The following is a 56,659-nucleotide window of genomic DNA, read 5'->3' on the forward strand; positions in this document are numbered from 1 at the left end:
TCAGGGTTACGATGGAGCGCTACAAGGGTATTGCCGATCAGGCCTGCGGTGGCTTCGCAGGTCTGTGACAACAGGCCGATCAGGTTAGCGATCAATGCATCATGATCTCTCCAGGCGGTGGCTTCGCATCCGCTCCAGATATGGCTCAAGAAGCGGCTACTTTCATCGTCGTTACTCAGCAGCGCGCTGAATAATTGACTAAGTCGAGTGGCCCCGGAATTAGCTTCACCGAGTTGAATTTCGTCGCTTAACGGCGACAGGCAGGCGACAAAATCCCGTGTCAGCCTCGCTACTTCCTGTAGCCGGCTGGATGGAAGGCCTATCAAGGCGGCAATAACGGAAACCGGTAACGTGAACATCAACTCATCTAGGTTTTCGACCGGGTTATCGAGGGTCTCGACCACACGTGACACGATGTCTGCGATGCTATCTGTCTCGACAGAGGCCAAGGCAGGTTCGATAGCCATCCTGGGGCACAGGTGCTGCGGGCCCTCGTTCATGCGCATCAAACGACCGAAAATCATTCCTGCCACGCCTTGCGCAATCGCGGGAGGAATCGGCTCGTTTAGCGGACGCACCCGACAGTCGGGATGCCCCAGAATGGCTTCGACAACTTTGGCACTACTTGCAATCCATAAACGAAGGTCTGCATCGAATAGCAGGCCGTTTTGTCGCCTGAGACCTGAGTAATAAACGTAGGGATCAGTATGGGTAGCTGCTTCAAAAGGCGTCATTCCGGAAGTCCTGTTCACAAAGAACGGCTACTATCGAACATCCTCCATGGTGACGATTCGCTCAGGAACGAAATATGGATGCTCGAAGCAATGACACCGCGATTTCTCGGGTAGCCGGCGCTATTGCCGAACCAGCGAGGACGAAAATGCTTTGTTCGCTGATGGACGGCCACGCCCGTACCAGTACCGAAATGGCCGTCATCGCCGACGTGAGTGCATCCACGGCGAGCGCGCATTTGACAAGACTAAAAGAGGACGGATTGGTAAGGTTGCACACGCAGGGCAGGCATCGCTACTACAGTCTGGCTGACGCGCAAGTGGCCCAGGCTATTGAGGCCCTCATGGTGATCAGCCAAAACGCAGATACACGATATGTGTCCACGACCCCAACCCGATTGCAGTTCGCGCGTACCTGTTATGACCACATGGCAGGAACACTGGCTGTACAACTGCATGACCATTTCATGGAGTCAGGCTGGTTAACCGTGCCGGTTTCTGGGGAGCGTATGTATCAGCTCACGATGAGCGGCGAAAAAGCCATGACCGATCTCGGTATCGAGATAGAAAAAGTAAGGGCACAACGGCGTCGTTTCGCGTGCTCCTGCCTGGACTGGAGCATGCGGCGCCCTCATCTTGCCGGAGCACTCGGAGCGGCTTTTCTACAGACGGTCATAAGCCGCAAGTGGGTTATCCAAGACCTTGATAGTCGGGCACTCGCATTGACATCCAAGGGACGAAAGGAGCTGTCTGGCCGATTCGGGATCATGCTGGAAAACAAAGAGATGGAGAGATCAGTAGTGCGGAATGCGACACGTCCCGCCGAGCCGGCTTTGCCGGCACGATAATTACTAATCCCTTCAGCTAAGCATCTATCAAGAAGCGGGCATTGCTTCGCGTGCCATATCTAAAATCAACGTGTATTAGCGGGACGCTTACCCTCAACAAGCGCCCTGACCTGACCCACATCGTGATCGAGGAAGTCGACACCGATAACTGGGGCTACGCCGGGATCACCACCACTCAGTACCGCAAGCAACTGGCGGACGAGGGGCAGTCATGACGGCATCGGTAACCATCGATTTCGTCTCCGATGTGGTGTGCCCATGGTGCGCACTGGGAGCGACGGCGCTGGAGCAGGCGATCGAGAACGTGGCGGGTGAGGTTGCGGTCGAGCTGACCTACAAGCCTTTCGAGCTGAACCCGAACATGCCGGCCGAAGGCGAGAAAGCCGTCGAGCACTTGATGCGCAAATACGGGCGCACGGCCGAGGACGTCGCCTCTGGCAAAGCGATGCAGATCGCTCGTGGTGTGGCCATCGGCTTCAAGTTCGATCTGGAAAAGCGCACGCACTTCTATAACACCTTCGACGCTCACCGACTGTTGCTCTGGGCGCTGGAAGAAGGACGCCAGGTGGCGCTGAAGAAGATTCTGCTGCGGGCTTACTTCAGCGAAGGCCAGAACCCGAGCGATCCGCAGACGCTGGTGCGGCTGGCGGGTAAAGCCGGATTGGACGAGGCCCGTGCAAGCCAAGTGTTGGCGTCGGGCGCCTTTGCCGACGAGGTGCGTGAGCTTGAAGAGTTTTATCGGCAGCACGGCATCAATTCGGTCCCGGCCCTGGTGCTCAACGGTCGTCACCTGGTGTCCGGTTCGCAGTCGGTCGAGTACTACGAACAGATGTTGAGACAAATGGCACAAGCCTGATTACAGCTTTTTCAAACCATCATTTATCAGTAGAGGTTCATCATGAGCAATTCGAAAAAAGTCGTTGTTATCACTGGCGCATCCCAAGGTCTCGGCGACGGCATGGTCAAGGCCTTCCGCGAGCTCGGTTACCAGATCGTCGCTACCTCGCGCTCGATCAAGCCATCCACCGATCCGGACATCCTCACCGTGGCCGGCGATATCGGCGAACCAGAGACTGCACAGCGCGTGATCCGAGAAGCGATCGCACGTTTCGGCCGTGTCGACACCCTGGTCAACAACGCCGGGATCTTCATCGCAAAACCGTTCACTGCGTACACCGCTGAAGACTACGCCAATGTGTTGTCGGTGAACGTCAACGGCTTCTTCTATATCACCCAGCTGGCCATCGCCGAGATGGAAAAACAAGGCAGCGGGCACATCGTCAACATCACCACCAGCCTGGTGGACCACGCGATCGACGGCGTGCCTTCAGTACTGGCCTCGCTCACCAAAGGTGGCCTGAACGCGGCAACCCGTTCCCTGGCCATCGAATACGCCAAGCGCGGCATCCGGGTAAACGCTGTCAGCCCTGGCATCATCAAGACCCCGATGCACGGCGAAGAAACCCACGCCGCACTGGGCGCTCTGCACCCGGTCGGGCACATGGGCGAGATCGATGACATTTCTCAGGCAGTGGTGTACCTGGACAGCGCCAAGTTCGTCACTGGCGAGATTCTCCACGTTGATGGCGGGCAGAGCGCGGGTCACTAAGATCTGGCTTTTCCAGACGGCAGAAACAACAAAGCCCTCGTATTGCTACGAGGGCTTTGTTTTGTATGGTGCCGGCACCAGGAATCGAACCCGGGACCTACTGATTACAAGTCAGTTGCTCTACCATCTGAGCTATACCGGCATGTCAGGGCGACGATTATAGCGATTGGGAAGGTTCTGTAAACCCCTGAATTCAGACTATTTTTGCGCGGGCCTCTGTTGAGGTCTTCCGGCGCACGTTGGTCGTCATCGCGCGGTGCAAAACGGGGTCTCGAAGCTGCTTCTTCTTGCGGTGCCGATCCACATTCGTCGTTAGTTATGTCTTTTGATCGAATGCTTATGCACAACGCGAATTGCGCTTCACCCGGTTAACACTGTTTTTGTGGATCCGTTCTCATTAGCTCGCAAATGCCTGTTTTTCTGGTTTTTTATTCAGTGAATGAAATCTTTGCAGTGCCGTATCAGGGCTGAAACAGCTGTAAAGATTGGATCCATGAATATTTCATCAACAGAGTTATCCACAGGCTGTGAGGCGTTAAGGACGCTCTGCCAGCAGAAGGATGTTACGCGGTGTGAGCGAGGTTTCGCAGAATGTACCGAGGCGAACGGCGTAACCCTGTTCTTGTAGGAACAGTGCCCGATCGAGCGCCAGCCAAAGCTCCAGTGGGCGTCGGAAAAGTCCGCGCAGCAGCTCTAGATTGCGTACTTGGGCAAGGCGCTGCCAACCGGCTGCTTCGACTGCGGGCCAGTTCTGGGCGCCGATTGTGGATAACTCTTTGAGATCGGCCAGGTGTTGGCAATATTCGGCAAAGGGTTTTTCCAGCCAGGTGCTGGGCAGGGATGGGGTCGGCAGGTACTCGTCAACGCCGCGCAGTTGCCTTTGCAACAAGTCGAAGCCCAGGCGTCGGGCCATCGATGTGTCGCGTTGGCGTCGCACGCGAGCGCCGGCGGTGACGGTTTCACTCATCGGCAGCCCCAGATCGTCGAGGGACAGCTGTAGGTCAGAGCGTTGTGCAGCCGAGGACATCGGCGAATAGCTGGTCAGGTTGGTCCGGTTGTAGCAACAAGGGGCGATGGCCAGTTGCTTGCAGCCGGCTGTGCTGGCGAGCCGGATCAGTCGCACATGCAAATCGCCGCAGGCATGCAGTGCGACGGGTGTGTGTCGCGCTTTCAATAGCGCAGCCGCATCGGCCGCCAGTACGTCCTGTTCGACATGCAGCGCGTGCAGTCGATGCCGCTGGCTGAGTGCCTGGCCGCTGGCAACCAGCGCTGGATCGTATTCCAGGCAGGTCAGTTGCTGGCCGGTTTGTAGCAGGCGTCGGCCCAGGTGTCCCTTGCCCGAGCACCAGTCCAGCCAATGCCTGGCGCTATCAGCAAACTGCAGACGGCTGGCAAAGGCTTCAATTTGCTGCCACTTGCGCCCTGGCACATCCACATTCAATCGATAAGCCGGCGCTTCGAGCGCATGAGCAGGCAATTCATCCAGCGCACTCAGCGCCAGGGACATGGCCGCCAACGAAGCAAAAGGCTGCGGCGCATCCACAAGGGCAGGGTGGTTGTGAGCGCTTTCCGCCTCTTCCAGCGACCGCCCGCGTAGCCAGGCGGCCAGTTCCGGGTAGGTGGTTTCCCAGGGCAGCTGCAGATGAGTGAACGGCCGTGGTTTCCACAGCGCCTGATGCGCTGTCAGAAAAGTATCCAGCGCGGTGAAGCGGGCGAGCAGTTCCTCGCCCGTCAGCACCCGGGGATCAACGCCCTTGGCAGGCATCAACGCGCAACCAGCGCTCCAGCAGCTTGAAGCCGCGTACCAGCACATAGGCCATCAACAGATAGAACATGCCGGCGGCGAAGAAGATTTCCACCGGCAGGTAGGTCCGGGCGATGATGGTGCGGGCCATGCCGGTCAGTTCCAGCAGGGTCACGGTACTGGCCAGGGCGCTGGCCTTGAGCATCAGGATCACTTCGTTGCTGTAGGCCGGCAGGCCGATGCGCGCCGCGCGGGGCAGGATGATGTAGATCAGCGCCTTGGCTTTCGACATGCCCAGCGCCCGTGCCGCTTCGATCTCACCCGGTGGAATCGCCTGGATCGCGCCGCGCAGGATTTCAGCGATGTAGGCGGCAGTGTGCAGGGTCATGGTCGCCGTGGCGCACCAGAACGGATCGCGCAGGTAGGGCCACATCGAGCTGTTACGGATCGCGTCGAACTGCGCCAGCCCGTAATAGACCAGGAACAGTTGAACCAGCAACGGTGTACCGCGGAAAAAGAAGATGTAGCCGTAGGGAAACGCGCGCACCCACCACAGGCGCGACGAGCGCGCGATACCCAGCGGAATCGCCAGCAGCAGGCCGGCGATCACGGCGATGGCGACCAGTTCCAGGGTCAGGGTTGCGCCCTGGGCCAGTTTCGGCAGCCACTTGATGATGACTTCCCAGTTCATTGGGTGCTCCTCGCGAAGCCGCGAGCGGCGCGTTTTTCCAGGAAGTGCATGCCGGTCATAGCCAGAATCGTCAGACTCAAATACATGAACGCAGCGACCATATAGAAGGTGAACGGTTGCTTGGACACGGTCACGCCGATTTGCGCGTGACGCATGATTTCTTCCAGGCCGATCACCGACACCAGCGCGGTGTCTTTCATCAGGATCATGAACAGGTTGCCCAGGCCCGGCAGGGCGATGCGCCACATCTGCGGCATGATCAAGCGGGTGAAGATGCGCCATTTCGAGAGGCCCAGGGCCACGCCGGCCTCACGATGGCCTTTGGGTATGGCGAGGATCGCGCCGCGAAACACTTCCGTGGCGTAGGCGCCAAAGCACAGGCCCAGGGCAATCACGCCCGCAGCGAAGGCATTGAGCTCAAGGTCAGGGTTACCGAAAAACTCGCCCAGGGCGCGCATCAGGTTAACCGTGCCGAAGTAGATCAACAGCACCCAGAGCAGTTCCGGGATGCCGCGAACCAGTGTCGAATATGTGCCGCCAAGCCATTGCAACGGCTTGTACGGGGAAGTCTTGGCCAAGGCGCCGAGCAGACCGAGCACCAGCCCCAGGCACAGGGCCGAGAGTGCCAGTTTGACAGTCATGAGCGCGCCAGCGGCGAGCGCCGGGCCGAATCCGTAGAGGTCGATAATCATGGATTTCTTTTCAAATCGCGGCAGGCAATACCGTGAACCGGCGCCATCAGGCGCCGGTCAGGCAGGTCAGGATCAATAGATGCTGAACGGGAAGTACTTGTCGTTGATCTTCTTGTAGGTGCCGTCGGCAACGATTTCTTTGAGCGCGACGTTCAGCTTCTCGCGGATCGGGTCGTTTTTACGCACAGCAATACCGATCTTGTCGCTTTCTTCCACCGGGTCGCCTTTGAACTCGTAGGATTTGCCTGCGTCGCTCTTGAGCCACTCGTAGTTGACATACTTGTCGGCCAGGATGCCGTCCAGGCGACCGGAAGTCAGGTCGAGGTAAGCGTTTTCCTGGGTGTCGTAGAGTTTGATTTCAACGCCTTCCATGTTGTCTTCCAGCCAGGTACCCGCCAGCGTCGCGCGTTGTGCGCCGATCACTTTGCCCTGCAGGGAAGCCTTGTCGGTTTTGAAGTCGACGTCTTTCTTGGCGATGAATTGCAGCTTGTTGGAGTAATACGGGTCGGTGAAGTCCACCGCTTGCTTGCGCTCGTCGGTGATCGACATCGAGGAGATCAGGAAGTCGAACTTCTTGGCGTTCAGGGCCGGGATGATGCCATCCCAGTCGGAGGTCACGACTTTGCACTCGACTTTCATCTTGGCGCACAGGGCGTCGCCGATTTCCTTGTCGAAGCCGACGACATTGCCACTGGCATCTTTATTGTTGAACGGCGGGTAGGCCGCTTCGATGCCCATCTTCAGGGTTTCGGCCATGGCGCCGGCGCTGAACGCCAGGGTAACGGCGGCGGCCAGGAAGACCTTTTTGTAATTCTGCATGTGGTTAGCTCCGTTAGCGGTTGCTGGACATGAATTGTTTGCAGCGCGCCGAAAGCGGGTTTTCAAATACCTGCTGTGGCGATCCTTGCTCTTCTACCAGGCCCTGGTGGAGGAACACCACTTCGCTGGAGACCTGACGGGCAAAACCCATCTCATGGGTGACCAGCAGCATGGTACGGCCTTCTTCGGCCAGTGCGCGGATGACATTAAGTACTTCCTGGACCATTTCCGGGTCAAGCGCGGAGGTGGGCTCGTCGAACAGGATGACCTTGGGCTGCATGGCCAGGGTGCGGGCGATGGCCGCGCGTTGTTGCTGGCCGCCGGACAATTGCGCCGGGTAGGCGTGGCGCTTGTCGGCGATGCCGACCTTGGCCAGCAGGGCTTCGGCGACTTCGATGGCTTCGGCCTTGCTCTGGCCGAGCACGCGGCGCGGGGCCTCGATGATGTTGTCGAGCACGCTCATGTGCGGCCACAGGTTAAAGTTTTGAAACACAAAACCAATTTCGCTGCGCAGGCGGTTGATCTGCTTGCCGTCGGCAGCGACCAGCTCGCCGTTCTTCGCAGCCTTGAGCTTGAGTTCTTCGCCGGCCACCAGGATCTGGCCCTGGTGCGGATTTTCCAGCAAGTTGATGCAACGCAGGAACGTGGACTTGCCGGAACCGGAGGAGCCGAGGATCGAGATCACGTCGCCGTCGCGGGCGGTCAGCGAGATGCCCTTGAGCACCTCCAGCGAGCCGTAGCGTTTGTGCAAGTTGCGGATTTCAAGCGCGGGCGTGGCCTCAGCCATGTGCGTTCCTCATTGTGTATTCGCTCCTGCTGTTGGTGGCCTTCCTGGCGAGGCGGCCAAGCTAGCATAGCGTTTCAAGGGCAGCCAACAGCGCTAAGGGCAGTAAACGGGTGGCATGTGGCAGGTTGTCGCATCGGCGCAGCAGACTGTCGCCCCATCAACAACCGAACAGCCGTTTGAACCCTGCTTTCAGATAAAAGCGCGGTGGCTGTCGCGTAAAAAAGGGCGCGATGTTGCCAGCTTTGGCGGGGGGTTGGAAGCGCTAACGGGCCAAAGGTGGCGGATCTGCCCTTTTATCGTGCGTCGAGGGATTTCTGGGTGTGTTTCCGGTGCGCTGGTTCGTTCATAAAGTGAGTCCCAAGGTAACGTTTTGGCAAAGTGCCATTAATATCAATGGCTTGCGATGACTGTCCGGTCGGGGGAAATTCCCGAGTTAGAGGGTTTTGAAACATTTTGGCGCAAAACTTGCGTGCAGATTCCGGAACGCCCCGTTTGTTTCTTTTTACAAGAAGGAACACAGGCGGGATGCATGCATTCGCTTTTCCTTACAAAGGTAGTTTCAATGAGCAGTATCCAAAGCTCTAACGGCCTCGAACAGGGGCTCAAACCGCGGCATGTCACCATGCTGTCGATCGCCGGGGTTATCGGCGCCGGCCTGTTCGTTGGCTCGGGCCACGCCATCGCTGCAGCAGGCCCGGCCGTGCTCTTGGCTTACGCCGCCGCCGGCATGCTGGTGGTATTGGTGATGCGCATGCTCGGTGAAATGGCTATTGCCTCGCCAGACACTGGCTCCTTCTCGACATACGCCGATCGCGCGATCGGTCACTGGGCCGGCTTCACCATCGGCTGGCTGTACTGGTGGTTCTGGGTGCTCGTCATCCCGCTGGAGGCCAACGCCGCCGCAACCATCCTGCATGCCTGGTTCCCTGGCGTGGACATCTGGGCCTTCGCCCTGGTGATCACGATGCTGCTGACCGTGACCAACCTGTTCAGCGTGAAGAACTACGGTGAGTTCGAGTTCTGGTTTGCCCTGGTCAAAGTGTTGGCCATCATCGGTTTCATTGTTCTGGGCCTCATGGCGATCTTCGGCTTCCTGCCGGGCAGCCAGGTTAGCGGCGTTTCCCATCTGTTCGACACCCAGGGCTTCCTGCCAAACGGCATGGGCGCGGTGTTGGGTGCCATCCTGACCACCATGTTCTCCTTCATGGGTACCGAGATCGTGACCATTGCGGCCGCGGAATCGAAAAACCCTGGCAAGCAAATTTCCAAGGCCACCAATTCGGTGATCTGGCGGATCGGCTTGTTCTACCTCGTATCGATCTTCATCGTTGTGGCCCTGGTGCCATGGAACGACCCGATCCTGGCCAGCGTTGGTTCCTACCAGACTGTTCTTGATCGCATGGGCATCCCGAACGCCAAGATGATCGTCGACATCGTGGTACTGGTAGCTGTGACCAGTTGCCTGAACTCGGCGCTCTACACGTCGTCGCGCATGTTGTTCTCCCTCGGCAAGCGCGGTGATGCGCCAGCCGTTTCCACCCGCACCAACAAAAGTGGCACGCCATACTGGGCGGTGATGCTGTCCACTGGTGCCGCGTTCCTGGCAACTTTCGCCAACTACGTGGCCCCGGCTGCGGTGTTCGAGTTCCTGCTGGCCAGCTCCGGCGCCATTGCGCTGCTGGTGTACCTGGTGATTGCGATCTCGCAACTGCGCATGCGCAAACAGCGTATGGCTCGCGGCGAGAAAATCGTTTTCAGCATGTGGTTGTTCCCGGGCCTGACCTACGCGGTGATCGCGTTCATCGTGGCGGCCCTGACCATCATGCTGTTCCAGGACGCCCACCGCGTGGAAATCCTCGCGACCGGCCTGCTGGCTCTTCTGGTCGTCGCTGCCGGCTTGCTGGTAGCGCGTCGTCGCAAACTGGAGAAGCGTGGCGCGGTAGTGCTGAGCTGACCCATACCTCGTAACGCAAAACGGCCGCTGTCAGTGATGACAAGCGGCCGTTTTTATTTGAGCCGTAATCCTTACTCGGCTTTTTCTTCCGACGCGTCTGGCGACTGGCGGTAGACGTCCAGTGCGTCGCCAAAGTCGGTAATGAACTGTGGCTCGCTCAGCCATTCCTGGGCGGCCTCGCGGTCCATGCCGTCGGCCCACATGCGGTAGTCGATCAGCATGTCGGCGGCCAGGTGGGTGGCGGCCATGCCTTCGTCGTCGGCGTTTTCCATGTCCAGCAGTTCTGGATGGTCGATGATGATAAAGGCGAGACTCGTCAGCAGCACGGAGAGCATTTCGCTGCGGCTGACGGCTTCCGCGTCGCGCATTTTGCTGAACATCGCCAGGGTGTATTCCGGGATCGGCTCGCCGATTTCGCCCAGGTCATCGTCCAGCGCGGCGGGTTTTCTACCGTGGATATTGATTTGCTTGGCTTTGGCTTTTGCACGCTTGGCGCGTTTCTGTTGCTTGTTCAGGGAGGCCATGGGAACTCAGTTCGGTTTCTGTTGGGTTTGTGCCGCGATGGCGTCGGACGCCGCCACGTAGTCAGCCTGGAAGGCCGGGGATTCGATCCATGCCAGGGCGCCGGCTTCATCGGTTTCGGTGGACCATTGGCGATATTCGATCAGTGCAGCGAGGATAAAGTCCATCGCGCCTTCTTCGCCTTCCTGCTCGTACACCAGTTCCAGCAGCGGGTCTTCGAGGAACGCTGTGCACATGGCTTGCTGGCTGAGCTTCTCGGCGTCGATCATTTTCTTGAACAATTCGGTCAGGTCCACTGACTCGAAGTCGATGCGATCGTCGTTCGGGTCCAGCTCCACCGGCGCGGCGGCTCGTTGAGTGCGGTTCTGCTTGGCCTTGGCCTTGGCGCGGGAGGCGCGTTTGTGCTGTTTGTTGGCGGAGGCCATGGGCGTCGTTCCGTAATTCGTTGAAAAGGGCAGGTGGCTTAGCTACGAGGCACTGTCCGCCCGGGTGTGTCGGAGGCCAGCTCGCCGTTTTGTAGCCAGGACAGTGCAATGGGCCATAGTGTGGCTTGGTATGCGCTGCGAAAAAAGGCGAAATGTCCAACTTCTTGTTCACCGATGTCTTCAGGGGTGATGCGCAGGTGGGTGTTTATGCTGCCGGTGAAGTAGCCGAGCAGGCGCTCGATGGCCGGGACGGTGCCGTAGGGATCGTCGCTGATGCTGATCGCCAGGGTTTTCGCGGTGACGGCAGCGAAATTTCTGACATGGCTGTCCTGGCCGCTGGGGCGCTTCTCGTAACGAGCGGTGGGCGTGCTCCAGTCGTGGACTACACCGGCTGGTGTGTCTTCCAGCCAGCCGAGGCGTTTGCCGGGAAAGTATCCGCACAGTATCGTCACCAGCGGCATCACCACATGCCACTTGCCAAACATCCGCCAGCGCTGAGCGGGCTCATAGTCGCGCCAGTAAGCGAATTGCGCGCCGACGGTCACCAAGCGACGGATTAGCTGTCCGGACGCTCCCAGGCCCGCTGCACAGCCTCCAAAGCTGTGACCGACCACATCGATCGGCTGACCGGGAAATTCACGCTGTGCGCGCTTGAGCATCGCCTCGAAGTCCAATGCCCCCCAGTCGGACCATGAAGCCTTCAGTCCTTTGAGCGTTGCCGGGCGCGACTCGCCGATACCGCGATAGTCATAGGTGATTACATCGAAGCCGTTGGCAAACAGGTAATCGGCGAAGCGCGAGTAGTGTCGGCAGCGAACCGATGTGGCGGCATTGATGATGACGACTGCTCGGGAAGTGTCCTGCCCCGCATGCCGCCAGGTGAAGCCGCCGAGGATGAAACCGTCGGCCGCAGGTTGCTTGAACGGTTCGCCCGAAGTGCCAGCCGTCAACGGCAGCTCGATTTGAGTAGCGGCGAGTGATGGCGTGTCCTGCAAATTCATCGGCGTCGGACCTTTGCGGGTAGTTGCCAACAATAGCCCTCATGTCGCGCCTGAACAATCGTGCCGCTTTAGTCAGGAATCTGGTCGAGAAGGCGCTCCTCGAGCAGTGCTCGTTCCCGATCCAGTTCCGCTCGCAGTTCATCCTCGCTCGGTAGTACTAATTTGTATTTGCTGGCGAAGAGTTGTTCATTGCCCTGTAGGACCGAGTAGCGAACGACAGACTCGTTTTTTTGCGCACAGAGAATAATGCCGACAGTGGGCCCGTCTTCCTCGCTGCGTTTGAGGTCGTCGTACATGCGCACATACATGTCCATCTGCCCCACATCCTGATGTGTCAATTCACCGCGCTTGAGATCGAAAATGACAAAACATTTGAGCAGGTAGTTGTAGAACACAAGATCGATGTAGAAGTCTCTGCCGTCGGTACTGATGCGTTGCTGGCGGGCAATGAAAGCAAACCCCTTGCCCAACTCAAGCAGGAAACCCTGGAGTTGCTCGATAAGGGCCTGTTCGAGGCTGGTTTCCAAAACAATTCCGGTATTGGGTAGGCCAAGAAACTCCAGCATCACGGGATCCCGGATGAAATCCCGGGGATCGTTGTTCATTGCGTGAATGTTGGTGGCGGCCTCTGCCAGGACGACAGACTTGTCACGACTCATCAGTAGGCGTTCGTAGTAGAGCGTGTTGATCTGGCGCTCTAGGCTGCGGCTTGACCAGTTTTGGTCAACTGCTTCGTCCATATACCACTTGCGTGCCTTTTCATTGTCCACGCGTAGAAGCCTGCGGTAGTGGGTCCAGCTCAATTCGAGACGCAGTGCGTCTCGAATTGGAAACGCCTGATAGAAAAGTCGCATTTTCCGCAAGTTGGTTTCGTCAAAACCCTTCCCAAACTCCACTGTCAGCACCTTCGCAAGCGTTGCCAGCAACTGCTTGCCGTAAACCGCGCGCCGGGAGCCCTCTTGTTCAAACTCCACTATATGTCGCCCGATTTGCCAGTAGGTTTGTACCTGGGCGGTATCGACTGCTCGCAGCAATTTCTGTCGTGCCTGGCGGATCAATTCACCAAGATTGCCAAGCAGTGAGGTGATTTGTGGGTCTTGTGTGTCATCGGGTACGAGTGAGCTCATAAAGTCTTCCGCGGCAGATTTAACAGGCAGAAGAGGATGGCAAGAGTGGGGTGATAGTGATGCAGGACGCCTCTGATACGCCCGAAGGACCTGCCGGTTTAGTTGGCAGGAGCGAGCTGATAGCAGTGAAAGGCCGCGGAGCGATTCATGTAGTACATTTCGCAGTGGCTCCAAGTACAAATCGTTCTAAAACACGACGACTGCGCCAGAAATCACAATTAGATAACGATGGGTTCCGTAGAGCCCGGGAGTCGTCATCATGAAATGTGTCCAGTCTCTGTTACTGCCCCTTACCGCTGTCGGCGTATTGATGTTTCCGGTCATGCTGCAGGCCGCCAGCCTTGAGCCGATAGACAATTCGGCTGTGCAGATTCAACGGCAGGAACAAAACGGGATTGCCTACCTGTCCGGCGGTATCGGTGAAGATGAGGCGAAGGCAATCCAGCAAGCCACGGGCTACAACCTGCATATGACGTTCTCCGTCGGCGTCGAGAACAAATACGTTCCGGATGTCGATGTGGTCATTCAAAACGCGCAGGAACAAAGCGTATTGACCCTCACTCAGGCGGGTCCGCTGGTTTACGTCCAGCTGCCTCCTGGCAAGTACACGGTCGTTGCAACGCGTGCTGGTGAAGAGCGGCGTGATACCACGGATGTGGGTACTGGTACTGCGCGCAATCTGGTTTTTCACTGGAGCGGTGGTGAATAGCCGTGTAGTAGACGCGAGGCGATTTCGTCAGCTTGCAAATCCGCAAACAGCTTTCGCCGCCGTTTGCGGAACACCACGCGCTAGAGTTTGCGGTTTGCCAAAGCGCGATGGATGGTTTGCTGAACAAACACCTGGGGGGAGGAGTTAGCGGATGCTTCGGATATTGCCTTTGTTGCCTTTTACCGTGACGGAGACTTTCTTGAAGATGAAGTAGTTTTCTTCATGCACTTCATAGCGAGGGGCGACGATCAGGTCCGCACCGGACGATTTAACCGCTTTGTAGGCCGCAGCAGATTTGACCGCACTAACGGGATCCAAGCCAAGTCCGCTCAAGGCGCCACTCTCACCGCCATAGCTGACGCCATCCGCAAACTGGGAATCACCGCCAAATTTGAGGAAGCCGAACAGCACGTTGACCGAAGACTGGCCGGAGATCGCGTCGCCAACAGCGATGTCCGCTTTCAGGTCTGCTTTGACGGTGCTGTCGATAGGCGAGGACGGCTGACTGTTGTTGTAGCTGACACAGCCGCTGGCGGTGGCAATGATTGTCGATAGGGCGAGGAGTTTCAAAAGCGTGTTCAAGAGCTGCTTCCTTACATTGAAACGTGAATGCATGCAGGCAGATTTGCTGCTGCAGTATTTTCGCTGGGTACGCGTATGCCCTCTATGAGAGGGATCCTAAAGCGCTGTATGAAGAGCGGGCACAACTGGAGGGAAGGGGTGCAGGATAGGTGTAGGAATTTTCGGTGGCGGTGGATTTGTTAAATCGCACGCATAAAAAACCCTGAATCTTGCGATTCAGGGTTTCGGTTTCGGTTTCGGTACTCGGATACGACTGTCGATCAGAGCGAGGCAACCAAGCCCGAGAATGCAACACGCAAGGGATTGGTCTCCACGCTCAAAAGCTTGATGGCCAACGCACAACACACCACGATCAACATGGGTTTGATTAGCCGTGGACCGACCCGCACAGCGGCGCGCGCACCCAGTTGCGCGCCGATAAAGGCCGCTAGGGCCATGGCGATTGCGATCGGCCAGATGATCACCCCTTTGGTGATGAACACGGACAGAGAGCCCAAATTGCAGGAGGCATTGGCAAGTTTGGTAAAACTCATGGCCCGCATCATGCCCAAGCCGCAGAGAAGAACGAAGCCGACAATGAAGAAAGAGCCCACACCGGGGCCAAATATGCCGTCGTAAAAGCCCAGGATCGGCGCCACGGTAAACGAGAAAAGCACAATTCCAATTCTCTTACGTCGATCTTCATTAGCCAGCTTTGGAGATAGCGCAAAATAAATGGCCACCAGAATCAGCATGACAGGCACGCAAACTTCCAGATAACGCTTATCAATAGAGCTGACCAGCAAGGCGCCACTGGCACCGCCAATAAATCCGCAGACAACCAGGAAACGGCCTTCGCGCCACTCGATCATTCCTTTGCGAGCAAAGGTTGCAGTTGCCGAAATAGTTGCCGAAGCGGCCTGGAACTTGTTCGTTGCAATTGCACTGATCGGATCTACACCTGCCAGAAACAATGCAGGCAAGGTAATCAAGCCGCCACCACCGGCAATCGCATCAAAAAAGCCGGCGCAAAAAGCGACGAGCGCCAACATGCCAATTACATCCCAAGACATTAAATTCTCTCTTTATAGTTACTCGCCAGTAATCACATGACTGGTCGTTCAACAGCCTTCTCACTTAAAGAATCAGCCCTGCAACACTAACGGATCCTCTGAAATAACGATTGGGGAAGAGAATTTTGAAAGTCCGAAAATGCGAACCAAGACCCGTCTGTTGTCTTTGATGACATCGCGACAGTGCAGAGCCCGGATGTTATTGATGGCCATGGCCGATTCCTGGGTCAGCGCATATTCGGTCGGAGTTGCTTCAGCCACACCTTGGCAAAGGGTGGTGTAAGCCGTTTTCACAAAGGTCGAGGCGTTGTCATTGACCGAAAAACGATACGAGTTAAAGCGGGCTGCGAACCCTACCTTGTCGTTAAACTCCAGAATCGAAACGTTGCGGCCATCTTCCCCTTTGCCACTGACAAAGGAGTCACTACGAGTGAACTGGAAGTTACCCGTTGTCAGTGCGAGGCAGTTGGTGACGCCAATTTTTTCGAGTATGGGAGGTAGTGGGATGATTCGCGTAGGCTCCAGGCTCGGGTTCCACAAGGCGGAAAGTATGAGCGACGATGGAGAGGGAGAGTGACCGTCTTTCGCGTTCACGGCGCACCAGTAAGGCGCCTCTGTATGCGGGCCAAGCGCGAGGCCGGAATGGGAGCTCAGTTCTTTGATCTCCGGCTCGGCATTGATTTTGATGAGTCCGCCACCCTTGAAGTTGGCCACTAATCGAACCAGTCTTCCTTCGTTGTCCATGTCATAGGCAAAGGCACGGTTATCCACCAGTTTCAACAAGATCTGATTGCGAGCGGCCAGACAGAGAACGTCGTAACGATTTTCCAGGGATGCCAGGTCTGGCAATTCATTTGGAGGGCTGACATCGGTGATTTTTTGCAGCCCTTCAAATATCAATACGGAAACAAAGCCATCGGAATAGGCGCCCAGCAGTTCGCATTGGTTTTTCGAAAACGAGAATTTTAATTCGGTGGCTGCCAGAGACGCTTTGGACTTGGCTCCTGGTGCCTGCGGCCCGCCGATGGCGGCCAGTTCTTCGGCGAACTTGTGAAGCAGTGCTGACTGCTGAGGGTCAAAACTGAAGGTTCTGATTTCTTGTTCAGTAACAAGCTTAGCGGTTTCGACATCTGTTTGGATGGCGTGAGTCATTGTCTACATCTCGGTTGAGTATCTGCTCGGGGTTTTGCGGCAGCTACTACTCCGATTCTGCTCAAATCCATGATCAGCGTATGTCATCCATTTCCGTGAAAGCGTACGGAGCGTTCCGACAGACAAGTGAGACTTGTCCAGACCCTCGGCGCTACCTAGTTTTTTCTTGGGGACCGAGCACATTTTTACTATTTTTCCTCGCCGCGAGAGTAGAGCACCATCCTGCGAAACCAATAATAACTGACCGTATCAGCGGTCGGCATGGGAGTAGCGTGTGCTCGATCTCAACTACTGGCAGCAACGGGCTGCCCGCCAAACATTCATTGAAAATGCGTTGATCGGAGGGCAGCAGGTCGCGTGCGCCTCGGGTGCGACTTTCGAAGTGATCAATCCGGCGACCAACCAGCTGCTGGCATGTGTCACCGCATGCGGCGAGGACGAAGTGAACCTCGCAGTACGCTCGGCTCGCCGGGCGTTCGAAGAGGGGCCGTGGGCGCGCATGGCCCCGGTGGAACGCAAGAAGATCCTGATCAGACTCTCCGAACTGCTCCTGGCCAACCGCGAGGAGCTGGCACTGCTCGACTCGCTGAGCATGGGCAAGCCGGTCATGGATGCCTACAACATCGATGTCCCTGGCGCGGCCCATGTGTTCGCCTGGTACGGTGAAGCCCTGGACAAGCTCTACGACCAGGTCGCGCCTACCGCGCGCAATGCCCTCGCCACCATCACTCGCGAGGCCCTGGGGGTGGTTGCCGCCGTGGTGCCATGGAATTTCCCGCTGGACATGGCTGCCTGGAAGCTCGCCCCGGCATTGGCCGCCGGTAATAGCGTGATCCTCAAGCCCGCCGAGCAGTCGCCGTTCTCTGCCTTGCGCCTGGGTCAGTTGGCACTCGAAGCCGGCATTCCGGAAGGGGTATTGAATGTTGTCCCGGGCCTGGGCGAAAGCGCCGGCAAGGCCCTGGGACTGCATCCTGATGTGGATTGCCTGGTGTTCACCGGCTCGACCCAGGTCGGCAAGTACTTCATGCAATACTCGGCGCAGTCCAACCTCAAACAGGTCTGGTTGGAGTGCGGCGGCAAGAGCCCGAACCTAGTCTTCGAAGACTGCCAGGACCTAGATCTGGCTGCGGAAAAAGCCGCGTTCGGCATTTTCTTCAACCAGGGCGAGGTCTGCTCGGCCAACTCCCGGCTCTACGTGCAACGTTCTATCTTTGATGAGTTCGTCGAGCGCCTGATCGCCAAGGCTCGGGTCTGGATGCCCGGTGATCCGCTGGACCCTGAAAGCAGGGCCGGTGCGATCGTGGATAGCGAGCAAGCCACCCGCATCATGAAGGCGATCGAGCAAGCACGTAGTGAAGGCGCGAAACTCCTGGCAGGCGGCGAACGCCTGACGATCAATGGGTCTTCGAACTTCATCCAGCCGACGATTTTCGCTGACGTGGGTAGAAATATGAGCCTGGCGCGTGATGAGGTTTTCGGCCCAGTGTTAGCCATCAGTGCCTTCGACACAGAAGAAGAGGCGCTTGAGTTGGCCAACGACAGCATCTACGGGCTCGCCGCGTCAGTCTGGAGTGATGACCTGAACCGCGCTCATCGTGTGGCCCGGGCATTGAAGGCCGGGACCGTCTCGGTCAACACCATGGATGCACTGGATGTCGCCATTCCTTTCGGTGGCGGCAAGCAGTCCGGCTTCGGGCGCGATCTTTCCCTCCATTCGTTCGACAAGTACACGCAACTTAAAACCACCTGGTTCCAGCTTCGTTAAGGCCGCTTCCCTCAGCCACGTCGCAAGGCGTGGCAGGGAAAACCCATCTGCACGCACTCCCCGGGGTGGCGTGCTTTTGCTGCTTGTGGGGCAGCTGGGGCGGTCATCCGGCGCCCTTTGGTCGACTCACCCTAACGGGTGATATCGGCAGTTTTCCGAGCGTGGGAACATCATTTCAACCCCGGCACCAGTCACCTTGTGTCGCTCCCAACCGTTCTTTCGGCGAGTCTTTGAAGTGGAAAACGATCGGTTTGTTTCTGCGCAATGGTTCGAACAGATGGCCAAGGTGACCGAGAGTATCGGTCAACCGGGATTCACCGCGACGCTGTTCGAAACCCTGGGCTTTATCTGGCCCATTCAGGCGACGACGCTGTACCAGTATCCGCATGGCGGTATGCCCAGCGCGTTGTTCGAACTTGACGGCCCCTGGCTGCCGCAAGGCAATGTGCGCCAGTACCTGTCCGGCTTCTATCTGCTCGACCCGTTCTACGGTGCCTGTGTGGAAGGCGTCAGCTCCGGTTGCTATGACCTTGCTGATGTCGCTCCCGACCATTTCGAACTCAGCGAGTACTACCAGTCGTTCTATCGGCACTCGCACCTGCAGGATGAGTTGAACTACATCCTGCAGTTGTCTCCCGGGCTGAGCCTGGCGGTCTCACTGGCGTTCACGGAAAAACTGGACGCAGCCACGACGCAGCATTTCAAGCGCATGGCCCCCTGGGTCCTGACCTTGCTGGGTAAGCATTTTGTCGGCCTGGACACGCGCGGCGCTCGCTTCGAAAACCAGTTGGAGCAGCGCATCCACTCGGCACTGAATAACTTCGGCTCGTCGATCCTGACCGAGCGCGAATGCCGAATCGCCCAACTGATCCTGCGTGGCCATTCGACCCGCTCCCTGGCCGAGCGCCTCGGGGTATCGGAGGACACCATCAAGTCTCACCGCAAAAACGTCTACTGCAAGCTCGACATCGGCACGCAATCGGAATTGTTTTCACTGTTTATCGATTCGTTGGCCGAAGCCCAGGGCGTGCTCAGCAAAGACCCTCTTGAAAGCTACATGAGCAAGACCCGCTGAGCGGACTTGCTACCCCTCGCGTGACTACCAACAAAAGAGAAAAAAGCCATGAATGCACCCTTCGAACCGAAACGGCAGACTCAGGATTATCAGAAGTCCGATGCGGCCCACCATATCCATGCATTTGTGGATCAAAAGGCGCTCAATGCCGAAGGCCCTCGAGTGATGGTACGCGGCGAGAGACTGTATCTCTGGGACAATGACGACAAGCGTTACCTGGACGGCATGTCTGGCCTGTGGTGCACCCAGCTCGGCTATGGTCGCAAGGACCTGACCGCCGCGGCGGCTGCGCAGATGGACCAGTTGCCGTACTACAACATGTTCTTCCACACCACCCACCCAGCGGTGATCGAGCTGTCCGAGCTGCTGTTCAGTCTCCTGCCGGGCCACTACAGCCACGTCATTTACACAAACTCCGGCTCCGAAGCGAACGAGGTGCTGATCCGTACCGTTCGCCGTTACTGGCAGGTCGTCGGCAAGCCACAGAAAAAGATCATGATCGGCCGCTGGAACGGTTATCACGGCTCGACCCTGGCGGCCACTGCGCTGGGCGGGATGAAGTTCATGCACGAGATGGGCGGCCTCATTCCGGACATCGCGCACATCGATGAACCTTACTGGTACGCCCAGGGCGGTGAGCTGACTCCGGCCGAGTTCGGTCGTCGCTGTGCCTTGCAACTGGAAGAGAAGATTCTTGAGCTGGGCGCCGAAAATGTCGCGGGCTTTATCGCCGAGCCCTTCCAGGGCGCTGGCGGCATGATCTTCCCGCCTGAGAGCTACTGGCCGGAAATCCAGCGCATCTGCCGACAATACGATGTGCTGCTGTGTGCCGATGAAGTGATCGGTGGCTTTGGTCGCACGGGCGAGTGGTTCGCCCACCAGTACTTCGGTTTCGAGCCGGACACCCTGTCGATCGCCAAGGGCCTGACCTCCGGTTACGTGCCGATGGGTGGCCTGGTGCTGGGCAAGCGCATCGCCGATGCGCTTGTGGAGGAGGGCGGCGTCTTCGCCCACGGCCTGACCTATTCCGGACACCCGGTCGCGGCCGCGGTGGCGCTCGCCAACCTCAAGGCACTGCGTGATGAAGGCATCGTGCGCCAGGTGAAGGAGGATACCGGGCCGTACTTGCAGCAGATTCTGCGCGAGGTGTTCGGCAACCATCCGATGATCGGCGAGATCCAGGGCGCGGGCCTCGTCGCGGCCTTGCAGTTCGCCGAGGACAAGGCTACGCGCAAACGCTTCGACAACGAAAACGACCTGACCTGGCAGTGCCGCACCTTTGGTTTTGAAGAGGGCGTGATCATTCGCTCGACCCTGGGCCGCATGATCATGGCGCCGGCACTTGTGGCAACGCGCTTCGAGCTTGACGAGCTGGTTGAAAAGACCCGCATCGCGGTAGACCGCACTGCACGAATCGCTGGAAAGCTCTGAAGTCATCTGCTGAGCCAACCCCATGCCTGGGGTGGTGATCGACAGCGTTACATCGCCCTGCGTGCATATCAATTGAACTAGAGGCTGCCGGACATTGGGCAGCCCACCCTTCAGCAGATCATTCACTAACGGTATCCGTTCTTCGGATACCGCAGCGTCCTGCATTCAAATTTTCAGGAGTCAGCAATGAATACAATAACAAGCGTGGCCGATACTCCTTCCCATCATTCCCCGTCGGAATCGGATTCGCCTGGCAGGTTTCGACAATCCCTAGGGCTTACCGCCCTGGTCCTCTTCGGCCTGGCGTACATGGTGCCGCTGGCGGTGTTCACCACCTATGGCCTGGTGACCCAGATGACCAAGGGCCACCTGCCTACCGCCTACCTGCTGACCCTCGCCGCCATGCTGCTGACCGCCTACAGCTACGGACGCATGGTGCAGGCGCATCCGTATTCGGGATCGGTGTACTCCTATACGCGAAAGGCTTTCGGTAGCTACTTTGGCTTCATGGCCGGCTGGACCTTGTTGCTGGACTATATCTTCCTGCCGCTGCTCAGTTATCTACTGATCGGCATCTACATGTCCGAATACTTCCCCGCGGTTCCCGCTGCGGTGTGGGTGATCGGCTCCATTGCCCTGGTGACCTTCCTCAACCTGATCGGCATCGAATCCATCACCCGGGTCAACTTGTTACTCGTTGTTGTCCAGCTGGTCTTCATCGTCGTGTTCGTTGCGTTGTCGATCCACAACCTGGGGGATCAGTCTGAGCCGGTTTCGCTGCTCGCACCCTTCCACCATGAGGGCTTCAGCGTCCCACTGATCATGACCGGCGCAGCGGTCCTGTGCCTGTCTTTTCTCGGCTTCGACGCCGTGTCGACCATGGCCGAGGAGACACCCAACCCGCGGCGTCTCATCCCCCTCGCTATCATGGTGGTGAGCCTGTGCGGTGGCCTGCTGTTTGTCGGCGTTTCGTATTTCGCCCAAATGGTCTATCCGCAATGGAACACCTTTGCCGACCCGGACTCGGCGTCGCTGGACGTCATGCGCCGTGTGGGTGGTGAACTGCTGGTGACTGCCTTTACCGCCACCTATGTGGCCGGATGTTTTGCCTCGGCGATGGTCTCCCAGGCCAGCGTCTCCCGGGTGCTATTCGCCATGGGCCGGGATGGCGCGCTGCCCCGGGTGTTCGGCAGGCTGGTCTCGAAGAAGCGGGTGCCGGCCACCGCGATCATGCTGGTCAGCCTGTTCTCGCTGATTGCCCTGTTCATCACCCTGGATACCGTTGCCAACATGATCAGCTTCGGCGCGCTCTTCGCGTTCTCGGCGGTGAATCTGGCGGTCATCAAGCATTACCTGGTCGACCAGAAGCTGCGCGGTCTGCGCAATTGCCTGATCTACGGCCTGGTGCCGGCCCTGGGGTTCCTCAGCACCATTTGGCTGTGGACCAGCTTGTCCAGCATGTCGTTCATGATTGGGCTGTGCTGGATGGGGTTAGGGCTCGTTTGTTTGCTGGGTGTTACGCGGGGTTTCCGAGTGAAGCTGCCGGAGTTGCAGATGGCGGAGTGAGCGAACCATAGGAAGTAAAAAAACCGCACCAGGCGTAATGCTGTTCACTTTAGGTTGGGGGGGGCAGGTGGATATTTGGATTGGGTGTATATCCGTTGCTGCGGTAACGGCGACTTATGGTTCCGCTCTTACAGCGGGTCACTTTGAGAAGCGCAAAGTAACCAAACGCTCTTGCCCCTGGCGTTCGGTGCCTCGCTAATGCTCGGCATGCCCTCGCTCCGGTCCTGCTCCGTGGGCCCGCCGCGATGGGCCATCCTTGGCCCAGCGCGGGTAACCCGGCATCCATGCCGGTTTGCCCACTGCGCAGAACCTCCACTCGGCCTCTCGATGTGGCAAGAAAATCAAAAGCCAAAGCAAGGCGAGGCGAGGCGGCCTTAAAGCCGACCTGATTACTGGCTGATCCGCGATCTCTTGTGGGAGCGAGCTTGCTCGCGAAAAACGTCCGGACAACGCGTTCATCCAGACAGGGCGCGTTATCGTTGACGTCCATCGCGAGCAAGCTCGCTCCACAGGGAAACGTGTTCACTTGAAATCAGGTCGGCTATCAGGCCGCCTCGCTTTGGCTTTAGATTTGGGCGCCCCGTTAAACCACGATGGCCCATCGCGGCGACCCACGGAGCAATGCCGGAGTGAGGGCATGCCGAGCCACAGCGAGGCACCGAGTGGTGGGGCAAAGCCTTTTGGTTCCTTTTTGGCGTTTGAAAAAGGGACTCGCCGTAAGGGCGAAACCCTAAGTGGCCGTTACCGCAGCAACGGATATCCCCCCAATCCAGTTCTTACATTTTAACCCCATGCCTAAGTGAACAGCATTGCGCACCAGGCGGGTTTTTTGTGTGCTTTCAGGTGTGCTTGGCATCACCTGAAAACGAAAGGTGGTGCCCAGAGACGGAATCGGACCGCCGACACGGGGATTTTCCACCCTCTATCAGGCAATCAGGTCGACAGTTTGCAAATTGCTCACCCCCAGCAACTGAATTTCGAACTCAGCGACGGTGTCAGCGTCAGTGCTGCCGTAGAGAATGCCACCGGCGAACCGTACCTGCCCTGTGGCATTGCTGCTGAAAGCGCTGGAGCCGATGAAACTGAACGCATCGTTGGCTGCCGTCGCCAGGTTAGCGTCCAGGGTCGACAGGTCGACCTTGTCACCTTCGCTGGCCTTGAAATCGCCGATGACATCGCGCAGGGCGGCACCCAGACCCATTTCATTCAAGGCATTGAAGTCGAATTTGTCGGCCCCGGCGCCACCATAAAGTTTGTCCAGGCCCGTGCCACCGATCAGCAGGTCGTTGCCGGCTCCGGAGGTGAGCATATCGTTGCCGGCACCGCCGCTGAGGGTGTTGGCAAGCGCATTACCAGTCAGCTTGTCGTTGTAATTTCCCCCTTTGAGGTTTTCGAAGTTCAACAGGGTGTCTGAGCCAGAACCACCGGTGGCTTGCGCGGTGGTCAGCCCCAGGTTGGCCGTCACCGCAGCAGTGGCAAAGGCATAGGAGAGGGTATCGATACCGGTACCACCATCGAGGATGTTGTTACCGGCCCCGGCGTTGATGATGTTGTTGAGGCTATTACCGGTGCCATTGGCAGCGCCGGTCGCCAGCAGGTGCAGGTTCTCTACGTTGCTGCCAAGGGTATAGGCCCCGAGGTAGCTATAAACGGTATCGGTGCCACCTGTGCTGGCGACCGCATTGGTTTCACTGACGACATCGCCAGCGTTGTCGACATAATAGAAGTCGGAACCTTCGCCGCCGTTCAGGCGGTCGGCACCGGCCGCGCCGTTGAGGATGTCGTTGCCCAGGCCACCGTTGAGGGTGTTGGCGGCTGCATTGCCGGTCAGTTTGTCGTGATAGTTGCTGCCTGTGAGGTTTTCGAAGTTCAACAGGGTGTCTGAGCCAGAACCACCGGTGGCTTGCACGGTGGTCAGCCCCAGGTTGGCCGTCACCGCCGCAGTGGCAAAGGCATAGGACAAGGTATCGACGCCGGCGCCACCATTGAGGATGTTGTTGCCGGTCCCAGCATCGATGACGTTGTTTAGGCTGTTCCCGGTGCCGTTGGCAGCGCCGGTCGCCAACAGGCGCAGATTCTCCACATTGTCACCCAGGGTGTAGGCGCCGAGGTAGCTATAGACGCTATCGGTGCCGCCGGTGCTGGCCGTGGCATTGATTTCGCTGACGATATCGCTGGCATTGTCGACGTAGTAGAGGTCGGAGCCATCGCCGCCGATCAGGCGGTCGGCCCCGGCGGCGCCATTGAGCGAGTCATTGCCAGCACCGCCGTTCAAATGATCGTTGGCGTGGCCACCTGTAAGCGTGTCGTTGTCCGCGCCGCCGTCGATGATCACGCTGCCGGCGCTGGTCCAGGTCAGGATGTTGGCCAAGGCATCGCCTGTCAGGCTGGAAACCTTGTTGCCGTTCGCGTCAAAGCGCTGGGTATAAACGTCGACTTGCCCATTCACTCCATTCGACTCCCAGGCAACCACATAGCCGCCATCGGCCAATGTAGTCACCTGGGCGAACGATTGATTGCCGGTGGTGATGGTGTTGATGCGGGTTTCGGAACCCACCTTGACGCCGCTGGCATTGAAGAGTTGGGAGAAGACGCCATTTACATCACCGGTGCCTTGGCCGGCCCAGGTCACCAGATAACCGCCATCCGTCATGGCGGTGACGTTAGGCTCTTCCTGATTGCCTGCGATGGTGGTATTCACCAGGGTTTCTGCACCCACTTTTACGCCTGCGGCATTGAAAAGCTGGGCGTAGATGTTGCCAGGAGCATCGGTTTCGTCGTCGCCATCGCCGTCGTCGGGAGCCGATTGCCAGGTGACGACATAGTTACCGCTACTCAGAACCTTGACGACGGGGTCAGTCTGATCTTCGCCAACCCTGGTATTGATGCGAATTTCTCCGCCCGATTTGCTGCCGTCGGCCTTGAACCGCTGACCGAAGATGCCGGATGTATCGCCTTTTCCGTTGCCCTCCCAAACCACCATCATGCCGCCATCGGCAAGGCCGGTGACAGTAGGGCCATCCTGGTCAAACTGAGTGGTGGTAGAGACGCGGGTTTCTACACCTACCTTTGCCCCACTGGCGTTATAGCGCTGCAGGTAACCGCCCCAGCCGCTGCCGTCCTGGCCGAACGAAGCCCAGGACACCACAAAGCCGCCGTCATTAAGTGCGGTGATCTCCGCGCTGTCCTGCTCGCCGATTCTGGTCGTGTTGACGATAAACTCACTTCCAACCTTGACGCCTTTGGCGTTGTAGACCTGGGCGGCAATGTCCGACATATCGTCGAAGGTGTCCGATTGCCAGGCGACCACATAGCCACCGTTGGCCAATGCGGTAATGGTGGGATCTTCCTGTGCGCTGCTCGTAACTTTGTTGACGAGGGCCGGCCCGCCTACCTTCACGCCACTGGCGTTATAGCGCTGGGTGTAGATGTAATCGGTGGCGCTTGTTCCCTGATCGCTCCACGCCACGATGTAACCACCATCTTTCAAGGCCGTGAGGGAGGGCTCGGAATGATAGCCAGTCGTAGGGTTGACGCGGATTTCGCCCAGGGTAGGCATCGCAAATTCCTTTTATGCAAAGAGAAAACTGGAGTGACTGGCAGTTTATAGCGCAAAATGATGGTGTCAAACTGACATCGCTCAGGCGATCAAGTCGGTGGCTCCAAGCTGCTTGCTACTGCCGCTGGCGAACCGTAGTTGTCCGGTCGCATGGCTGGCGAATGCGCTCAACCCGATGAAACTGAAGTTAGCGTTGATGGCGGTGTTCGGTGGGGAGTTAAAGCACGGTGGAAAGTGGCTTGGTCCAGAAATGGTCCAGCGGCCATTAAATCGTAGGCAATAAAAAACCCCAAGGACACATTGTTCCTTGGGGTTTTTCGGTATTTTGGTGCCCAGAGACGGAATCGAACCGCCGACACGGGGATTTTCAATCCCCTGCTCTACCGACTGAGCTATCTGGGCAACGGGGCGCATTAAACTGGTTTTTCAGGGGGTCGTCAAGAAAGTTTTCAAAAAAAATTTAATTATTACCGTCGCTTACGATCCGACCCCCGATTTCACGGGTTTACTCGGCAGGCGGAACGTAGCCTTCGGCCTTGGCGTATTCCTCGCCGGAGAAGAACTTGTCCATCTCGCCCTGAAGATATTTACGGTCTTCGGCGTTCATCATGTTCAAGCGCTTTTCGTTGATCAGCAGGGTCTGGTGTTTTTGCCAGTCGGCCCAGGCCTTGGCCGAGACGTGGTCAAAAATGTCCTGGCCTTTGGCACCCGGGAATGGAGCGCGCTCCAGGGCGGGCAATTCTTCTTTGTACTTGCGGCACATGATGGTGCGGGTCATGACGACTCTCCTGCGTTCAATACGGCGGCCGCGCGTTCGAGCAAGGTCTTGACCGGGGCGGCAAGGCCCAGGCGCGGCGGGGTGGCGAGGTTATACCAGAGCCAGTCGGCCTCGGCCACGTGATGGCCGGCCTCCTGGACCTGGACCAGCCAGGGTTCGATGGATAATTGGAAATGACTGAAGGTGTGGACCAGGCTCGGCAGTGCCTGCTGGTCGCCCAGCTCCAGCGAGTGCTGCGAGGCGAGGTGTTGCAGGTCGTCGAGGTCATCGAGTTCCGGCAAGCTCCATAAACCGCCCCACAGGCCCGTGGAAGGGCGGCGGTAAAGCAGGATCGCACCTTCAGCATTGGCGAGCATCGGCATCAGCGTGCGTTTCTGCGGGATGGCTTTGCGTGGCTTGGGAATCGGGTAGCGGGTTTCCAGGCCGAGCATGTGCGCTTCACAGCCCTTTTCCAGGGGGCAGAGCAGGCAGCTCGGCTTGCTGCGAGTGCAGAGCGTGGCGCCCAGGTCCATCATCGCCTGGGTGTAGGCGTTGACCCGATCGTGCGGCGTAAATCGCTCAGCGTTCGCCCAGAGCTGTTTGGCGACCTTCGGCTCGCCTGGGTAGCCCTCTTGTGCGGTAAAGCGCGCCAGCACGCGTTTGACGTTGCCGTCGAGGATTGGCGCGCGCAGGCCCATGCTGATACTGGCGATCGCGCCGGCGGTGGACAGGCCGATGCCGGGCAGGTCGGTGAGTTTTTCCACGTCCCGGGGAAATTCACCGCCGTACTGCTCGACGACGATCTTCGCGGTCTTCTGCAGATTGCGCGCGCGGGTGTAATACCCCAGGCCCGTCCACAGGTGCAGCACTTCGTCCTCGGGTGCCGCGGCCAGGGCTTCGACCGTCGGCAGCGAAGCCATGAACCGGTCGAAGTAATTCAGCACGGTGCTGACCTGGGTTTGCTGCAACATGATTTCCGAAACCCACACCCGATACGGGGTGATGCCCTGTTGCCAGGGCAAATCGTGACGGCCGTGGCGGTCGAACCAGTCCAGTACCGCCGATGAAAACTGCTCGGCTCTCATCGCTTGAACAGCCCCTTGAGTGCGTCCTTGAGTTCCGGGCTGACCTTGTCGCCCAGTTTCTCGTCGATTTTTTCGCTGATGCGCTCGCCCGCCATTTTGCTCGCGACCTGACCCATGCGTTCGTTGTCCAGGCGGCAGGCCTTGGCGCCGAGCTCCAGCGGGCCGCGGCAACGCAACGGCCACTGGATGCCGACAAATTTCTCGCCCACCTGGCAGGCCGGATCCGGCATGTCACTCTTGTCGCCTTCGACAATGATGCCCACGCGGTAATCCATGCCCAGGACCCGCAGGTCGACATCGCCGTCGCCGTTGACGGTCATGCCCGGGATGCGCACTTTCAGGTCAGGGTTGCTCGCGACACCGTTTCGAAAAGTCAGGTTGCCCTTGAGCTCCTGGAACGGTGTGTCCTTGCCCCGCGGCTCGCCGCTGAGGGCCTTGCGGTTGAGCGTGGCGATGCCTTTGCACAACTGTTGTTCGAGGTTGGCATTGAGCAGCACGCCATTGTTGATGACGAAACTGGCGTTGCCGTTAAGGGTTTCGATCAGTGCTTTCTGGCTGTTGCCGCTACCGGTGAGGGTGCTGTTGAGCGTTACCAGGCCTTTGACCGGTGGTTCCTTGCCCTGGCTTTCGAGGATTTTTTCCGCTGGCACCCGGCTGATCTGCGTCTGCATATTCAACACCGGTGCCTGCTGGCGTACATCGAGGGTGCCTTTGGCTTCGAAGTTGCCCTCGTACAGGTCACCGCGCAGGCTCGTCAGCGTCAACAATCCGCCCTGGCCGTTAGCCTTGAGTACAGCGTTGTGGATCGGCAGTTTTTCCAGGGTCAACTGGCCGAAGGTCAGATCGGCGTCTACATCCAGCTTGTTCAGGCGTTCCACCGGCAGCAGGCGTTCGTTGCTCCACGCCTCTTTGGTCGGCGATTGCGGCAGCGGTGTGCTGCCGGCCCCGGCCATGGCATCGGCTTCGGTGCTGGCGACTTCGGCCTGACGCACTTGCTTGACGCTGCTGGCCTCAGCCGACTTCGGCGCCAGGTAACGGTCGACGTTGAAGGTGTCAGCCTTGAGGGTTGCGCGCAGAGACTGCTTGGCAAAGTCCTCGACGGCGATGCGACCACTGAAGGTGCTGTCGTCGACTTTCAGGTTGATGTCATCCAGTGTGAGACTGGAAGGCGTGCCGGCCAGGCGCGTGGCCAGTTCGACCTTGCTCAGGCTGCCTTCGGCCATCGCCGGGAGTTTCTGGCCGATGCTGTCGACGAATTTCGCCAGATCGAACTGGGCAATCGACAGGCCTCCGTTGACCTGCGGGGTCTTGTCGAGGTCATTGACCTTCAGCTCACCCAGCGCTCGCAGTTGGTTGGCGGAGATCTTGATCCCGGTCCATTCGGCGACGTTGGCAGCCTTGTCCAGCAGCAACTGCCCTTGGGCGGCGAAGGTCATGGTCTTGCCTTGCAGCGGATCGCCGGCGACTTCACCGGACAGCTTCATGTCTTCCAGCTTGTAGCGCTGCAACGCGCGTTCGAAACGCAATTCGCCGCTGAGCTCGGTGCGCACCCGCAGAACCGGCTGGTTGGTGCCCAGGAATGCGGTGAGTTTGACCGGGATATTGGTGGAGTCGTGCACGGGGCCGGTACTGAGCTGGATGCTTTCGGCGCTGAATTGCTTGCCGGTTTTTTCGTCGCTGTATTCAACGCGGGCGTTGTTGACGGTCAGGCTGTCGATGTCCAGGCGAATTGGCTGGGCCGGTTTTTCCGCCTGGGCGGTGGTTGGCGGCTCAGGTTCGCTGGTGGAATCGGCAGGCGTGGCCGTGGTTGCAGGCTTGGGCACCTTGCCGATGTCTTCCCAGTTGCCGTGGCCATCCTTGTCGCGGTTAAGACGCAGGTTCAGGCCTTCGACGCGCACATCGCTCATCTGCACCTCACGGCGCAGCAACGGCAGCACGCGGACCGACAGGCCGAGCATCTGCAGGTCGGCGAACGGCTCGGCGGGCTTGGCCAGGGTGGCGACCGCCGCATCGTGCAGTTCCAGGCCCAGCCACGGGAACAGGCTCCAGCCGATATCGCCATTGAGCGTCAGCTCGATGTGGGCCTTGTCGCGGGCTATCTGGCGTATCTCGTTTTTGTAGTCGTTGGGATCGAAGAGGTGGGTCAGGGCGAAGCCCAACGCCACTACGATCAGCAACAGCCCGAGAAGTACCAGACCCAGGATTTTGCCGAACGCTTTCATGGGCGAGTCCTTGTAGTTAGTCGAATTCGAAATTTAGCCGGGGAGTATAGCGCTCCGCGGCGAGCGACCGGGCAGATCACAATGTGTATTCAGGATCAGTACCGAAGAAGAAGTTGTTCAGCAGTTCGACAATGAACGGAGGGGAGGTTCCTTCGGTGGTACGAAAACAGACAACTTCGAAAACGTGATGTCAGTTTGGTTTTTCGGTCATTGGCAAATGCTACCCTTCACCCGTTCGTCCGTCCGTCATGCGGCAATATGTCGCATAAAAACGAGCTTTTCCCTGAAAAAACAGTCATGTCTGCGTGCATTAAGGCTGAGGGTGAAGAGTGGCTGGCGAACCCTACTAACAATTGGGGGATAAACAATGACCACGAGCATCACGGCGGACGGCCTTCTAGCCGGCCAGCCCGCGTTCCTCTCCAAGGAACGCATTATCGCCAGGCCCGGTTTCAACCGATGGCTGGTACCACCGGCCGCGCTAGCCATCCATCTGTGCATCGGCATGGCCTACGGCTTCTCGGTGTTCTGGTTGCCGCTGTCCAAAGCGCTGGGTATCACCGCGCCAGTGGCTTGTGCGCCGGACATGAGCTTCATCGCTCAAGTTTTTTCATCGCAATGCGACTGGCCGATTTCGATGCTCGGCTGGATCTACACCCTGTTCTTCATCTTCCTGGGGTGCTCGGCAGCCATCTGGGGTGGCTGGCTGGAGCATGCCGGGCCACGCAAGGCCGGTGTCGTCTCGGCACTGTGCTGGTGCGGTGGTCTGCTGATTTCCGCGCTGGGGGTCTATACCCACCAGATCTGGCTGATGTGGATCGGCTCCGGGGTCATTGGCGGAATCGGCCTGGGTCTGGGCTACATCTCGCCGGTGTCGACCCTGATCAAGTGGTTCCCGGACAAACGCGGCATGGCGACCGGCATGGCGATCATGGGCTTCGGCGGGGGCGCGATGGTCGGTGCTCCACTGGCGGCGGCGTTGATGAGCCATTTTGCGTCGCCAACCAGTGTTGGCGTGTGGCAGAGCTTCCTGGTCATGGCCGCGATCTACTTCGTGTTCATGATCGGCGGCGCGCTGTCCTATCGTGTACCGCCTACCGGCTGGAAGCCTGAAGGCTGGACGGCACCTGCGAAAAAAGCCTCGAATGCGATGATCACCCACCGTCACGTGCACGTGAACGTGGCGTGGAAAACTCCACAATTCCGCCTGGTATGGCTGGTGCTGTGCCTGAACGTTTCGGCAGGTATCGGCATCCTCGGTATGGCATCGCCACTGTTGCAGGAAGTGTTTGCAGGCAAGTTGCTGGGCAATGACCTGACATTTGGTCAACTGGACGCCTCGCAACTGGCTTCGATTGCGGCGATTGCCGCCGGTTTCACCGGTTTGCTGAGTCTGTTCAACATCGGTGGCCGGTTCTTCTGGGCATCGTTCTCGGATTACCTGGGCCGTAAAAATACCTATTTCGTGTTCTTTGCCCTTGGCGTCGCGCTGTATGCATTGATCCCGAACCTCGGTCATTTGGGCAACATTGCGCTGTTCGTGGCGGCGTTCTGCATCATCCTGTCGATGTACGGCGGTGGTTTTGCGACGGTCCCCGCTTACCTGGCGGACCTGTTCGGCACGCAAATGGTTGGCGCGATTCACGGTCGCCTGCTGACGGCGTGGGCGGCGGCGGGCGTGTTGGGTCCGGTGCTGGTGAACTACCTGCGTGAGTATCAGCTGAGCATCGGCGTTGAACGGGCGGCGGCTTACGATATCACGCTGTATATCCTGGCGGGCCTGCTGGTGCTGGGTTTCATCTGCAACCTGTTGGTGCGTCCGGTAGCCGACAAGTACTTCATGACCGACGCCGAGCTGGCTGCCGAACAGGCGCTGGGCCATGACAAAGGCGCTGACAGCAGCACCGTGCTGGAGTGGAAAGCCGATGCCGGCACCAAGCCGTTGGCAGTGGCTGCCTGGCTGGTGGTGGGTATTCCGTTGGCGTGGGGGGTTTGGGTGACGTTACAAAAGACGGCGGTGTTGTTCCACTAAGAAGCTGAGGGTCTGGCCTGACATCTTCAGGTCAACACCCAACCCTGTGGGAGCGAGCCTGCTCGCGAATGCGGTCTGAAAGTCGACAGAGAGGTTGAATGTGCAACCCCTTTCGCGAGCAGGCTCGCTCCCACATTTGTTTTGTGGTGCCTGAAAATGGCTTGTATGGACATGTCTATCCCCGACGGTGTGGGATTCTGTCCGTCAGTGATATCACCTCCCGTGTTTCTGTTTCGCGCCCGCGCCCCTATAATGGTTGCCTTTTTCGCCCAATGATTTTGCGGAGCTGGTGATGGCCGAACGTATGGCGTCAGTCGAGCGCGACACTCTGGAAACCCAGATCAAAGCCTCGATTAACCTGGATGGCACCGGAAAGGCCCGATTTGATATCGGTGTCCCTTTTCTTGAGCACATGCTCGACCAGATCGCCCGTCACGGGCTGATCGACCTGGATATCGTCGGCAAGGGCGACCTGCACATCGACGACCACCACATGGTGGAAGACGTGGGTATCACCCTCGGTCAGGCATTTGCCAAGGCCATCGGCGACAAGAAAGGCATCCGTCGCTACGGCCATGCCTATGTCCCGTTGGACGAAGCGCTGTCCCGGGTGGTCATCGACTTCTCCGGCCGCCCAGGCCTGCAGATGCACGTGCCCTACACCCGCGCCAACGTGGGCCGCGGCTTTGACGTCGATCTTTTCCAGGAATTCTTCCAGGGCTTCGTCAACCACGCACTCGTCAGCCTGCACATCGACAACCTGCGCGGCACCAATACCCACCACCAGATCGAAACCGTGTTCAAGGCTTTCGGCCGCGCATTGCGCATGGCCGTAGAAGTCGATGATCGCATGGCCGGGCAAATGCCTTCGACCAAGGGCGTCCTGTAATGCAGACAGTCGCGGTTATCGATTACGGCATGGGCAACCTGCACTCGGTGGCCAAGGCCCTCGAGCACGTGGGTGCCGGCAAGGTCCTGATCACCAGCGATGCGAACGTGATTCGCGAAGCCGACCGGGTGGTTTTCCCCGGTGTTGGCGCGATCCGCGATTGCATGGCGGAGATCCGTCGACTTGGTTTCGATTCGCTGGTGCGTGAAGTCAGCCAGGATCGTCCATTCCTCGGCATCTGCGTGGGCATGCAAGCCTTGCTTGAGCACAGCGAAGAGAACGACGGCGTCGACTGCATCGGCCTGTTCCCGGGCCAGGTGAAGTTCTTCGGCAAGGATCTTGTCGAGGATGGCGAACACCTGAAAGTCCCGCACATGGGCTGGAACGAAGTGAAGCAGAAGGTGAGTCACCCGCTGTGGCACGATATTCCGGACATGGCGCGGTTCTATTTCGTGCACAGCTATTACATCGCCGCCGGCAATGCGCGGCAGGTGGTTGGTGGCGGTCACTACGGGGTCGATTTTGCCGCAGCGCTGGCCGAAGGCTCGCGTTTCGCCGTGCAGTTCCATCCGGAGAAAAGTCATACCCATGGCCTGCAGTTGCTGCAGAACTTCGCCGCGTGGGACGGTCGCTGGTAAATGGCCGTCAAGAAGAAGCCGCCGATCCTGACTCTCACTCCTGAGCAGGAAAGCGAGGCCAATCGCAAGATCAAGCGCTTTATGGAGGATCGCTTCGAACTGGACCTGGGTTCGTTCGAGGCGGCTGAGATTCTTGAGCTGTTTACCCGCGAAATTGCTCCGCACTATTACAACAGGGCGATTTTCGATGTGCAGGCGCACCTCAAGGAGAGGTTCGAAAGCATCGAAAGCGACCTGTGGGCGCTCGAGAAAAATTGATTTCCGAGCGAAGCTAACATTCGAATTTGAAGGTTTGCCAGATGCTGATTATTCCCGCTATCGATCTTAAAGACGGTGCCTGTGTTCGTCTGCGCCAGGGCCGCATGGAAGATTCCACGGTGTTCTCCGATGACCCGGTGAGCATGGCTGCCAAGTGGGTGGAGGGCGGTTGCCGTCGTCTGCATCTGGTCGACCTGAACGGCGCGTTCGAAGGCCAGCCGGTCAACGGCGAAGTGGTCACCGCGATTGCCAAGCGCTACCCGAACCTGCCGATCCAGATCGGCGGCGGCATCCGCTCTCTGGAAACCATCGAACACTACGTGAAAGCGGGTGTGAGCTACGTGATCATCGGCACCAAAGCCGTGAAAGATCCGGCCTTCGTTGCCGAAGCCTGCCGCGCATTCCCGGGCAAGGTGATCGTTGGCCTCGACGCCAAAGACGGCTTCGTCGCCACCGATGGCTGGGCTGAAATCAGCACCATTCAAGTGATTGACCTGGCCAAGCAGTTTGAAGCTGATGGCGTGTCCGCGATCGTTTATACCGATATCGCCAAAGACGGCATGATGCAGGGCTGCAACGTGCCGTTCACTGCCGCGCTGGCCGCTGCCACGAAGATTCCGGTAATCGCTTCCGGCGGCATCCACAACCTGGGTGACATCAAGACGCTGCTCGACGCCAAGGCGCCAGGCATCATCGGCGCGATTACCGGCCGCGCGATCTACGAAGGCACCCTCGACGTCGCTGAAGCGCAAGCTTTCTGCGATTCGTACAAAGGCTGAGGACTGACCATGGCGCTGGCCAAACGCATCATCCCTTGCCTGGACGTGGACAACGGCCGGGTCGTTAAAGGCGTGAAGTTCGAGAACATCCGCGATGCAGGCGACCCGGTGGAGATCGCCCGTCGCTATGACGAGCAGGGTGCCGACGAGATTACTTTCCTCGACATCACCGCCAGCGTCGACGGTCGCGATACCACGCTGCATACCGTCGAGCGCATGGCCAGCCAGGTGTTTATCCCGCTGACCGTGGGCGGTGGCGTACGCACCGTGCAGGACATTCGCAACCTGCTCAATGCCGGTGCGGACAAGGTCTCGATCAACACCGCGGCAGTGTTCAATCCGGAATTCGTTGGTGAAGCGGCGCAGCACTTCGGTTCGCAGTGCATCGTGGTTGCCATTGATGCGAAGAAGGTCTCCGGACCTGGCGAAACTCCGCGCTGGGAAATCTTCACCCACGGTGGTCGCAAGCCAACCGGCCTCGACGCTGTCGAATGGGCGAAGAAGATGGAAGGCCTGGGTGCCGGTGAAATCCTGCTGACCAGCATGGACCAGGACGGTATGAAAAATGGCTTCGACCTGGGCGTCACTCGCGCCATCAGCGATGCATTGGGCATTCCGGTGATCGCTTCCGGCGGTGTCGGCAACCTGCAGCACCTTGCCGACGGCATTCTCGAAGGTCACGCCAGTGCAGTGTTGGCGGCGAGTATTTTCCACTTCGGCGAATACACCGTGCAGGAGGCCAAGGCGTATATGGCCCACCGTGGAATTGTGATGCGCTGAACAAACCGTTGCAGGCCAGTGGACATCATGGCGGGCTCAGGGCACTCTTGAGTACGCCATGGATTTCGGTAGCCAGACATGTTTAAACGCATTCTTCTTGTCCTCGCCAGCGCTTCCCTGTTACTCATCAGCAGTGCACGCGCCGCAGACAGCTCTGCCACGGAACTGGTGTTGCTGACGGAAAACTTCCCGCCGTACAACATGGCCAAGAACGGCAAGAACTTCGCTCAGGACGAGAACATCAATGGCATCGCCGTGGACATCGTCCGCGAGATGTTCAAGCGCGCCGACATTACCTATAGCCTGACCCTGCGTTTCCCTTGGGAGCGTGTCTACAAACTCGCACTGGAAAACCCCGGTTATGGAGCATTCGTGATGGCGCGTTTGCCGGACCGCGAGCGGCTTTTCAAGTGGGTCGGGCCAATCGGTCCGGATGACTGGATCATGCTGGCCAAGGCTGACAGCAAGATTTCCCTCGAAACCCTGGAGGACGCCCGAAAGTACAGGATTGGTGCTTACAAGGGCGACGCCATTGCCATGACTTTGGCCAAGCAAGGCTTGAAGCCGATCGTGGTGCTGCGCGATCAGGATAATGCGAAGAAGCTGATCAATGGCCAGATTGACCTGTGGGCCACCGGCGACCCGGCCGGGCGCTATCTTGCGCGCCAGGACGGGGTAAACGGACTCAAGACCGTGTTGCGTTTCAACAGCGCCGAACTGTACCTGGCGCTGAACAAGGACGTGCCTGAGGCAACCGTCGCCAAGTTACAGGCAGCGCTGGATCAGATGCGCAAGGACGGTGTGGTCGACGAGATCATGAGTCGGTATTTGTAACCGTTGCTGAGTTTGCCGCCGGTGTACAGGTGACTGGGTCTTCACCCTCTTTTTCAGGCGGATATTCGGTCAAGTACAAGCTATCGATATCGGTGTAACAAATGTCGGTAGCTAATTGAGTACCGTCTTTACGCAGTAGCCGGTAGTCACTCTGTATCAGATAAACCGCTACGCTTTTAGTTCTTGGAACTTTACTGATGACTTCTACCGCAGGTGCGGCGCCCCAGGCGCTGGATGATGTGGCGGTGGGCATGAAGTTGTCGTTAAGTCTCGCCGAGAAGCTGATCGGGGACGACAGGAGTGCAGAAAGAGTCTGCAGGTTTGTCACGTTATACGGCCATTCTCTTTCGAACTTGATTGCGGTGAGGTCGGCGAATGCCTCCAGTGCCTCATCGCTCTGTACTCGGAGCGCTGTCCATCTGAAAATCCGGGCTTCAGTGCTTGTGTTATGGCCGTAACCGACGAACCTGTATTGGTCTGTTCTTTCCAGACGATAAGACGTTGAAGTGCGCAATTGTTGCAGGGGGCTCAAGTTTGGGTCTATTACCGTGAACCAGGGAAGTTCGGTAACTTGAGTGACCTTGGACGTTTCTTCCGCTGCAGGTCGTTCGGAGCCGGAGAGTGTTGGTGCCTCCGGAGGGGAATTGACCTGCAACGGGATCTGCATTCGCAATGAATAAGCCAAGCCTTGCGCATCAGGCTTTTTAAAGCTGTTGGTACCGACAAAGGTACCCGGGGAAAAATAGATCTCTCCCGCTGCTGCGCTGGGGGGGCTGATAGTCCAGGCGCTGAAATTCTGTTTGGCGCCACTGCGCCTGTCGCTCCAGGACATTCTGGAGATGGATGAGTCGATCACCAAATCTGCGCGGACGCAACGGACAGCGTTAAGCAATGGCTTGTCGCGGCCATTGGAGCAGACCATCCCCAGTGCCACATAGCCATTGGGAGGAATCGGGCGCCATACTGTAAGGTCCGCGTTGGCTCCTGAACCTGTATCTCTCCAGACTTTTTCATAGTCATCGGGCGGGATGAGCGCTTTGCCCTTGGAGGTATCTCCGAGCTGCGGATCACCTTCACAGACAACTGCCACTATGCAGTTTTCGTTGATGTTGTCGAATCCGGGAGCGGCGACATCCCCGAGTGGAAAAAAGCCTGGCAGCAAATCCGGTGCAGGGGCAGGGCGCCAAAAGCTTGCGGGCGCCGAATTTGAACCCCTGCTATCCCAGATTCGCTGAAACTCCGTCGTAAATTTGATTAGCAGATTGCCGAATTTTATCGATTCCATCTGCCTTGGAGTCGGCGTGTCCATTTCGTTGGTAGTCATAGCTATCCCTGATAGTTGAGAGGCGACTCGCGGAGCCGCGAGCAGTTGCAGTTCTCACTATCCGGAAATGGGTGGCTTGGCAGGCGGTAATTATTTATAGGCTGTAACTGGGTGTTTATCTGTAAATGCCGTCTTTGCCGTGAGCGCTCATGGCGCGATTGCCGCGCACGCTGATCATCATTTTGATGTCGATCCAGTCAATTCCCTGATCCTTGAGCTTGGGCAGTTCCCGCTCCAGAACTGCCAGCGTCTGCGGATAAGGATGCCCGATCATCACCGCAGAACCCTGCTTTCGCGCCAGGCTGATTGCTGTCTGAAGTTGCGTGAAGATGGCCTCTTCAGTGCGCTCGTCATCCAGGAATACATCCCGGGAAACACTTGCCAGCGCGGTCTTCTGGGCTTGCTGCGCGGCCACGGTCTGAGCGCTGGTGCGGCTGTCGACGAAGAACTTGTTGCGGCGCTGCAAATCCGCCATCAACCAGGCCATGGCGGCCGGTTGCGCGGTCATGCGACTGCCCATGTGGTTGTTGATGCCGGCGGTGTAAGGCACCCTTTTGAACGCAGCGTTCAATCGTTTCTCAAGCTCTTCGATGGGTAGGTCGGGGTGCCAGGCAAAGGGTCCGGTGGCTGGGTCCATGGGCATGTGCAGAATGACGATCTTGCCGGCGCGATGGGCTTCGCGGGCGAATTCGGTGGCGTGGGGGGTGTCGGGCATGATCGCTGCGGTCACCGGGCCAGGCAGGGACAGCACACGGCGATCCCGGGGCAGGCTCTGCCCCAAGTCATCGATGATCAGGCTGATATAGGCTTTTTGAGGGGCGGGCGCTGCGTGAACAACACCCGCCAGGCAACACAACAGCCCCAGGACTAACCGCAGAAGCATCTCAGCGGCCGGACGTGATGCTCAGCCCTTTGAGCAGGCTCAGGGCCTGGGCCAGTTGGTAATCGTCGTCCTGCGGCATCGGCTTGGCCTTGCCGCCGGAACTGCTTGGCTTGTCGGCGCCGCCATTGCCGTTGCCCAGGTGACCCTGCAGATCGGCTTCCTTGAAGTAGTCGCCGTCTTGCTCGTTGGTGATCTTGGCCTTGCGCACTTCGATGTCCGGGACGATGCCCTGAGCCTGGATTGAGCGGCCGTTCGGCGTGTAGTACAGCGCCGTGGTGATCTTCAGGGCGCGTTCGTTGTTCAGCGGCAGCACGGTTTGCACCGAACCTTTGCCGAAACTGGTAGTGCCCATGACCACCGCGCGTTTCTGATCCTGCAAGGCGCCGGCGACGATTTCCGAGGCCGAGGCGCTGCCGCCGTTGATCAGCGTGACCATTGGCACGGCTTCGCTTTCGTCCTTGCCGGTGGCAGAGAAACGCAATTCGGAGTTGGCGATGCGGCCCTTGGTGTAGACGATCAGGCCCTTGGTGATGAAGTGGTCGACTACTTCTACAGCCGCTTGCAGCACGCCGCCCGGGTTGTTGCGCAGGTCAAGGATGATGCCGTTGAGTTTCTTGCCGTTGTCTTTGCGCAGCTTGGCCAGGGCCTTGGACACTTCTTCGCCGGTCTTGACCTGGAACTGGGTAATGCGGATGTAGCCGTAGCCGGACTCCAGCAGCTGGCTCTTCACGCTCTTCACTTGAATGATGGCGCGGGCCAGGGTCACATCGAACGGCGTACCGCCGTCACGTACCAGGGTCAGGGTGATTTTCTGGCCGATCTTGCCGCGCATCTTGTCCACGGCTTCGGTCATGCTCTGGCCGCGGGTGGGTTGGCCGTTGATCTTGACGATGAAATCGCCCGCCTGGATGCCAGCCTTGGAGGCCGGTGTGTCATCGATCGGCGACACCACTTTGATGAAGCCGTCCTCGGCGCCGACCTCGATGCCCAAGCCGCCGAATTCGCCGCTGGTGCTTTCCTGCAGTTCAGCGAAGTCTTCAGGTCCCAGGTAGGCGGAGTGCGGGTCAAGGTTGCTGAGCATGCCCTTGATCGCGTTTTCCAGCAGGGTCTTGTCGTCTACCGGTTCGACATACGCGGCCTTGATCCTATCCATGACCTCGGCAAAGGTGCGCAACTCTTCCAGCGGCAGTGGCGCCCTGGTGGTCGCAGCAGTGCCCGCCGGTGCGACCGCCGGGGCCGGTTGAGCGGCAAACGCCAGAGGCGCGCCGATCACCAGGGCGATCGCCAGGGCCAGCGAGGTAAGGCGGGACAAATGCAGCATGTCGAACGAACTCCTAATATAGGTGACTCAGCGCCTATCCTTGCGCGCGGCACCATTGCGCCGGATCACTCGGGTGACCCTGCTGACGAATAGCAAAGTACAGCGCTGGTGTGTCCTGCCCGCCACTGTTACCGACAGTGGAGATGGATTCACCGGCTTTTACCACGTCACCCGCAGACTTGAGCAGTGTCTGGTTGTGACCATAAAGACTCAAAAAACCGTTGCCGTGGTCGAGAATCACCAGCAACCCGGCGCCGCGCAACCAGTCGGCGAACACCACGCGACCGCCATGCACCGCATGCACGGTGCTGCCGGCAGATGCACCGATCATCACGCCGTCCCACTTGGTCCGGACGTCGTCGCCACGGCTTTCACCGAAGCGCGCCAACAGTCGACCATCAACAGGCCAGGGAAGTTTGCCGCGAGTTGACGCAAACGCGCCGCCAAAGGTTTCGCCTGAACTTGAAACCAGTGCGCCGGGTGTCGATTTAACCGGTTTGCGTGGGGCGTCGTCGTTGGCATCTGCCAGCGCCTGGGCCTCACGTAAACGCTTTTTTTCGGCTTCCTGCTGGGCGATCAGCGCTTTTTGTCGCGCTTCCTCTGCCTCACGAGCCTGGCGGGCCAGGGTTTCTTCAATGGTTTTAAGGACTTTAGACAGGTCTGCCTGATCCTGCTCACGGGCCGCCAGTTTCTGGTCGCGGGCCTTCACGTCATCGTTGAGCTTGGCGAGGACTTGCTGGCGTTCCTGCCGGACTTTGTCGAGTTCGCCACGCTGGGTTTCGAGGCTGCTTTGCTGCACCAGCAATTGCGCTTGCTGCAGGCCGATGTCTTTTTCGACATTAGCCAGCTGGCGCAGGGTTTCGTTGAAATTCTTTAGTTGCTCCAGGCGGGCCTGGCTCAGGTAATCGTAATAGGTGAGCGTGCGGGCGAACTTCTCGGGGTTCTGCTGGTTGAGCAGCAGTTTCAAGTATTCCTGACGGCCGTTCTGGTAAGCCGCGCGGGCCTGGATGGCGATCAGTCGCTGCTGTTCAGTGCGCGCGCTCTGGAGTTTTTTTTTCTCCGCATCGAGTCGCTGCAACTCGGTTTCGCTTTTCTTCAGCTCTTTTTGCAGGGCGTCGACCTGCTTCTCGAGCTTGCCCATCTCGGTCTCGGTGCCCTTGAGGTCTTTCTGCACGCCTGATTTTTCTTCCTGCAGCTTGCCCAGCAGTTTTTTCAGCTCGGCAATGTCCTGACGCGTGGCGTCCAACTGTTGCTGGGTTTGCGCGCGCTCATCGGCGAAGGCCGGTTGGAGCAGGCAAGTCAGGGCAAGGGCTATCAGGACGCGAAGCATAGAGGCGGGCGACACCAGGGAAAGGGACGTCCTAGTATGCCCGCCATGAGCGGCAAAAAAAATGCCCAATTGGGACTGTGTGATAACTGGACTCAAAAACACCACAAGGCCCTGTAGGAGCAAGCTTGCTCGCGATGGCGTCTTAACATTCAACAGTGATGTTGGCTGTTAGATTGTTATCGCGAGCAAGCTTGCTCCTACAGAGGTTGCGGTGTTTGAAGGTGAATTACACCAGAATCGAAGTCCCGGTCATTTCGGCCGGCTGTTCCAGGCCCAACAGCTTCAGCATGGTCGGTGCCACATCCGCCAGCACGCCGCCTTCGCGGACCTTCAGGTCCCGCTTGCCGACATAGATGAACGGCACCGGCTCGGTGGTGTGAGCAGTGTGCGCCTGGCCCGTGGTCTCGTCGGACATTTGCTCGACGTTGCCGTGGTCTGCGGTGATCAGGGCTTCGCCGCCGACGTTATCCAGCGCTTCGACGATGCGGCCGACACACTGGTCCAGGCACTCAACGGCTTTGACAGCCGCTTCAAACACGCCACTGTGGCCGACCATGTCGCCGTTGGCGTAGTTGACCACGATCACGTCGTAACGCTGGTTTTCGATGGCGTCGACGATGCGGTCGGTAACTTCCGGTGCGCTCATCTCCGGCTGCAAGTCGTAGGTGGCGACTTTCGGCGACGGGATCAGGATGCGCTCTTCACCCGGGAACGGCTCTTCACGACCGCCGGAGAAGAAGAAGGTCACGTGGGCGTATTTTTCGGTTTCGGCGATGCGCAGCTGGGTCTTGCCGTTTTTCGCCAGGTAGTCGCCCAGCACGTTTTCCAGGCTGCCGGCGGCGAAGGCCGAGGGTGCGGGAATGCTGGCGGCGTATTGGGTCAGCATGACGAAACCGGCCAGTTTTGGCTGACGGGTACGCTCGAATTCCTTGAAATCGTCCTCGACGAAGACACGGGTCAGTTCGCGGGCGCGGTCGGCGCGGAAGTTCATGAACACCACGGCGTCGCCGTCTTCGACTTTCACGGGCTCACCGATGGAGGTGGCCTTGACGAACTCGTCGCTCTCGCCACGCTCGTACGCGGCTTGCAGGCCTTCCTGGGCGGTGGCGGCGTTGAATTCGCCATGGCCGTCGACGATCAGGTTGTAGGCCTGGGAAACACGGTCCCAACGGTTGTCGCGATCCATGGCGAAATAACGACCGATGAGGCTGGCGATCCGGCCTTTGCCCAGGGCCTGGAAGGTAGCGTCCAGTAGTTCGATCGACGATTGCGCGCTTTTCGGCGGGGTATCGCGGCCGTCGAGGAAGGCGTGCAGGTAGATTTTTTCGGCGCCGCGCCTGGCAGCCAGTTCGGCCATGGCGACCAGGTGATCCTGGTGGCTGTGCACGCCGCCATCGGACAGCAGGCCCATGAAGTGCACGGCTTTACCGGCAGCGACTGCTTTGTCCACAGCGGCGCAGATGGTCGGGTTCTCGAAGAACTCGCCGTCGCGGATCGATTTGGTCACGCGGGTGAAGTCCTGATACACCACGCGGCCGGCACCGAGGTTCATGTGGCCTACCTCGGAGTTGCCCATCTGGCCATCAGGCAGGCCGACGTCCATGCCGCTGCCCGAAATCAGGCCGTTGGGCACGGTGGCCCACAAGCGGTCCAGTACGGGCTTCTTCGCAGCAAAGATGGCGTTGGATTCGGGGCTCTCACTGTGACCGAAGCCATCGAGAATAATCAGGACCAAAGGTTTAGGCGTGGTAGTCATGGAGTCCGCTCGTGGCTGAGTTAAAAGAGGGCGATGGAAAAGGGAGTGGCAGTTTAAAGCGAAGTTCCGGCCACGTCACCGCCGGACGGGGTTTGGCCCACCATAGTGGCTGTGTATACTGGCCGACATTTTAACGCCCTGGAACCTCCTTCGATGGTTGCTAACCTGATTCAATTTGCCACTAACCACTACATCCTCGTGGGTATCTTCGTCGTACTGCTGGCGTTGCTGATTGCCTATCAGATGCAGGGCGGCGGTCGTAGCCTGAGCACTGGCGAACTGACTGGCCTGGTCAACAAAGACGCCGGCGTGGTGATCGACATTCGTCCGATCAAGGATTTCGCCGCCGGTCACATCGTTGGCGCGTTGAACATTCCGCACGACAAATTGGCCGCACGCGTCGGCGAACTGGAAAAGCACAAGGCCAAGACCATCATCCTGGTCGATGCCATGGGCCAGACGGCCGGTACCCACGCTCGTGAACTGGTGAAGGCAGGCTTCACCGCCGCCAAGCTGTCCGGTGGTGTTTCCAGCTGGAAAGCCGACAATTTGCCGTTGGTGAAGTGATATGAGCAACGTCGTCGTCTATTCCAGCGATTACTGCCCTTATTGCTCCCGAGCCAAGTACCTGCTCGAGAACAAAGGCGTGGCCTTCGAAGAGATCAAGGTCGATGGCAAGCCGCAGGTGCGCGCTGCAATGGCTCAGAAGGCCGGACGTACGTCCGTGCCGCAGATCTGGATCGGCAGCACCCACGTTGGCGGTTGTGATGATTTGTTTGCCCTGGAGCGCGCCGGCAAGCTCGACGCGCTGCTCAAGGCCTGAATTCCATACCCTATAAAAAGCCCAAGATCAGAAAGGATCTGAGATGACTGACCAACAGAACACTGCAGCTAGCGAAGAAGAAACCGCACCGCAATTCTCCTTGCAGCGCATCTACGTACGTGACTTGTCCTTCGAAGCCCCGAAAAGCCCGGCGATCTTCCGCCAGCAGTGGGAGCCGAGTGTCGGTCTGGATCTCAATACCCGTCAAAAGGCTCTGGAAGGCGACTTCCATGAAGTCGTACTGACCCTGTCGGTCACCGTGAAGAACGGTGAGAGCGGAGAAGTAGCGTTCATTGCCGAAGTGCAGCAGGCCGGTATCTTCCTGATCAAGAACCTGGACGACGCTTCGATGAGTCACACCCTGGGTGCATTCTGCCCGAACATCCTGTTCCCGTACGCGCGCGAAGCGCTGGACAGCCTGGTGACCCGCGGCTCGTTCCCGGCCCTGATGCTGGCTCCGGTGAACTTCGACGCACTGTACGCACAAGAGCTGCAACGCATGCAGGCGGCGGGCGAGACACCGACCGTGCAATAAAAAAGCTTCGCTTGCTCCATGAAAAAAGCGCCTATTCAGAGGCGCTTTTTTCATGGAGCAAGCGAAACCTTCGAGTAGGAGCTGGCTTGCCAGCGAAGGGGCCATAACATTCAACCTTAGGCTGGCTGGCTGACAGACCGCTTTCGCTGGCAAGCCAGCTCCTATGTATGGACTCGCCCCCACTGTCTACCCGCTTTTGAAAAACTGTCGCCCCGTTGCATCTATGTATTAGGCCTATTCGTGGAAGCCGTCTTCGGCCTCTGGCCAAAATTGGAAGAGCTCGTGGTATGCCGATTACAGTCAGGCCTCGAAGGCCAGTAGGAGCTTAGGCATCAATCCACGCCGGTCTTACCTGGGGTCAATTTTTTTCAGCAAAGGGTCAGACAGTCAGTACCTCGGTGGCAGAACTCTGTCGCTCAGTGGCTCATCGTCGCTTGCTGACCATCACCAGCATGGCGACGATAAGACTGGTCATTCTGTAGAAGCACCCAGACGATTCGCAGGTTGCGGTTGGCTAGCCTGATCGCAGCCTCCTTACGGCCCAGTCGGCTCATCCACCGCAACAAGCGGCGGTCATCGGGTTGCTGGGAATCAGGTCGTAGTTGTTGCAGCACCGCATGGGCTCCCTGGATCATCAGGCTGCGTAAATAAACATCACCTCGCTTGGTCATGTCCCCCAGCCGGACCGTCTGCCCGCTACTGTGCTGGTCAGGTACCATGCCAAAGTACGCGGCAAACTTGCGGGCATTGGGAAATCGCTCAGGCTTGCTTTCCTTGGCCACCAGTGCCGTGGCAGTGACTGGGCCGATGCCGCGCACAGTCATCAGTCGCTTCGCCGTCATGTCGGCGTTGGCGGCCACTTCCAGGCGTCCCGTCAGCACGCTGATGCGCTCGCCCAAATGGCGCCACTCGGCCAACAGTTCGTGGATCAGTTCACGCAGCAGGCCCGGCACCGGCTGGGTGGCATCTTCCAGTACCCGCGGAATTTTCTGACTGATCGCAACATCGCCCTGCGCCAAGGCCACGCCGTGCTCGAGCAGCAGGCCGCGCATCTGATTGCTTACCGCTGTGCGTCGACGCACATAGCCCTGACGGGCGCGATGCAGCGCTTGCATTGCCAGCGCCGCAACGCTTTTGACCGGTACCGCGCAGATTTTTTCATCGCGACCCGCCCGCAGAATCGCCAGCGCATCGTTGCGATCATTTTTAGGCCCGCTGCGGTGTGTGGCCACCAAACCGGCTGGAAGAATCCGCGCCAGATTGCCTTTGTCTTGCAGCTGCCGGGCCCAGGCTTGAGCACCCGGACCGGTCTCCATCAAAATCACGACATGAGGCGGCAACTGCTGGAGAAACTCATAAAACGCCTCACGCGACTTGATCCGCTGCTCGTAGCGCACTTGGCCAAGGACATCTTCACCGGCGACCTGAAAGACCTGCTTGGCCAGATCGACCGCCAAAGTTGTGCAGGCCGACAAATCGGAAGAAGACAGGGATTGATCAATCGAACTATGATTTTTCATGGACTCGCCCTCGCTGTCGTTGGCTGTTTAGACTGCCATCGTGGCGCATTGACGCCTCGGCTGGGGCGAGTCCATCCAATTACAAGTATGGCGGTGTTATTTGAATCCGTTCTGCCGCCAGGCCTCGTACACCGCAACAGCCACGGTGTTGGACAGATTCAGGCTGCGGCAGCCTTCACGCATCGGCAGGCGCAGGCGTTGTTCGCCGGGCAGGGCGTCGAGCACCTCGGCTGGCAGGCCACGGCTTTCCGGGCCGAACAGGAACGCATCGCCCTCGGCGAAGCTGGCGTCGTGAAACGGCCGCGAGCCTTTGGTGGTGAAGGCGAACAACCGCGGATGACCGAGGCTTTCCAGGCAGCTGGCCAGGTCCGGGTGGCGTTGCAGGGTGGCATACTCGTGGTAGTCGAGGCCGGCCCGGCGCAGGCGCTTGTCGTCCATCTCGAAGCCCAGCGGTTCGATCAAATGCAGGTGGCAGCCACTGTTGGCGCACAGCCTGATAACGTTGCCGGTGTTCGGCGGAATTTCCGGTTGGAAAAGGATGACGTGAAACATGCACGGCTCCGAAGGTAAAGATGAGCGGCATTCTACGCCGCAAGCCGACTCTCGTTCGAAACTATTCCCGCGTGTGATGGCTTCACTGGCAATTGTCGGGGTGATGGTGGGGTTGATGATCGGCCGCCTGACCACCCCCGATCCCAGCGAATTGCAACAGATCGAAGTGACGAACGACGGGTTGGTGGTGTGGTTCAACAATGAGCCCAAGACCCACGGCGAGATCGTGGAAGGCAGTGTCGCGCTGTTGTTCGAAGCTGAAGGCAAGGCGCAAAAAGGCCAGCTCAAGCTCAACGGCAAGGACGTGAACTGGCGCGTACGCTTGAGTGACGGGGGATTGTTGCTGACGCTGGTGGCGGCGCGGCCCCTTCAGGGGGAGTGGGCCGGTAGCGAGGTCGATGACCGCTGGCGGCTGGAGATCCATCTCCGAGAGCAATAAAAGAGGGAATCCCCGGCCTGCCTGTACCAAGGTCCCCAAAACGGGAGGGTTCGCGCATGGCGTCTGAACCCGGTGTAAAGAGGGAATCCCCGGCCTGCCTGTACCAAGGACCCCAAAACTGGGGGGGGCTCGTCGCTTGTGCGGTGTGAGCCCGGTGTAAAGAGGGGAATCCCCGGCCTGCCTGTACCAAGGCCCCCGAAACTGGGTAGTGATCTGAATCACTGATGAGACTATTGCAGGGGGCGTGCCAGGTTTTAACAAGCTGAAACAGAAAGTCGCGTAAAAACGATGAAAGCCCCGGAAATCGGGGCTTTCGTGTTTTTTCGATAGGAGTTCGATTGCGAACGGAGGCGGGATTTCGGATTGTATATCGTGCGCGATTGCGGTTCACGGTGCATTCAGGCGGTGCACGGGAGCCCAAAAAGCTTCGCGAGCAGGCTCGCTCCCACAAGGTTCGGTAGCGTTCACTAAATCGTGAGAACACTACAAATCCACTGTGGGAGCGAGCCTGCTCGCGAATTGGGTGTGACGGTCAGTGAAGAATCGAGGCTGTTTAACCCTCATCCCCCTCATCATCATCCCCGCCATCAACCTTCATCCCCAGCTCCTTGATCTTGCGAGTCAGGGTATTGCGCCCCCAGCCCAGCAACACGGCGGCATCGCGGCGGCGGCCGGCGGTGTGTTTGAGGGCGGTTTCGATCATGATCCGCTCGAAGGTCGGCACGGCGCTGTCCAGCAGGCTGGACTGACCGCGAGCCAGTGCCTGGTCGGCCCATTGGCGCAACGCCTGTTCCCAGTTGGTCACCGGGGCCGAATCCTGCGGTAGGCTCAGCAACTCCGGTGGCAGGTCGCCGATATGCACTTCGCGACCCGAGGCCATCACTGTGATCCAGCGGCAGGTGTTCTCCAGTTGGCGCACGTTGCCCGGCCATGGCAGGTTTTTCAGGTATTCCTCGGTTTCGCTTTTCAGCAGCTTCGGCTCGACGGCCAGCTCCTGCGCGGCACGGCTGAGGAAGTGCTTGGCCAGGGTCGGGATATCTTCGCGACGGTCCGACAGGCGCGGTATGTGGATGCGGATCACGTTGAGACGGTGGAACAAGTCTTCACGGAATTTCCCGGCATGCACCAGAGTTTCCAGGTTCTGGTGCGTGGCGGCGATGATCCGCACATCGACTTTGACCGGGACGTGACCACCGACACGATAGAACTCGCCATCGGCCAGGACCCGCAGCAAACGGGTCTGGGTGTCGGCTGGCATGTCGCCGATTTCATCGAGGAACAACGTGCCCCCATCCGCCTGCTCGAATCGCCCGCGACGCAGGTTGGCGGCGCCGGTGAACGCGCCTTTTTCGTGGCCGAACAACTCGGATTCCATCAGGTCCTTGGGGATCGCTGCCATGTTCAGTGCAATGAACGGCGAAGCGGCCCGCGGGCTGTGGCGGTGCAAGGCGTGGGCCACCAGTTCTTTACCGGTGCCGGATTCGCCGTTGATCAGCACGGTGATGTTGGAGTGGCTCAAGCGCCCGATGGCGCGAAACACTTCCTGCATCGCTGGCGCTTCGCCGATGATTTCCGGGGTGCGGGTCAGTGCGACCGGGACTTCCAGGCCTTGTTGTTCCTGAGCGTGCTGGTTCGCGCGCTTGACCAGGGAGACCGCTTCGTCAACATCGAACGGCTTGGGCAGGTATTCAAAGGCGCCGCCCTGATAGGACGCGACAGCGCTGTCCAGATCGGAGTGCGCGGTCATTATGATCACTGGCAGCCGTGGGTGTTGCTCGCGAATCCGCGCCAGAAGGTCCAGGCCGCTGGCACCGGGCATGCGGATGTCGGAGATGATCACGTCCGGTTGCTGGCGCGCCAGGCGGCTCATCACGCCATCAGCGCTGTCGAAGCTTTGCGTGGTCATGCCTTCCTGCTGCAAGGCTTTTTCCAGGACCCAACGGATAGAACGGTCGTCATCGACGATCCACACGGTTTCACTACGGCTCATGTCGATGTGGCTCCTTGTTCCAGTGGCAGAAAGATCGAGAACGTGGTGTGGCCGGGGTGGCTGTCACATTCGATCAAGCCCTGGTGCTGGCTGATGATGTTCTGGGTAATGGCCAGGCCCAGCCCGGTACCGTCCGGACGGCCACTGACCATGGGGAAAAAGATGGTTTCCTGAAGATCCGCAGGAATGCCCGGACCGTTGTCGATGATTTCGATCTTGGTCACCAGGCGATGGCGCACGTGGCCAATGGTGAACTGGCGCATGGCGCGGGTGCGCAGGCTGATGCGGCCCAGGCGCAGCTCATTCTGGCTGCTGATGGCCTGCATCGCATTGCGCACGATATTCAGCACGGCCTGGATCATTTGTTCACGATCGATCAGGACGTCGGGAATGCTCGGGTCGTAGTCGCGCACCAAAGTGATGCACCCCTGGCTTTCGGCCTCGACCAGATGGCAGACGCGCTCCAGCACTTCGTGAATGTTGCACATGGCCAGCGATGGCAGCTTGTTCGAGCCGAGCATGCGATCGACCAGGTTGCGCAGGCGGTCGGCCTCTTCAATGATCACGTTGGTGTAGTCGCGCAGGCTTTCTTCCGGCAGCTCGCGGGCCAGCAACTGTGCCGCGCCGCGAATACCGCCCAGCGGATTCTTGATTTCATGGGCCAGACCCCGCACCAGCATCTTGCTGGTTTCCTGCTTCGACAGCTGGGCCTCTTCCTTGGTGATGCGCAGCAAGCGGTCGCGGGGATGGACTTCGAGCAGGAGCAGGGTGTCGCCATTGCTCAAGATCGGCGTTACCGCGTAATCAACCGTCAAGGTCTGGCCGGTGAGGGCGGTGAGCATGGCTTCGCGCTTGGTGAACGGATGCGCCTGCTGGACCGCCTGGCGCAATGAATTGAGCGCCTCGGTGGATTCGGTGAACAGCTCGCTGATGAACTGCCCGTGGCTGCGCTGGCCGCTGATGGCCAGGAGCATCTCCGCCGCGGGGTTCATGTACTCAAGGCGTAATTCGGCATTGAGCAGGATGGTGGCGGTGGTCAGGTTGTCGAGCAGCAAGCGGTGCAGTGCGTCACTGATGGTCATTCAGGACCTCTTTTGGAGCAGGGCGCGCGCATGAATAAAGCGCTGATGCGAGGAAAATGCAAAAACCAAACCAAGGCTCCGAAAAGAAGCGCTAAACCCCTGAAACGGGCGTTTGACGCTCGATTGCGTGGCGCTATGCCAGCTTTCGCGGGTAGTTTCGAACCAAAATGGGCTGCAATGTGCGCGTGGTGCAACCATTCGCACCAATATAGTGCGCAAGCCTGAATGAGGTTAAAAGAACTTCAGGAGCGAGTTTTCTGTTTCGGCGGGCTTGTTCGCTAGAAATCCTTCAGCGCTTGTGCACCCTCTGCACGGTGAAGGTAACGGTAGGGCTTTGCTGCACGATGGCTTCGCCACTGACTACTTGTACCGCGAGGCGGTGCAAGCCGCGGTCGATGTTCACCAGTTGCAGGATCGGTACGTTGCTAGGTTGGCCATAAGGCTGGTCATCCAGCAACAGTCGCAGTAGATGCTGGCCTTGCAGGCGTGGTTCGATCAGCACGTGGACGGTGAAGGTGCCGTTGTTGGCGCGCAGGGCTTCGGTGGTGGGCAGGCCCGTGAGCTCCAGTACGTTGTAGGCGATGCGGGGCTGATCTTGCGCAGGGGGTGGTGTGGGAAGTGCTTGCGTGGGTTGGGGCGCAACGCGGTTGAGTGGTGGCAGTTCGACCGGCTGCACGGTGACGCCATCAGGTGGTTGATTGCTATACGCCGTGTTGCCTTGGGCGTCGGTGTACTTATAGATCTGCGCTGTGGCGGGCAGTGCGATCAGCAGCAGGATGAAGAGAAAACCACGACCCATGAAATCGACCGGAAACGAAAGCGATGGGTTGAAGCATAGGTCAGAAGAGACGGTTGGCCCAGACCGTAAACATTCGGGCATAAAAAAGGCCTCCCGAAGGAGGCCTCTTTTTGTCACGCCGCTTGCGCAGGCGCTACCGGATCAGCAGCTGTAGTACAGCTCATATTCCAGTGGGTGTACGAAGGTACGTACCTTGATTTCTTCTTCGCTTTTCAGGGCGATGTAAGCGTCGATGAAGTCGTCGCTGAAAACGCCGCCTTTGGTCAGGAACGCACGACCTTTGTCCAGCTCTTCCAGGGCTTCTTTCAGGCTGCCGCAAACTTGTGGGATCTCTTTCGCCTCTTCAGGCGGCAGGTCGTACAGGTTTTTGTCAGCAGCGTCGCCAGGGTGGATCTTGTTCTGGATGCCGTCCAGGCCAGCCATCAGCAGTGCTGCGAAGCACAGGTACGGGTTGGCAGCCGGATCCGGGAAGCGTGCTTCGATACGGCGGGCTTTCGGGCTCGACACGTAAGGAATACGGATCGAAGCGGAGCGGTTGCGAGCCGAGTAGGCCAGCATCACTGGAGCTTCGAAACCTGGAACCAGACGCTTGTAGGAGTTGGTCGCCGGGTTGGTGAAGCCGTTCAGGGCCTTACCGTGCTTGATGATGCCGCCGATGAAGTACAGGGCGGTATCGGACAGGCCGGCATAGCCTTCACCTGCGAAGGTGTTCTTGCCATCTTTCCAGATGGACATGTGTACGTGCATACCCGAGCCGTTGTCACCGTACAGTGGCTTAGGCATGAAGGTAGCGGTACGACCGTAAGCGTCGGCAACGTTGTGCACGACGTACTTCAGGGTTTGGGTTTCGTCGGCTTTCTTCACCAGGGTGTTGAACTTGACGCCGATTTCGTTCTGGCCGGCAGTTGCCACTTCGTGGTGGTGAACTTCGACGGTCAGGCCCATTTCTTCCAGTGCGTTGCACATGGAGGTACGGATTTCGTGGTCATGGTCAAACGGTGGAACCGGGAAGTAGCCGCCTTTGACGCCTGGGCGGTGGCCCTTGTTGCCGCCTTCGATGTCCTGGTCGGACATCCACGAACCCTGTTCGGAGTAGATCTTGAACATGGAGCCGGAAATGTCGGACTTGAACTTCACCTGGTCGAAGATGAAGAACTCTGGCTCTGGACCGGCGAACACGGTGTCACCGATACCGGTGGATTTCAGGTGCTCTTCGGCACGCTTGGCGATCGCACGTGGGTCGCGGTCGTAGCCTTGCATGCTCGAAGGTTCAATGATGTCGCAGACCAGGATCAGGGTCGGCTCTTCGGTGAACGGATCCAGAACAGCGGTGGAATCGTCCGGCAGCAGGATCATGTCGGAGGCTTCGATGCCTTTCCAGCCAGCGATGGAGGAGCCGTCGAACATTTTGCCGACTTCAAAGAAGTCATCTTCCAGCGCATCGCGAGCTGGCATGGTCACGTGGTGCTGAGTGCCCTTGGTATCTGTGAAGCGCAGATCAATCCACTTGACGTCATGATCTTTGATGAGTTGAACCGACTTCGACATAGTGTCCTCCGGGTGGATTAGGGCTGGTAGTGGATGCCCTTTAATGTTTGTGATGCCGGCGCGAATACTCTGCCAAGGCAACCTGCCTCACAAGGGAGCAAATTGCATGCCAGTGCCCCACCATGGGTTTTTTGCCCCAAATTCACGCTTATAAGGTGGTAAAGCACCTTAAAGAGGAAAATCTCGCCCTACAATGTGGCGTTCATTTCAATAAATGACCTGTTTTGGTGCATGCAAAACCTTCTGCACATTAACTGGTCAAACCTTGAGCAATTTCCGCTATAATCCGCGCCCCCCTTTTTCGGCAGGCCTCGCGCGCGCTGTTTCCATGAAATTAATCGTAAAAGTCTTTCCAGAGATCACCATCAAGAGCCGCCCGGTACGGATGCGTTTCATCCGCCAGTTGGCCAAGAACATCCGTGCCGTGCTCCGTGACCTGGACCCGGCTGTGGTGGTGAACGGCGTGTGGGACAATCTCGAGCTGGAGACCCGCGTCAGCGAGCCCAAGGCCCTGAAGGAGATGGGCGAGCGCCTGAGCTGCATGCCGGGCATCGCGCATTTCCTGCAGATCGACGAATACCCGCTGGGTGACTTCGATGACATCGTCGAGAAGTGCAAGCAGCACTACGGTGAAGCACTGGCCGGGAAGATCTTTTCGGTACGTTGCAAGCGCGCCGGCAAGCACCCATTCAGCTCGATTGATATCGAGAAATATGTCGGCAGCCAGTTGCGCCGTCAGTGCGGTGCCGCCGGAATCGACCTGAAAAAGCCTGAAATCGAAGTCCGCATCGAAGTTCGCGACCAACGGTTGTTCGTGATCCACAGCCAGCACAATGGTATCGGCGGTTATCCGCTGGGTGCGCTGGAGCAGACGCTGGTGCTGATGTCCGGTGGCTTCGATTCCACCGTCGCGGCCTACCAAATCATGCGCCGTGGCCTGATGGCGCATTTCTGCTTCTTCAACTTGGGTGGACGTGCCCACGAATTGGGCGTCATGGAAGTCGCGCATTTCATCTGGAAGAAGTACGGCAGCTCGCAACGCGTGTTATTTGTCAGTGTGCCGTTCGAGGAAGTGCTGGGGGAAATTCTCGGCAAAGTCGATAACAGTCATATGGGCGTAGTATTGAAGCGTATGATGTTGCGCGCATCTTCGCAGATTGCCGATCGACTGCACATCGACGCGTTGGTCACCGGAGAGGCGATCTCCCAGGTATCGAGCCAGACCCTGCCGAACCTGTCCGTGATCGACTGTGTGACCGACAAGCTGGTCTTGCGTCCGCTGATCGCCAGCCACAAGCAGGACATCATCGACCTGGCCAACGAAATCGGCACCGCCGACTTCGCCAAGCACATGCCGGAGTACTGCGGGGTCATCTCGGTGAATCCCAAGACTGCTGCCAAGCGCCATCGGGTGGAGCACGAAGAGAAAGAATTCGACATGGCAGTCCTTGAGCGTGCGCTCGAGAACGCCAAACTGGTACCGATCGATCGCGTGATCGACGAATTGGGCCAGGATCTGCAAATTGAAGAAGTCAGCGAAGCGCTGGCCGGTCAGATCGTCATCGACATCCGTCATCCGGATGCCACCGAGGATGACCCGCTTGCGCTTTCTGGCATCGAGGTACAAACGATGCCGTTTTATGCACTGAACGCTCGTTTCAAGGAACTGGACCCTACTCGCCAGTACCTGCTTTATTGCGACAAAGGCGTGATGAGTCGCCTGCATGCCCACCATTTGCTCAGTGAGGGACATGCCAATGTGCGCGTTTATCGACCGAGCTAAGTGCCCGGGGCTGTTTGCCTGTGGCTTGCGTCACCGGCCCCCCGACGCCGCCGTCAAGCTGTAACGGCAAGGCCTGACTCTACTGTAAATCGCTGCCAAGACTTGTCAGCGCACCGAATCCTCTGATCGAGATACACAAGTGATCGAAAATCTACGCAACATCGCCATCATTGCTCACGTTGACCATGGTAAAACCACCCTGGTAGACAAACTCCTGCGTCAATCCGGCACCCTGGAGCGCAACGAGCTCAACGACGAGCGCGTGATGGACTCCAACGACCAGGAAAAAGAGCGCGGTATTACCATCCTGGCGAAAAACACCGCCATCAACTGGAACGGCTTCCACATCAACATCGTGGACACCCCGGGCCACGCCGACTTCGGCGGCGAAGTAGAACGCGTAATGTCGATGGTCGACTCCGTTCTGCTGCTGGTTGACGCTCAAGACGGCCCTATGCCGCAAACCCGTTTCGTGACCAAGAAGGCTTTCGAAGCCGGCCTGCGTCCGATCGTGTGCATCAACAAGGTTGACCGTCCAGGCGCGCGTCCGGACTGGGTTCTGGACCAGATTTTCGACCTGTTCGACAACCTGGGTGCTACCGAAGAACAGCTGGACTTCCAGGTGATCTACGCCTCTGCCCTGAACGGCATTGCCGGTCTGGAACACACCGCCATGGCGGAAGACATGACCCCGCTGTACCAGGCGATCGTTGACCACGTTCCACCACCGAAGGTTGACCGTGAAGGTCCGTTCCAGATGCAAATCTCGGCACTGGACTACAACAGCTTCCTGGGTGTTATCGGCGTTGGCCGTATCGCTCGTGGTAGCGTCAAGCCGAACACCCCGGTTGTCGCTATCGGCGCCGATGGCAAGAAGCGTAACGGTCGTATCCTGAAGCTGATGGGTCACCACGGTCTGCACCGTGTAGACGTTGAAGAAGCTTTTGCAGGCGACATCGTGTGCGTGAGCGGTATGGACTCGCTGTTCATCTCCGACACCCTGTGCCAGCCGGATACTGTCGAGGCGATGAAGCCTCTGACCGTTGACGAGCCAACTGTTTCCATGACCTTCCAGGTAAACGACTCGCCATTCTGCGGTAAAGAAGGCAAGTTCGTGACTTCCCGTAACATCAAGGAACGTCTGGACAAAGAGCTGCTGTACAACGTTGCACTGCGCGTTGAAGAAGGCGACTCGGCTGACAAGTTCAAGGTTTCCGGCCGTGGCGAACTGCACCTCTCGGTACTGATCGAAACCATGCGTCGCGAAGGCTTCGAAATGGCTGTAGGCCGTCCGGAAGTGATCATCCGTCTGGTTGACGGCGTGAAGCACGAACCGTACGAAAACGTCACCATCGACCTGCCGGAAGAATCCCAAGGCAAGGTGATGGAAGAGATGGGCCTGCGTAAGGGCGACCTGACCAACATGGTGCCGGATGGCAAGGGCCGTGTACGTCTGGAATACAACATCCCTGCTCGTGGTCTGATCGGTTTCCGTAACCAGTTCCTGACCCTGACCAACGGTGCTGGCATCCTGACCTCGATCTTCGACCGTTACGACGTGATGAAGTCCGGCGACATGTCCGGCCGTCAGAACGGCGTTCTGGTTTCGGTTGAAACCGGCAAGGCACTGACCTACTCCCTGGAAACCCTGCAGGCGCGTGGCAAGCTGTTCGTTGAACACGGTCAGGAAATCTACAACGGTCAGATCGTTGGTCTGAACAGCCGTGACAACGACCTGGGCGTAAACCCTACCAAGGGCAAGAAGCTCGACAACATGCGTGCTTCGGGTAAAGACGAAACCATCGCCCTGGTTCCACCTGTTCGCTTCACCCTGGAACAGGCTCTGGAATTCATCCAGGACGACGAGCTGTGCGAAGTCACTCCTAAGTCCATCCGTCTTCGCAAGAAGATCCTGGACGAAAGCGAGCGTACCCGCGCTGCCAAGAAAGCCAAGGCGTAACACTTAGCCCCGGCTGAACAAAAACGCCCCCGGTCGAGAGACCGGGGGCGTTTTTGTTTGTCTGGGGTTTGTGCGGTGCCAGTTCCGGCCCCATCGCGAGCAAGCTCGCTCCCACAGGTTTTAATTCTGAATACAGATTCTATGAACGACACAAAACTCTGTGGGAGCGAGCTTGCTCGCGATGAGGCCCGGTCAGGCAGCGAGATTCTGAATCAGAATTTCTCGAGGGTCCGACGGCTACTGCTCTCACGCACCACTTCTTTCGGCTTATAAGCGCAATACCCCGGCCGCGGGCCGATTTTCGGGTGGTTGCGGCAGGTATCCGGGCGCTTTTCATAAATAGTGCACAGACGGCTCTTACGATCCAGGTACAGGCAATCGTTGTTGCTCATGCGCTGGAGGGTGAAGATCTCGGACTTCTGGTTGTAGCGCTCGACGATCCCTTCCTTTTGCAGGCGCTTGGCGATGTTTTTTGGCGGGTCGCCGCGTTCGAACTCATCGACGATGCCGATGCGGATCAGGTCCTTGATCTTGACCTCGACCGGCAGGGTGCAACAGCTCGATAGGCAGGAGCCGCACATTGGGGCAGAGTACTTGGCCCAGGTATCGAGTCGGTCGATCTCCGCGGCGGCGATCAGGTTGGGCTTCATCATCGGTTGTTACCAGCGTGTGCATCAGGGCGCGCGATCATACCGGGACTGGTGGATTTTTGAACAACCTTTCGCCAGTTTTTTTTACGGGCACCCAGGCAGCACCGCTAATCCGGCACGGCCCCTGCATTGAATCAGGTACACGACAATGTATTGCCGGCCTAATGCGCATTAACAGGAAAAACTGCCGAACCAGAGTCTATACCGTCTGTCAGACCGTCTAGTCTCAGACAATTCCAAGCTCGCTCG

The 56,659-nt window shown here is 58.5% G+C and carries 51 protein-coding genes, 2 tRNA genes and 1 pseudogene (1 of these 54 only partly in view); 23 read left to right on the forward strand and 31 right to left on the reverse strand.

All coding sequences use genetic code 11. From position 1 onward, the window contains the following. Positions 1-734, reverse strand: the 5' portion of a protein-coding gene (locus ACA054_RS01360; protein ID WP_497687866.1) for a cytochrome P450. 427 nt of this gene lie to the left of the window's left edge; the window shows 734 of its 1,161 coding nt (coding positions 1-734); it begins with the start codon at positions 732-734; its stop codon lies beyond the left edge, outside the window. 74 nt (positions 735-808) lie between these two features. On the opposite strand from ACA054_RS01360, the gene ACA054_RS01365 reads away from it, so the two are divergent. The 4 genes and pseudogenes from ACA054_RS01365 (at position 809) to ACA054_RS01380 (ending at position 3,188) form a co-directional block, all read left to right on the forward strand. After that, positions 809-1,579, forward strand: coding sequence for an ArsR/SmtB family transcription factor (locus ACA054_RS01365; protein ID WP_497687867.1), 771 nt, complete (start codon positions 809-811; stop codon positions 1,577-1,579). Positions 1,580-1,671: 92 nt separating this feature from the next. Continuing rightward, positions 1,672-1,794 (forward strand): annotated as a pseudogene (locus ACA054_RS01370) (tautomerase family protein); the annotation flags it as partial. Beyond that, entirely contained in the window at positions 1,791-2,435 is a 645-nt protein-coding gene (locus ACA054_RS01375) for a DsbA family oxidoreductase (RefSeq protein ID WP_497687868.1), read from the forward strand. The pseudogene ACA054_RS01370 and the gene ACA054_RS01375, both read left to right, overlap by 4 nt. Positions 2,436-2,477: 42 nt before the next feature. Continuing rightward, positions 2,478-3,188 (forward strand): SDR family NAD(P)-dependent oxidoreductase, encoded by a 711-nt coding sequence (locus ACA054_RS01380; protein ID WP_497637499.1) that lies wholly within the window; start codon positions 2,478-2,480, stop codon positions 3,186-3,188. Between the two features lie 66 nt (positions 3,189-3,254). Here ACA054_RS01380 and ACA054_RS01385 read toward each other — a convergent pair. The 6 genes from ACA054_RS01385 to ACA054_RS01410 all read right to left on the reverse strand — a co-directional run bounded on the left by ACA054_RS01385 (position 3,255) and on the right by ACA054_RS01410 (position 7,921). After that, positions 3,255-3,330, reverse strand: a tRNA-Thr gene (locus tag ACA054_RS01385). 393 nt (positions 3,331-3,723) lie between these two features. Beyond that, positions 3,724-4,953 (reverse strand): methyltransferase, encoded by a 1,230-nt coding sequence (locus ACA054_RS01390; RefSeq protein WP_497687869.1) that lies wholly within the window; start codon positions 4,951-4,953, stop codon positions 3,724-3,726. Then, positions 4,934-5,623 (reverse strand): ABC transporter permease, encoded by a 690-nt coding sequence (locus ACA054_RS01395; RefSeq protein ID WP_497637507.1) that lies wholly within the window; start codon positions 5,621-5,623, stop codon positions 4,934-4,936. The genes ACA054_RS01390 and ACA054_RS01395 overlap by 20 nt, the downstream gene beginning before the upstream one ends. Beyond that, positions 5,620-6,315: an ABC transporter permease gene (locus tag ACA054_RS01400; protein WP_008058481.1), complete on the reverse strand. Its 696-nt coding sequence runs from the start codon at positions 6,313-6,315 to the stop codon at positions 5,620-5,622. The genes ACA054_RS01395 and ACA054_RS01400 overlap by 4 nt, the downstream gene beginning before the upstream one ends. A 72-nt stretch (positions 6,316-6,387) precedes the next feature. Continuing rightward, on the reverse strand, positions 6,388-7,134 hold the full coding sequence (locus ACA054_RS01405; RefSeq protein ID WP_497687870.1) for an ABC transporter substrate-binding protein: 747 nt from the start codon (positions 7,132-7,134) through the stop codon (positions 6,388-6,390). 13 nt (positions 7,135-7,147) lie between these two features. Then, on the reverse strand, positions 7,148-7,921 hold the full coding sequence (locus ACA054_RS01410; RefSeq protein WP_007972784.1) for an ABC transporter ATP-binding protein: 774 nt from the start codon (positions 7,919-7,921) through the stop codon (positions 7,148-7,150). Between the two features lie 562 nt (positions 7,922-8,483). Here ACA054_RS01410 and gabP point away from each other — a divergent pair. After that, entirely contained in the window at positions 8,484-9,875 is a 1,392-nt protein-coding gene (gene gabP, locus ACA054_RS01415) for a GABA permease (protein WP_497687871.1), read from the forward strand. Positions 9,876-9,946: 71 nt separating this feature from the next. On the opposite strand, the gene ACA054_RS01420 is transcribed toward gabP, so the two are convergent. The 4 genes from ACA054_RS01420 to ACA054_RS01435 all read right to left on the reverse strand — a co-directional run bounded on the left by ACA054_RS01420 (position 9,947) and on the right by ACA054_RS01435 (position 12,950). Next, positions 9,947-10,399 carry a hypothetical protein gene (locus ACA054_RS01420; RefSeq protein ID WP_497687872.1) on the reverse strand — a complete coding sequence of 151 codons (453 nt, stop codon included), beginning with the start codon at positions 10,397-10,399 and terminating at the stop codon, positions 9,947-9,949. Between the two features lie 6 nt (positions 10,400-10,405). Then, the gene (locus ACA054_RS01425; protein ID WP_274075134.1) at positions 10,406-10,822 is read right to left on the reverse strand and encodes a hypothetical protein; all 417 of its coding nucleotides are present in this window, start codon (positions 10,820-10,822) and stop codon (positions 10,406-10,408) included. 38 nt (positions 10,823-10,860) lie between these two features. Further along, complete coding sequence (locus tag ACA054_RS01430; RefSeq protein ID WP_497690227.1) at positions 10,861-11,823, reverse strand: alpha/beta hydrolase family protein; 963 nt, start codon at positions 11,821-11,823, stop codon at positions 10,861-10,863. 68 nt (positions 11,824-11,891) lie between these two features. Beyond that, complete coding sequence (locus ACA054_RS01435; protein WP_497687873.1) at positions 11,892-12,950, reverse strand: PDDEXK nuclease domain-containing protein; 1,059 nt, start codon at positions 12,948-12,950, stop codon at positions 11,892-11,894. Positions 12,951-13,209: 259 nt separating this feature from the next. Here ACA054_RS01435 and ACA054_RS01440 point away from each other — a divergent pair, with 259 nt between their 5' ends. Further along, complete coding sequence (locus tag ACA054_RS01440) at positions 13,210-13,659, forward strand: carboxypeptidase regulatory-like domain-containing protein (RefSeq protein ID WP_497687874.1); 450 nt, start codon at positions 13,210-13,212, stop codon at positions 13,657-13,659. Positions 13,660-13,803: 144 nt separating this feature from the next. On the opposite strand, the gene ACA054_RS01445 is transcribed toward ACA054_RS01440, so the two are convergent. The 3 genes from ACA054_RS01445 to ACA054_RS01455 all read right to left on the reverse strand — a co-directional run bounded on the left by ACA054_RS01445 (position 13,804) and on the right by ACA054_RS01455 (position 16,445). After that, positions 13,804-14,241 (reverse strand): hypothetical protein, encoded by a 438-nt coding sequence (locus ACA054_RS01445; RefSeq protein WP_256874067.1) that lies wholly within the window; start codon positions 14,239-14,241, stop codon positions 13,804-13,806. Positions 14,242-14,501: 260 nt separating this feature from the next. Then, positions 14,502-15,293, reverse strand: coding sequence for a TSUP family transporter (locus ACA054_RS01450; RefSeq protein WP_497687875.1), 792 nt, complete (start codon positions 15,291-15,293; stop codon positions 14,502-14,504). A 72-nt stretch (positions 15,294-15,365) separates the two neighbouring features. Further along, positions 15,366-16,445 (reverse strand): hypothetical protein, encoded by a 1,080-nt coding sequence (locus ACA054_RS01455; RefSeq protein ID WP_497687876.1) that lies wholly within the window; start codon positions 16,443-16,445, stop codon positions 15,366-15,368. A 274-nt stretch (positions 16,446-16,719) separates the two neighbouring features. Here ACA054_RS01455 and ACA054_RS01460 point away from each other — a divergent pair, with 274 nt between their 5' ends. The 4 genes from ACA054_RS01460 to ACA054_RS01475 all read left to right on the forward strand — a co-directional run bounded on the left by ACA054_RS01460 (position 16,720) and on the right by ACA054_RS01475 (position 22,282). Further along, positions 16,720-18,210, forward strand: a complete 1,491-nt coding sequence (locus tag ACA054_RS01460; protein ID WP_497687877.1) for an aldehyde dehydrogenase — start codon at positions 16,720-16,722, stop codon at positions 18,208-18,210. A gap of 277 nt (positions 18,211-18,487) precedes the next feature. Continuing rightward, positions 18,488-19,285: a helix-turn-helix transcriptional regulator gene (locus tag ACA054_RS01465; RefSeq protein WP_497687878.1), complete on the forward strand. Its 798-nt coding sequence runs from the start codon at positions 18,488-18,490 to the stop codon at positions 19,283-19,285. Positions 19,286-19,333: 48 nt separating this feature from the next. Beyond that, on the forward strand, positions 19,334-20,716 hold the full coding sequence (locus ACA054_RS01470; RefSeq protein WP_497687879.1) for an aspartate aminotransferase family protein: 1,383 nt from the start codon (positions 19,334-19,336) through the stop codon (positions 20,714-20,716). A gap of 186 nt (positions 20,717-20,902) precedes the next feature. Beyond that, entirely contained in the window at positions 20,903-22,282 is a 1,380-nt protein-coding gene (locus ACA054_RS01475; RefSeq protein ID WP_497687880.1) for an APC family permease, read from the forward strand. Between the two features lie 925 nt (positions 22,283-23,207). Here the strand turns inward: ACA054_RS01475 and ACA054_RS01480 are convergent. The 5 genes from ACA054_RS01480 to ACA054_RS01500 all read right to left on the reverse strand — a co-directional run bounded on the left by ACA054_RS01480 (position 23,208) and on the right by ACA054_RS01500 (position 29,905). Further along, positions 23,208-25,841: a beta strand repeat-containing protein gene (locus ACA054_RS01480; protein WP_497687881.1), complete on the reverse strand. Its 2,634-nt coding sequence runs from the start codon at positions 25,839-25,841 to the stop codon at positions 23,208-23,210. A gap of 326 nt (positions 25,842-26,167) precedes the next feature. Next, positions 26,168-26,243: transfer RNA gene (locus ACA054_RS01485), tRNA-Phe, on the reverse strand. A gap of 103 nt (positions 26,244-26,346) precedes the next feature. Beyond that, positions 26,347-26,619, reverse strand: coding sequence for an oxidative damage protection protein (locus tag ACA054_RS01490; RefSeq protein ID WP_007897448.1), 273 nt, complete (start codon positions 26,617-26,619; stop codon positions 26,347-26,349). Beyond that, a complete protein-coding gene (mutY, locus tag ACA054_RS01495) occupies positions 26,616-27,683 on the reverse strand; it encodes an A/G-specific adenine glycosylase (RefSeq protein WP_497687882.1) in 1,068 nt (355 codons plus the stop codon). The genes ACA054_RS01490 and mutY overlap by 4 nt, the downstream gene beginning before the upstream one ends. Further along, entirely contained in the window at positions 27,680-29,905 is a 2,226-nt protein-coding gene (locus ACA054_RS01500) for an AsmA family protein (protein ID WP_497687883.1), read from the reverse strand. The genes mutY and ACA054_RS01500 overlap by 4 nt, the downstream gene beginning before the upstream one ends. A gap of 367 nt (positions 29,906-30,272) precedes the next feature. Here ACA054_RS01500 and ACA054_RS01505 point away from each other — a divergent pair, with 367 nt between their 5' ends. From ACA054_RS01505 to ACA054_RS01535, 7 genes are all read left to right on the forward strand, one after another. Beyond that, positions 30,273-31,937, forward strand: coding sequence for an OFA family MFS transporter (locus ACA054_RS01505; RefSeq protein WP_497687884.1), 1,665 nt, complete (start codon positions 30,273-30,275; stop codon positions 31,935-31,937). A gap of 292 nt (positions 31,938-32,229) precedes the next feature. Next, entirely contained in the window at positions 32,230-32,826 is a 597-nt protein-coding gene (gene hisB / locus ACA054_RS01510; RefSeq protein WP_497687885.1) for an imidazoleglycerol-phosphate dehydratase HisB, read from the forward strand. Then, positions 32,826-33,464 (forward strand): imidazole glycerol phosphate synthase subunit HisH, encoded by a 639-nt coding sequence (gene hisH / locus ACA054_RS01515; protein ID WP_020795738.1) that lies wholly within the window; start codon positions 32,826-32,828, stop codon positions 33,462-33,464. Before hisB ends, hisH begins: the two co-directional genes overlap by 1 nt. Next, positions 33,465-33,722: a DUF2164 domain-containing protein gene (locus tag ACA054_RS01520; RefSeq protein ID WP_007989200.1), complete on the forward strand. Its 258-nt coding sequence runs from the start codon at positions 33,465-33,467 to the stop codon at positions 33,720-33,722. It begins immediately after the preceding gene. 41 nt (positions 33,723-33,763) lie between these two features. After that, a complete protein-coding gene (gene hisA, locus ACA054_RS01525; RefSeq protein WP_007972753.1) occupies positions 33,764-34,501 on the forward strand; it encodes a 1-(5-phosphoribosyl)-5-[(5-phosphoribosylamino)methylideneamino]imidazole-4-carboxamide isomerase in 738 nt (245 codons plus the stop codon). A 9-nt stretch (positions 34,502-34,510) separates the two neighbouring features. Beyond that, a complete protein-coding gene (gene hisF, locus ACA054_RS01530) occupies positions 34,511-35,281 on the forward strand; it encodes an imidazole glycerol phosphate synthase subunit HisF (RefSeq protein ID WP_007897430.1) in 771 nt (256 codons plus the stop codon). Positions 35,282-35,359: 78 nt separating this feature from the next. Continuing rightward, positions 35,360-36,115 (forward strand): substrate-binding periplasmic protein, encoded by a 756-nt coding sequence (locus tag ACA054_RS01535; RefSeq protein WP_497687886.1) that lies wholly within the window; start codon positions 35,360-35,362, stop codon positions 36,113-36,115. Here ACA054_RS01535 and ACA054_RS01540 read toward each other — a convergent pair. The 5 genes from ACA054_RS01540 to gpmI form a co-directional block, all read right to left on the reverse strand. Continuing rightward, a complete protein-coding gene (locus ACA054_RS01540) occupies positions 36,096-37,439 on the reverse strand; it encodes a Vps62-related protein (RefSeq protein ID WP_497687887.1) in 1,344 nt (447 codons plus the stop codon). The two genes, ACA054_RS01535 and ACA054_RS01540, sit on opposite strands and share 20 nt — an antisense overlap. 115 nt (positions 37,440-37,554) lie before the next feature. Continuing rightward, a complete protein-coding gene (locus ACA054_RS01545) occupies positions 37,555-38,322 on the reverse strand; it encodes a divergent polysaccharide deacetylase family protein (RefSeq protein ID WP_497687888.1) in 768 nt (255 codons plus the stop codon). 1 nt (position 38,323) lies between these two features. Beyond that, positions 38,324-39,643 (reverse strand): S41 family peptidase, encoded by a 1,320-nt coding sequence (locus tag ACA054_RS01550; RefSeq protein WP_497687889.1) that lies wholly within the window; start codon positions 39,641-39,643, stop codon positions 38,324-38,326. Between the two features lie 34 nt (positions 39,644-39,677). Then, positions 39,678-40,973, reverse strand: coding sequence for a murein hydrolase activator EnvC family protein (locus ACA054_RS01555; RefSeq protein ID WP_497687890.1), 1,296 nt, complete (start codon positions 40,971-40,973; stop codon positions 39,678-39,680). Between the two features lie 226 nt (positions 40,974-41,199). Further along, positions 41,200-42,729: a 2,3-bisphosphoglycerate-independent phosphoglycerate mutase gene (gene gpmI / locus ACA054_RS01560; protein WP_497687891.1), complete on the reverse strand. Its 1,530-nt coding sequence runs from the start codon at positions 42,727-42,729 to the stop codon at positions 41,200-41,202. Positions 42,730-42,882: 153 nt separating this feature from the next. On the opposite strand from gpmI, the gene ACA054_RS01565 reads away from it, so the two are divergent. Genes ACA054_RS01565 through secB form a run of 3 tightly spaced genes read left to right on the forward strand, consistent with a single transcriptional unit; the run spans position 42,883 to position 44,087 of the window. Next, the gene (locus ACA054_RS01565; RefSeq protein ID WP_497687892.1) at positions 42,883-43,296 is read left to right on the forward strand and encodes a rhodanese-like domain-containing protein; all 414 of its coding nucleotides are present in this window, start codon (positions 42,883-42,885) and stop codon (positions 43,294-43,296) included. Position 43,297: 1 nt separating this feature from the next. Beyond that, positions 43,298-43,552: a glutaredoxin 3 gene (gene grxC / locus ACA054_RS01570; protein ID WP_008058538.1), complete on the forward strand. Its 255-nt coding sequence runs from the start codon at positions 43,298-43,300 to the stop codon at positions 43,550-43,552. 43 nt (positions 43,553-43,595) lie between these two features. Continuing rightward, positions 43,596-44,087, forward strand: coding sequence for a protein-export chaperone SecB (gene secB, locus ACA054_RS01575; protein ID WP_497687893.1), 492 nt, complete (start codon positions 43,596-43,598; stop codon positions 44,085-44,087). A gap of 416 nt (positions 44,088-44,503) precedes the next feature. On the opposite strand, the gene ACA054_RS01580 is transcribed toward secB, so the two are convergent. Next, positions 44,504-45,562 (reverse strand): IS110 family RNA-guided transposase, encoded by a 1,059-nt coding sequence (locus ACA054_RS01580; RefSeq protein WP_497690228.1) that lies wholly within the window; start codon positions 45,560-45,562, stop codon positions 44,504-44,506. A gap of 141 nt (positions 45,563-45,703) precedes the next feature. Continuing rightward, positions 45,704-46,159 (reverse strand): tRNA (uridine(34)/cytosine(34)/5-carboxymethylaminomethyluridine(34)-2'-O)-methyltransferase TrmL, encoded by a 456-nt coding sequence (trmL, locus tag ACA054_RS01585; RefSeq protein WP_497687894.1) that lies wholly within the window; start codon positions 46,157-46,159, stop codon positions 45,704-45,706. Between trmL and ACA054_RS01590 the strand changes: the two genes are divergently transcribed. Continuing rightward, positions 46,158-46,598 carry a hypothetical protein gene (locus ACA054_RS01590; RefSeq protein ID WP_497687895.1) on the forward strand — a complete coding sequence of 147 codons (441 nt, stop codon included), beginning with the start codon at positions 46,158-46,160 and terminating at the stop codon, positions 46,596-46,598. The two genes, trmL and ACA054_RS01590, sit on opposite strands and share 2 nt — an antisense overlap. Positions 46,599-47,151: 553 nt before the next feature. Here ACA054_RS01590 and ntrC read toward each other — a convergent pair. The 4 genes from ntrC to glnA form a co-directional block, all read right to left on the reverse strand. Beyond that, positions 47,152-48,588, reverse strand: a complete 1,437-nt coding sequence (gene ntrC / locus ACA054_RS01595; RefSeq protein WP_274075158.1) for a nitrogen regulation protein NR(I) — start codon at positions 48,586-48,588, stop codon at positions 47,152-47,154. Further along, on the reverse strand, positions 48,585-49,670 hold the full coding sequence (gene glnL / locus ACA054_RS01600) for a nitrogen regulation protein NR(II) (protein ID WP_020797424.1): 1,086 nt from the start codon (positions 49,668-49,670) through the stop codon (positions 48,585-48,587). The genes ntrC and glnL overlap by 4 nt, the downstream gene beginning before the upstream one ends. 289 nt (positions 49,671-49,959) lie before the next feature. Then, entirely contained in the window at positions 49,960-50,469 is a 510-nt protein-coding gene (locus ACA054_RS01605; protein WP_497687896.1) for a DUF4124 domain-containing protein, read from the reverse strand. A gap of 141 nt (positions 50,470-50,610) precedes the next feature. Then, positions 50,611-52,017, reverse strand: a complete 1,407-nt coding sequence (gene glnA, locus ACA054_RS01610) for a type I glutamate--ammonia ligase (protein ID WP_060542571.1) — start codon at positions 52,015-52,017, stop codon at positions 50,611-50,613. A 328-nt stretch (positions 52,018-52,345) separates the two neighbouring features. On the opposite strand from glnA, the gene thiI reads away from it, so the two are divergent. Both thiI and typA read left to right on the forward strand, forming a co-directional pair. Beyond that, positions 52,346-53,800 carry a tRNA uracil 4-sulfurtransferase ThiI gene (gene thiI / locus ACA054_RS01615; protein ID WP_497687897.1) on the forward strand — a complete coding sequence of 485 codons (1,455 nt, stop codon included), beginning with the start codon at positions 52,346-52,348 and terminating at the stop codon, positions 53,798-53,800. 139 nt (positions 53,801-53,939) lie between these two features. Beyond that, on the forward strand, positions 53,940-55,760 hold the full coding sequence (gene typA, locus ACA054_RS01620) for a translational GTPase TypA (RefSeq protein ID WP_497687898.1): 1,821 nt from the start codon (positions 53,940-53,942) through the stop codon (positions 55,758-55,760). A gap of 212 nt (positions 55,761-55,972) precedes the next feature. Here typA and ACA054_RS01625 read toward each other — a convergent pair whose 3' ends face one another. Beyond that, positions 55,973-56,413 (reverse strand): YkgJ family cysteine cluster protein, encoded by a 441-nt coding sequence (locus tag ACA054_RS01625; RefSeq protein ID WP_497637536.1) that lies wholly within the window; start codon positions 56,411-56,413, stop codon positions 55,973-55,975. Positions 56,414-56,659: the final 246 nt, after the last annotated feature.

Source organism: Pseudomonas sp. LBUM1653 (assembly GCF_059716115.1).

Bases quoted from the DNA above. Each gene is read 5' to 3' on its own strand.
- ACA054_RS01405 (WP_497687870.1), bottom strand. From the start codon at position 7,134: ATGCAGAATTACAAAAAGGTCTTCCTGGCCGCCGCCGTTACCCTGGCG.
- ACA054_RS01475 (WP_497687880.1), top strand. From the start codon at position 20,903: ATGAATACAATAACAAGCGTGGCCGATACTCCTTCCCATCATTCCCCG.
- glnA (WP_060542571.1), bottom strand. From the start codon at position 52,017: ATGTCGAAGTCGGTTCAACTCATCAAAGATCATGACGTCAAGTGGATT.
- hisB (WP_497687885.1), top strand. From the start codon at position 32,230: ATGGCCGAACGTATGGCGTCAGTCGAGCGCGACACTCTGGAAACCCAG.
- ACA054_RS01500 (WP_497687883.1), bottom strand. From the start codon at position 29,905: ATGAAAGCGTTCGGCAAAATCCTGGGTCTGGTACTTCTCGGGCTGTTG.
- ACA054_RS01480 (WP_497687881.1), bottom strand. From the start codon at position 25,841: ATGCCTACCCTGGGCGAAATCCGCGTCAACCCTACGACTGGCTATCAT.
- ACA054_RS01395 (WP_497637507.1), bottom strand. From the start codon at position 5,623: ATGAACTGGGAAGTCATCATCAAGTGGCTGCCGAAACTGGCCCAGGGC.
- ACA054_RS01540 (WP_497687887.1), bottom strand. From the start codon at position 37,439: ATGACTACCAACGAAATGGACACGCCGACTCCAAGGCAGATGGAATCG.
- ACA054_RS01400 (WP_008058481.1), bottom strand. From the start codon at position 6,315: ATGATTATCGACCTCTACGGATTCGGCCCGGCGCTCGCCGCTGGCGCG.
- glnL (WP_020797424.1), bottom strand. From the start codon at position 49,670: ATGACCATCAGTGACGCACTGCACCGCTTGCTGCTCGACAACCTGACC.
- ACA054_RS01455 (WP_497687876.1), bottom strand. From the start codon at position 16,445: ATGACTCACGCCATCCAAACAGATGTCGAAACCGCTAAGCTTGTTACT.
- ACA054_RS01430 (WP_497690227.1), bottom strand. From the start codon at position 11,823: ATGAATTTGCAGGACACGCCATCACTCGCCGCTACTCAAATCGAGCTG.
- grxC (WP_008058538.1), top strand. From the start codon at position 43,298: ATGAGCAACGTCGTCGTCTATTCCAGCGATTACTGCCCTTATTGCTCC.
- ACA054_RS01535 (WP_497687886.1), top strand. From the start codon at position 35,360: ATGTTTAAACGCATTCTTCTTGTCCTCGCCAGCGCTTCCCTGTTACTC.
- hisF (WP_007897430.1), top strand. From the start codon at position 34,511: ATGGCGCTGGCCAAACGCATCATCCCTTGCCTGGACGTGGACAACGGC.
- ACA054_RS01380 (WP_497637499.1), top strand. From the start codon at position 2,478: ATGAGCAATTCGAAAAAAGTCGTTGTTATCACTGGCGCATCCCAAGGT.
- ACA054_RS01555 (WP_497687890.1), bottom strand. From the start codon at position 40,973: ATGCTTCGCGTCCTGATAGCCCTTGCCCTGACTTGCCTGCTCCAACCG.
- gabP (WP_497687871.1), top strand. From the start codon at position 8,484: ATGAGCAGTATCCAAAGCTCTAACGGCCTCGAACAGGGGCTCAAACCG.
- ACA054_RS01440 (WP_497687874.1), top strand. From the start codon at position 13,210: ATGAAATGTGTCCAGTCTCTGTTACTGCCCCTTACCGCTGTCGGCGTA.
- ACA054_RS01490 (WP_007897448.1), bottom strand. From the start codon at position 26,619: ATGACCCGCACCATCATGTGCCGCAAGTACAAAGAAGAATTGCCCGCC.
- ACA054_RS01505 (WP_497687884.1), top strand. From the start codon at position 30,273: ATGACCACGAGCATCACGGCGGACGGCCTTCTAGCCGGCCAGCCCGCG.
- ACA054_RS01550 (WP_497687889.1), bottom strand. From the start codon at position 39,643: ATGCTGCATTTGTCCCGCCTTACCTCGCTGGCCCTGGCGATCGCCCTG.
- ACA054_RS01410 (WP_007972784.1), bottom strand. From the start codon at position 7,921: ATGGCTGAGGCCACGCCCGCGCTTGAAATCCGCAACTTGCACAAACGC.
- ACA054_RS01465 (WP_497687878.1), top strand. From the start codon at position 18,488: ATGGCCAAGGTGACCGAGAGTATCGGTCAACCGGGATTCACCGCGACG.
- ACA054_RS01435 (WP_497687873.1), bottom strand. From the start codon at position 12,950: ATGAGCTCACTCGTACCCGATGACACACAAGACCCACAAATCACCTCA.
- gpmI (WP_497687891.1), bottom strand. From the start codon at position 42,729: ATGACTACCACGCCTAAACCTTTGGTCCTGATTATTCTCGATGGCTTC.
- thiI (WP_497687897.1), top strand. From the start codon at position 52,346: ATGAAATTAATCGTAAAAGTCTTTCCAGAGATCACCATCAAGAGCCGC.
- secB (WP_497687893.1), top strand. From the start codon at position 43,596: ATGACTGACCAACAGAACACTGCAGCTAGCGAAGAAGAAACCGCACCG.
- ACA054_RS01520 (WP_007989200.1), top strand. From the start codon at position 33,465: ATGGCCGTCAAGAAGAAGCCGCCGATCCTGACTCTCACTCCTGAGCAG.
- ACA054_RS01420 (WP_497687872.1), bottom strand. From the start codon at position 10,399: ATGGCCTCCCTGAACAAGCAACAGAAACGCGCCAAGCGTGCAAAAGCC.
- ACA054_RS01605 (WP_497687896.1), bottom strand. From the start codon at position 50,469: ATGGGTCGTGGTTTTCTCTTCATCCTGCTGCTGATCGCACTGCCCGCC.
- ACA054_RS01375 (WP_497687868.1), top strand. From the start codon at position 1,791: ATGACGGCATCGGTAACCATCGATTTCGTCTCCGATGTGGTGTGCCCA.
- ntrC (WP_274075158.1), bottom strand. From the start codon at position 48,588: ATGAGCCGTAGTGAAACCGTGTGGATCGTCGATGACGACCGTTCTATC.
- mutY (WP_497687882.1), bottom strand. From the start codon at position 27,683: ATGAGAGCCGAGCAGTTTTCATCGGCGGTACTGGACTGGTTCGACCGC.
- hisA (WP_007972753.1), top strand. From the start codon at position 33,764: ATGCTGATTATTCCCGCTATCGATCTTAAAGACGGTGCCTGTGTTCGT.
- ACA054_RS01565 (WP_497687892.1), top strand. From the start codon at position 42,883: ATGGTTGCTAACCTGATTCAATTTGCCACTAACCACTACATCCTCGTG.
- ACA054_RS01450 (WP_497687875.1), bottom strand. From the start codon at position 15,293: ATGTCTTGGGATGTAATTGGCATGTTGGCGCTCGTCGCTTTTTGCGCC.
- ACA054_RS01390 (WP_497687869.1), bottom strand. From the start codon at position 4,953: ATGCCTGCCAAGGGCGTTGATCCCCGGGTGCTGACGGGCGAGGAACTG.
- ACA054_RS01590 (WP_497687895.1), top strand. From the start codon at position 46,158: ATGCACGGCTCCGAAGGTAAAGATGAGCGGCATTCTACGCCGCAAGCC.
- trmL (WP_497687894.1), bottom strand. From the start codon at position 46,159: ATGTTTCACGTCATCCTTTTCCAACCGGAAATTCCGCCGAACACCGGC.
- ACA054_RS01470 (WP_497687879.1), top strand. From the start codon at position 19,334: ATGAATGCACCCTTCGAACCGAAACGGCAGACTCAGGATTATCAGAAG.
- hisH (WP_020795738.1), top strand. From the start codon at position 32,826: ATGCAGACAGTCGCGGTTATCGATTACGGCATGGGCAACCTGCACTCG.
- ACA054_RS01365 (WP_497687867.1), top strand. From the start codon at position 809: ATGGATGCTCGAAGCAATGACACCGCGATTTCTCGGGTAGCCGGCGCT.
- ACA054_RS01425 (WP_274075134.1), bottom strand. From the start codon at position 10,822: ATGGCCTCCGCCAACAAACAGCACAAACGCGCCTCCCGCGCCAAGGCC.
- ACA054_RS01545 (WP_497687888.1), bottom strand. From the start codon at position 38,322: ATGCTTCTGCGGTTAGTCCTGGGGCTGTTGTGTTGCCTGGCGGGTGTT.
- ACA054_RS01625 (WP_497637536.1), bottom strand. From the start codon at position 56,413: ATGATGAAGCCCAACCTGATCGCCGCCGCGGAGATCGACCGACTCGAT.